We start from the raw sequence: 53,850 nt of genomic DNA on the forward strand, positions 1-53,850 counted from the left end.
CATCATGGGCATCATCATCGGCATGCCGCCCATCATCGGGTTCATGCCCATCATGCCGCCCATCATCGGGTTCATGCCCATCATCGGCATCATGCCGCCCATCATCATGGGGTTCATGCCGCCCATCATGGGCATGGGCATGGGCATCATGCCGCCCATCATGGGGTTCATGCCGCCCATCGTCGGGTTCATGCCCATCATCGGGTTCATGCCCATCATCGGCATCTGATTCATGCCCATCATGGGGTTCATTCCGGACTGCATCGGCATCTGGGAGGCAGGCGTCATGGTTCGTCCTCGGCGGGTGTGACGGGGAGTGCTGCTTCGGGGCCGGAAGGTAGAGAGGGAGGCCCCCCCGGACAACGCGGTATGGGTTTTTCCTCCAGTGAAACGGAGACGCTGCTCCAGGTGGCGGAGGAGGCGTGTCCGGCAGAGAGCAGTGCCCGGCGCGGATGTGCACTCCCGGTCAGCGCCCCCCCGAGAAGGCCATCCCGGAAGTGCGCTAGAACGGGCCCATGAGCGCAGATCCGCGAGAGGAAGGACCAGGCGCCTTCCCACCCACGCGCTGGACTGTCATCCGGTCGGCACGGGCCTCGCCGGAGGCCCGCCGCGCGGCGCTCGAGTCCCTGCTGCGCACCTACTGGCGCCCGCTCTACGTCTTCATGCGCCGCCAGGGGCTGGACGCCGAGCCCGCGCGTGACGCCGTGCAGGATCTGCTCGTGCGGCTGCTGGAGCACGATTTCCTCGAGCGGCTGAGCCCCGAGAAGGGCCGGCTGCGGGGCTACCTGCTGACGGCGGCGCGCAACCACCTGGTGCATCGCCACGAGCGCGAGAGCGCCGCCCGGCGCGGAGGGGGCGTGGCGCCCATGCCGCTGGACTTCGAGCTGGCCGAGCGCATCGCCGCGGAGGACGCACAGGGCCCGGACGAGGCCTTCGAGCGGGAGTGGGCGGCGAGCGTCATGGAGCGGGCGCTGGGGCGGCTGAAGGAGGAGTTCGAGAGTGGGGCGCGCAAGGGCCCCTTCGCGCTGGTGCTCCAGTTCTTCCGTCCCGGCGAGCCGCCGAGCTACCGGGAGGCGGCGGAGGCACATGGCATGTCGCTGCCGCAGCTCAAGACGTTCCTGCACCGGGCGCGGGTGCGTTACCGCGAGCTGGTGCGCGAGGAAGTGGCGGACACGGTGGGAGGGCCGGAGGAGGCGGAGGCCGAGCTCGCCGAGCTGCTGCGGGTGTTGAAGCGATGAGCGCCGAGGCGAGGAGCGTCCGTTGTCCACGCTGCGGCACGCCCGGGGTGGGCGGACGCCTGACGGTGTGTCCGGGCTGCCTGCTGGACGAGGACGTGGAGGATCCAGGGCGGATCGGCTCGCTGGAGCTGGAGGAGGAGATCGGCCGGGGAGGGATGGGCCGGGTCTTCCGGGCACGGCACGTGCGGTTGGATCGGCCGGTGGCGGTGAAGTTCCTCGCGGGGGAGGGGGCCTCCAGCGCCGAGGCGCAGGCCCGCTTCGCCCGGGAGGCGCGGGCGCTGGCGCTGTTGGATCATCCGAACATCGTCCGGGTGCACGACTTCGGCGACGAGGAGGGCGAGCGCTTCCTGGTGATGGAGCTGGTGGAGGGCCGTTCCCTGGCGGAGCTGCTGCCCATGGCGCCGGCGGAGGCGGTGCGGGTGGTGCTCCAGGTGTGCGACGCGCTGGCCTATGCACATGAGCGCGGCGTGGTGCACCGGGACATCAAGCCGGCGAACGTGCTGGTGGCGGACGATGGCCCGGTGAAGGTGACGGACTTCGGGATTGCCCGCATCGTGCGCCAGGAAGGGCCTCGGGACACGCTCACGGCCGCGCACGCCGTGGTGGGCACGCCCGAGTACATGGCGCCCGAGGCGCTCGCCGGGGCCCCGCCGGACCCGCGCATGGACGTGTACGCGGTGGGCGTGCTGTTGCACGAGCTGGTGACGGGCCGGCCACCGGTGGCGGGGGCGCCGGCGCTGACGGGAGCGCTGGGAGCGGTGGTGCGGCGGGCGGTGGCGCTCGAGCCCTCGAGGCGCTACGCGAGCGCGCGGGCACTGGGGCTGGATTTGAGGCGGCTCGCGGATGGAGCGGAGGAGGCGGCGCTGCCTCCGGACGAGGCCATCTGGCTGCGCGCGGTGGCGGTGCTGCAGGCGGTGGCGAGCGCGCTGGTGCTCTGGGCGCTGGTGGTGTCGGTGACGCCGCGGGTGGTGGCGCCGCACGAGTTGGATCCGCTCACGATGCAGCCCGCGGCCCGGCTGGCGGATGGCCGGTGGGTGACGCGGGCCCGGTTCGAGACGGGGCCCATCCTGGGGGCGGTGGCGGGGCTCGCGGTGGCATTGGCGGCGTATGGGCTGCTGCGCAGACACTGGCGCCACGAGGGCCTGGACGCGCCCGCGCCGGAGGTACCGCTGCGCGAGAGCCGGAGCTTCCTGGGAGTGGCGTTGGCCTGCTCGGGGCTGTTCGCCCTGCGGGGGGTGCTGGAGTGGGGCGCGGGTATTTCCATGCCCCCCTTCATGCCGCTGGTGGGGGGGCTGCTGGAGCTGTCGGCGCTCTACCTGCTGTGCGTCTCCATCCTGGAGGCCTGGAGGCGCCAGCGCCCGCTCTCGCGAGAGCCGGTGCTGTGGGTGGGACTGGTGCTGATGCTGACCCCGCCGGTGCTCGAGTTCGGCATGTACCTGTGGCGCTGGCAGCCGTGAGGCGTTCGGTTCAGGGTCGTGGCGGAGGGGCTCGATGACGCGCAACGGAGAGCCGCGAGCGGTCATGATCGGGCTCGTGGTGTTGCTGTTGCAGGGGTGCGCCACCGTGCCGCACCGCGTGTCATCTCCGGGCGAGGTGACGCTCGTTTCCACCCAATGGAGCGCCTCGGCCCCGGAGAACGAGGGGAACGCCGAGGCGCGGCGGGCGGAGGTGGAGTGGGTGCTGGCGCGGATGTGGGACGCGGCCAGCGGCGAGCAGCAGGTGGGCACGGAGTTGGAGCTCACCTTCTGGGTGGAGCGTGGGGCCTTCACGCTGCTGTCCCAGCGCCGGAGCGTGGTGGGAGGAGAGAAGGGGCAGGTAGCGAGGGCGGAGGCCTTCACGCGAGAGCTGAGGGGATTGCTCACCGTGCTCGCCGAGACGCGCACGGGAGCGCTGGCCTTCACGCTGCACCGGGAGCGGAGCCGTTGGAGGGTGGACTACGGGGCGGCCGCTCTGGAGGAGCCTCCAGAGGCGAGGAAACATCCGGCGCGGCGCACGGGGGCCATCGCCGGACCGCTCCTGGCGGTGCAGGCCATGTCGAAGCAGGTGGTGCGCCTGCTCCAGGTGCCCGCGGGCGCTTCGGCGCGCATGACGGTGGAGCTCTCCCTGGAGGATGACCGGCTGACGGGCTGGAAATCGGGGCCCTACCAGGCCGGGTCAGGTGGCGGGGTGCGTCCCGCGGACGGATGGGCAGCGCAGGCTCTCATGCTGGCGGTATTGCCCTTCACACGGGGACTGGGCCCACGCACGGTGAGGGTGGAACTGTCCGGGACGCATGAGGGGGCGAGCACTACCTCGCACTGGCGGGTGGAGCGGGCCGAGACGTTGCGGCCGGCGCCTGGGGACGAGGCGTTGGAGGACGTGCTGCGCGAGTACCGCCAGCTGCACGCGGACATCTTCCACCGCTACCGAGAGGAGATGGTGGACTCGGTGAAGCTGGCGGGGGCCTTCACCCTGGAGCAGGTGGCCCTCTGTGTCATCGGTGGATTGGTGGGGAAGGGCCTGCACCTGGCCTTCGAGGCCATGGCGCCCACGGTGATGCGGGTGGTGACCCGGGGCGGCGCAGCGGGGATGCGCTGGTTTCGCACACAACTCGTCCGGGCGGGGCGCAAGGACCAGGAGTTGTTGCGGCGGCTCTTCGCGAAGGTGGAGACGGAGGGCTTCGACTCCCTCTCCACCGCCGAGCGCAATGAGCTCACCGAGCTCCTGCGGCGCATGGAGCAGTCGCTCACCGTCAAGGTGGACAAGAAGGCAAAGGACGCGCTTCGTGCCAGGGCTAAAGATGATTTCTATGATGTCTTCCACCCTGAGCTGAATAAGCTATTGAGGGACGCTGATGGGCACCGATATGACGTTCATCACCTCGTCCCTCTGGAGTATGCCCACCTCTTTCCCGAGTTGGACATCAACGCCGCCGCCAATCTCAAGGCACTGGGCAAGCCCGCTCACGAGGGTATCAACAAAATGTGGAATGTTTTCCGAATGAAGGTTGGTGGTAGCACGGCCAGTCCCGAACAGGTGAAGAAGATGGTGGCCATCACCGAGCAGCACTTCGGGCGCTGGTTCAATAAGGTATATGAACCGGGCCAGTCAGACACTCTGCTCGAAAAGGCTACGGCGGCGGCACTGAATGATGTTCGTGCCCTGGTCTCAAGGTGAAGAGGAGAGACGTATGATGATAGACGTTCCCATGCCTGGACTTGAGCGGTTGCTGGTGGCCTGCGAGAAATATCCCGTCCAAGCCAGGATTCGAAAGTCCTGGGAAGGTGCGCCAACTGCGGGAACTCTTCTGTTGGGTCGGCCTATGGATCCGATGCTGGCCGCCTTCTATTCACGGCTGGGCGGGCTCCTGCTCGATTCCGGTCTCTATGTCAATGCATGCGATAAGCAGGTGAACGGCGTTCTCATGGCGAACGAGCACATTCAACGGCACTGGCTCGAACCGTTCCGGTCTCTCCTCGTTTTCGGGGGGGAGGAGGCATTATCCTATCGCTATGCCACGGTTCCGAGTCTGGCGGATGCGCAGGGCGTCCAACCGGTCGTCAAGGTCGACCCCTACGAGGACATCTACGCTCTCCCCATTGCCTCCAACGTAGATTGCTTCTTCGACACTTACGCCCGCTACTTGGAGCTCGTTTACGAGACGCTCGGGGTGGGAGAGGAGCGCGGTGCATGGCCCGTCTTTCCCTGGGACGTGCCTGAGTTCATCGCCACCGACCGGACGCTGATGAACATGCTGGTGGAAGGCCGCTTCGACTTCCTGATGTTCCGGGAGGGAGTCGATGCCCAACGGACCCACAAGGAAATCCGGGCGTGGATCGCCCAACTCAGGGCAGTGAGCACGTGATTGGCCGCGGACCAATGCGGATGGTGATAGTGGGGTTGCGGTAATGCTGAGGATGTTCGTGCTCTGGTTTCGAGGTGATGGGGAGAGACGCTGATGAAAGACCTTTCCATGCCCGGACTCGAGCGGCTGATGACGGCCTGCGAGAAGTACCCTGTCCGAGCCAGCACTCGAAAGCACTGGAGCGGTGCTCCGACTGCAGGTGTGCCAGTGCTGGGCCGGCCCCTGGACCCGATGTTGGCCGCCTTCTATTCACGGCTGGGCGGGCTCCATCTCTATCTCGATCTCTTCGTGGAGCCCTGTGATGAACAGGTGAATGGCATCCTCATGGCGAACGAGGACGCCCAGCGCTACTGGCCCGAGCCGTTCCGCTCTCTTCTCATCTTCGGGTGCAAGGAGGCCTCGTCCTATACCTACGCCACGGTCCCGAGTCTGGCGGATGCGCGGGGCTTCCAACCGGTCGTCGAGATCGACCCCTACGAGGACATCTACGCACTTCCCATTGCCTCCAACGTAGACCGCTTCTTCGACACCTACGCCCGCTACCTGGAGCTCGTTTACGAGACGCTCGGGGTGGGTGAGGAACGAGGTGCATGGCCCGCCTTTCCCTGGGAAGTGCCTGAGCTCATCGCCACCGACCGGACGCTGATGAACATGCTGGTGGAAGGCCGCTTCGACTTCCTGATGTTCCGGGAGGGCGTCGATGCCCAACGGACCCACAAGGAAATCCGGGAATGGATCGCCCAACTCCGGGCCGCGGGCACGTGAGTTGTCCTGCAGCTCGCATCGACTTCACGGACTGGAGTGGCTTGTCCACGTGAGACGCTCGTTGCGCCTCACTCATCCGTATCGACAGGGCTTCCTTCCGCCTGCCGCGCCTTTTCCATCTCCTCGATCCTCTTCTTCTCTTCCTCCCAACCCTTCAGGATTGAAATGGGATGAAGCGTGTGGTGAGCGATCTTCCGGTGATGGATGGCGATGTAATGCTCACCAGCGATCTGGACGAATACCCAGATGGGATGCGCTGGTTGGCTCGCCCACCACGCCTCTGCCTCCGCGCGGGTGGCGAATACCGCTGCTGGAGGAGGAACCCCTCTCGACGTGACGGCCTCGATGAATCGCTCCAGGGTGTACTGTCGCTCGAATCCGCGCACGGCCCTGTCACGAAAGTAGAAGACCTCGAGGTAATCGTCCCCCACGAGGACATAGGCACTGCTTGGCGGCTCGGCGAGATTGTTCAGCCACGCCTCTGCTTCTTGACGGGTGTCGAAGCGAGCGATGACAGGCGGCGGATTCCCATAGAACGTCTTGAGATAATCGTAGAACTCGTCCTGCTGGCCGGTTGAACGAATGAAATCAAGTTCGTCGATGACGATTTGAACGAGGTGTTGGTCGCCTGGGGACTGTTGGGAATCGCGAATCCGCGAGAGGATCTCCCGGGCCTGGGTGATGCGCTCGCTGTACTCACCACTCCACGCGGATGCTTCGGCGGGGTGACGATCAGCGGCGGCACGCCCAAGGTAATCCTCGAAGCGATACACCTGACCCGTGCGCCAGATGTAGAAGTTCGCTTCTTGAATCAAGCGATACAGCCCCTCGTCTTCACGTGCCCGTGTCGCTCGCCAAAGCTTTGCAAGCAATATCCCGGCACTCGAGAGCAGTTCGAAGATCGTCACGGCTTCACCGCTAGCATTCGAGACGTGGACATTGGGTTCGACGAAGCCATGGCCAGGAGGGGCAGGAGTGCGAGCCCACTACCTCCAGAGCCCACGAAGACGGCGACGAAAGCAACACCCGCGATGACCACGACAGTCCCAACGAGGATGGTGTTGCGGTTCTCCTTGACCCAGTCGACCGCGGGCGCGATGGCCTCGAATTTCACGGGTTTGGGCTCCACATCGTGCTGGCAGTTCGCGAGTTGCTTCATACAAGCCCCGTCACAATACGCATACTTGCCGGTGCGCCACGGTCCATGGACACGGGCGTCGTATACATACTTGCTGACCTGACGTATCCGCGTGCTCGCGAGACACTCGGGGACGCAGACTTCGTACTCGTGCTGGCACTCCTCGGCGGTGAAGGTGGCGGTAACGACCCGCCCGTAGAACCCGTTGGCGTGGGCTTGGCTTTGGTTCGTGTTCAGCTCGAATTCCGCGACCGGCCGCCAGCTGTGGGTGACCCGTCCGTCCGGTTGTTGGGTGATGAATAGGACGTATCTGGCCAGGTCCTCGGGACCCGTGGGCCCGGTGGCCGAGACGCGCGTCGTACCGCAGGCGATAAGCAGGAGGGCAAGACTCGCCGCAGTGGCTTGATGGGTGACGGATGCCGTTTTCATGTAGGGGGCAATCCCGCAGTGGGGCTGAGATGAATTCGGAGTGGATCGCACACTTCCGGGCAGCGGACACGTAGAAAAAAGCCGCCCCGCAACCGCGAAGATTCCTTCCGGTACTCCCTGATGGAAGGGGAGGGCGGCGCCAACCTGGAAGGGGCACTGGAGCCCCGGGCGGCCGCGCTCCCCGAGGGAGACGTGTCATGGAGCCGACCTCGCTGGCGACCCCCGTATCTGAGTCCAGCCACTTCATGGTGGTGGCGTACCTGCTCTACCTCCTGGTGAGCATCGGTCTGACGGTGTGGGTGGCGAAGACACTGCAACGCAACGGAGCGCACTTCCTGCATGACGCCTTCCTGGGCAAGGAGCGTCTGGCGGAGTCGGTGAACCACCTGCTGGTGGTGGGCTTCTACCTGATGAACATCGGCTACGTGGCCCTGTCGCTCAAGGAGCACCGGACCATCTGGACGGTGCAGGAAATCATCGAGCTGGTCTGCACCAAGGTCGGCTGGGTGATGGTGGTGCTCGGCGCCATGCACTTCTTCAATCTGTATGTCTTCAACCGCATCCGCCGCTCGAGCCAGGTGCGTCATCAGCCGCCGCCCGTGCTGCCGCGGGAGTACACCCGCGTGTCGCCGTCGCAGCAGTCCCCCGTGGCCGAGGGCGTGTGAGCAAAGCCATGCGTGCCCTCAGCGTGCTGTACGACGAGACGTGTGGCTTCTGCGTGAGCTGTGCCCGGTGGCTGGGAGCGCAGCGCACGCTGGTGGAGCTCGAGTGTCTCCCGGCGGGAAGTCAGGCGGCGGCGAAGCGCTTTCCCGAGCTGCGCCGCTCGGCCACAAAGGAAGAACTGGTGGTGGTGGACGACGAGGGAGGCGTCTACCGGGACACCCACGCATGGTTGATGGTGCTGTGGGCGCTGGAGGAATACCGGGCCTGGGCGCAGCGCCTGTCCCGGCCCGCGTTGATGCCGCTCGCGCGCAACGCCTTCGAGCTGCTCTCCAGCAACCGCCGCAAGCTGTCCGGCTGGCTGCACCTGGAGGACGAGGCGGTGCGGCAACACCTGGAGCGCGAGGCCGGGCCTCCCGGTGCCCCGAAGTGCGCCCCGGGCGACGCGGCCTGCCGCCTGCCGCGCAGGGGGCGATGTGAAGGGTGTGGCCGTCCCATGGCGGAGGGACGTACCGCCTGCCCCCACTGCCTGGCGGACGTGGTGGGCGGGCTGGAGCCGGGCTGAACGTCAGCCGGAGAGCCGGGAGAGGTCCGCGGCCGTGTCCACGTCCTCACTCCCTCCCGGCAGGGGAACCTCCACCACGCGCGAGGGCTCCCGGAAGAGCACCTTGCGTGCTCCCTGGTCGGCCTCGAGTGCCTCCAGCTCGGGACGCAGCGCGCGGGAGAACAGGGCGGGCACACCCCGTGCTCCGTCGTAACCCGAGGCCACGATGGGCGAGCGCGTCCGCTCGAAGGTGTCCACCAGCGCCCTCAAGTGCGCGGAGTCGACCCGGAGCTGATCGCACAGCAGCACCAGCACCGCCTCCACCTCGGGCAGGGCCCTCACGCCCACCCGCAGGGAGCGGCCCATGCCCTCCCGCCACTCCGGGTTGTCCACCGCTCGCACCGGCAGGCCCGCGAGCTCCCCGGCCACGGCCTCGCCATGCGCGCCCACCACCACCACCACTGGCTCACAGCCAGCGGCCACGGCGGTCTCGGCCGCGCGCCGCACCAGCGTCCGTCCCTCGTGCACGAGCAGCTGCTTGGGGCGCCCCAGCCGCGAGGAACCTCCCGCGGCCAGCACCACCGCGCCCACCTTCACGCGAGTCTCCGCGCCGCCGGTGACGGGGCCTCCGCGTGGATGGGGGCCTGACGCTCACGGAGCTTGCCGCCCTCGCGCCGCGCCAGCACGGCCCTCAGCTCGGCCACGATGGAGAGCGCGACCTCCTCGGCGCCCTCGGCCCCCAGGTCCAATCCGATGGGCGCGTGCAGCTTCTCCAACTGCGCGGGAGTCGGGGCGGGGGACAGCTCTCCCAGCACCCGATCCGTGCGCGAGCGCGGCCCCAGCACGCCCAGGTACCGCAAGGGCTGCGGCACCAGCCGGGCGAGCAGCTCGCGATCCTGCGGCAGGCTGTGCGTCATCACCACCGCGAGCGTGCGCGGGGAGAGCGGCACCGTGTCGAGGATGTCCCTGGCCTTCGTCGCCACCACGGCATGGGCCCGGGGAAAGCGCTGCCGCAGCAGCTCCGCGGGCTTGTCCGCCACCACCGTGACGTGCCAGCCGAGGCTCGCGGCCTGCGTCACCACTGGCGCCACGTCGAAGCCGCCGCCGAACAGCACGACCGGGGGGGGCGGCTCCACCACCTCCACCAGCACGTCCGCGCCGCCGCACGGGCCACTCCAGGTGCGCCCCGTCTCGAGCGCCTCTCCGGCCGCGGTGCGCACCGCCTCCCGCAGCGGCCCGGACAGGTTGCTGGCCTCCTCGCCGTCCTCGCGCAGCAGCAGCCGCGCGCCCACCTCGCCACCCCGGTACACCGTGGCGAGCACCACGCGCTGGGCTCGCTTCCGGGCCTCCTCGGCGAAGGCGAGTGCATCCACCGGCCCGGGCTCGCAGCGCTCCAGCAGGATGTCCACCACGCCGTTGCACCCGAGCGCGAACGTCAGGCCGTCCTCGTCCTCGGGGCTGTCCACGGTGGAGTCGTAGCGCACCACATGCGGGCCGCCCGACGTCCAGAAGAAGGCCTTGCGGACCACGTCCCGCTCGAGGCACCCGCCGCTCACGCCACCGGCGAGCCGGCCCTCCTCGGCCATCAGCATGCGCGCACCGGGCCTCCGGTACGCCGAGCCAGACACGGCCACCACGGTTGCCAGCACGAGCGGCCCTCGCGCGCGGGCCCGGGCACGCAGGATCTCCTCCAGCTCCTTCACGGTGTGTCTTCTCCCACCGCTCCCGAAGCCGCGGGAGCGAAGGCCGGCACTCTACCACCCGGGCTCTCGACGCGGAGCAGCATCTCCGGCGGAAAGCAGCCTGGCGGACGAGGCCTGGGCTCCTGCGCGGGGCGGGGAGCCTGGAGGGGCCCCCCGCTTCCCGCTGGAGGCCCCGGCGCCTCACACCGCGCCCGGGACCTCCCTCACGTCACTACCGGACCTGGATGGCGTCCGCGACGACCACGTAGCCCTCGGCGGCCCAGCGGCTGAGCTGCACCTTGTTCCAGCCGGCCTGGAAGCTCCACGTGCCGAGCGTGTTCCACGCGCCACCGCCCGTCTGCTGGTTCTTGTACACCGTGGCCAGGGTGGTGCCGCTGGTGTTCTTGATGATGTAGGGCGCGGCCGCCGAGCGGTTGGTGCCCGACGTCCACCGCGCGTCGATCGTCTTGGTGGCCGCCGACGGCAGGTAGAACCAGAACGTCGCCGGCTCGGAGACCGCCGCCGTCGAGGCGTACAGGTAGTTGGAGCCGTAGTAGCCCGCCGTGCCCGACGTGGCCGACCAGCTCCCCGTCAGCTCGATGTAGCCCTTGCTGGTGTCGTTGGCGGAGTTGTTGTTGTCGATGATCAGGCCCGTCGGCGGGGGCGTGGTGCCGCCGTCACCGCAGTGCGACCTCACCTTGCTGATGTACGTGGACCACGGCCAGTTGGGGCCCGGGTCCGTGCGGTTGGCGGGCTGCAGCCGGCCGTGCGCCACGATGTGGTAGCTGTCGCGCACGATGCCCTGGCTCTTGGTGATGTCGCACGTCAGCTTCGCCGAGGCGTCGATCTGCCCCGCCGGGAAGGACGACTGGCTGGCGTAGCCGCCGTGCTCGATGCCCACCGAGAAGTTGTTCGTCGACGAGCCGTTGAGGCCGCACATCACGTTGCCGTTGAGGCTGCAGCTGTAGCTGGCCGCCACGTGCCAGGCGCGGCTGGACTCGCGCACCAGCTGGGTGATCTCCGAGCCGCTCTCGTTCACCACGTAGTGCGCGCTGGCACCGGCCGACGAGTTGCTCAGCCAGCTCCAGCAGCCGGAGTAGCCACCCTCGCAGGTGTGGATGACGACCATGGAGATGTCCGTGCCCGACGGACGCGCGTTGTAGTTGGGCGAGGCACGCCAGATGGCGGGACCGTAGTCCGTGCTCATCGAGCGCACCACGTCGGACGAGGGGAACTTCGCCTGCGCCTTGCTGGGCATCAGCGACACGGCCAGCTCACCCGTGGGCGTCTGGGCCACCGCGCCCTTGCGCATCACGTCATACACGCCCTGGTGGATGTACTGGGCCTGCGCCTCGGTGTTCTCGATGCCGCTGAGCTTCGCGGCGGCCGGGGCCCACGCGCCCATGTCCGCACGGTCCACCTTCAGCTCGTCCGCGTACGCGGAGAGCAGCGCCGCGGCGGCCCGGATGTTGGCCTCGGGCTGGGTGCGCACCGCCTCCTCGGACACGCCAGCCAGGCGCGCGCCCTCGGAGAGCTTCTCGCCGCGCAGCGCCATCAGGCCGTGCGCCGCGGGCATGCCCTCGAACTCCACCTCGCCCTGCACCATCTCCCACCGGGTCTCGGTGTAGGAGATGGCCTTGAGCAGGTCCGCCGGAACGCCGTAGTCCGCGCCCGCCTTCGCGAAGGCCGCGTCCAGCTCGTACGGGGTCCGATCGGCCTCGGGACGAACGTCCTCGGCCACCGCGGGGGTCTGGGTGGTGGGCTCCTGCTCCTGGGGACCGCAGGCCGCCAGGGCGAGCGCGGCGGCCAGGGTGGCCAACGGCTTGGAAAGGGTCTTCATGCACACTCCTTGGGGGGGAACGACGAGGCACCACGGGTGGCAGAATGCATATTCTTGGCCCTCATAGGAAGACCCTTTTTTCATGAAAACTGAGATTTCGAGACCTGTCGGTGACTACTCGAAGAAGGACAGCTCGCTGAGCTGCGCGATGTAGAAGGGGTTTTCCGCGTTGATGGGGGTGCCAGCGGCGCGCAGGCGCACGTGGCTCAGGGCGGTGGGGTGGCTCAGCGTGGCCTCGTAGAACGGTTGCACGATGCTCTCGCTCGCGAGCAGGTTGGCCAGCGCGACCCAGGTGGAGCCATCGGTGCTTCCCTCGAGGACGAGCTCCTTCGTCGACGCTCCGAAGGACATGTCGAGCTTGCGCACCACGGCCTTGCGCAGCACCTTGGGCTGCGGCAACTGGATGGCCACCTCGAGGGTGCCCGGCTTGAAGTTCACCACCGAGCTGAGGTTGCCATCCGTCATCGGGCAGGTGGCGGGAGCCTCGGGGTAGGTGCAGCTCGCGCCGCGGCTGAGCGGGACGCGAGCGCGCTTGGGCAGGGCCACGTCGTCTCCCTCGTTGTAGAGGCTGAACTTCGTCTTGTTGAGCTCGGCCTCGCGCAAGATGGAGACCCTGGCCTTCAGGTTCGCGGCGTCCTCGAGCAGGTCGTCGTTGAGCGGCACCGGAGCGCTCACCTTCCGGCTCACCCAGATGGAGCCGGAGGAATCGGTCACCGTGAGGGTATGCGTGCCGCTGTTGCCCGCCTGAGAGGCGGTGAGGCCCTCATAGGACACGCTCACGCCATCGGCACCGGCGGCCGCCGAGGGCTTGCCGGTCCACTGCTGCAGGAGGGGGAGCTGCACCGCCTCCGTCTGGATGATGAAGCTGGCGTACCCGTGGTTTCCCCCCGTCCCGGTCCGCGGTATCCGCAGCTCGAAGCAGCGCGCCAGACCGCCGGCCTGGGTGTCCGCGCCCAGCAGCTCCTCACTGAAGGTGCCATCGCTCTTCGTCTTCATCGACTTCCAGTCCAGGCCGCCGAAGAGACTGAAGAGACAGCTCGAGTTCCCGCTGCGATTCATCTTCAGGAGCGTGTCCGCCAGGGGCTGGCCGTCCTCCGTGATCACCTTGCCGCTGAGCTGGATCTCCAGCTCGGGGTCCACCTGGCTATTGGTGCAGCCGGAAACCGCCACCAACGCCGCGCACGACACCTTCATCCACCGATTCATCGACATGTCACTCCCCCAGCTCCGGCAAAGGGCCGGAGCGCTCTGGGCGGATGTTGTCAGAAGATGAACGGGATGGATCTTTGGGGGAGTGGAGTCCGGTCCCTTGGAAAACGAGCACTCACGCTGGACGGTGTGCCGCCCGCCAATCGAGCTCCACGAGCCAGGTGGCGGTGATTGCATGCCGCTCATTTCTCCCGCATCGTCCCCCCACCATGGCCGTGTCCCCTCGTGCCACGGTAGCCGAGCGCTCGTGGGAGTCCCTGCGCTCGGGTACCTCGGACTTCCTCTCCGTGCTCGATGCGCACCTGGGCGTGCGCATCCCCGGTTTCCTTCCGCCCGCCGAGTGCGCCGCGCTCGCACGCCGTGTGTACGCGGGCCGTCCCTTCTGGATCTCCGACTTCGACGGCGTGCAGTTCTCCCTGGGGCGCGCCTGGTACACGCACCTCGAGCAGGATCGCGAGGACGAGTACTTCACCAACGCCCGCACCTCGGACGCGGTGGTGGAGCGGATGCTGCCGGGCCTTCAGGGCCAGCTATGCGAGGCCATTTCGGCGCTGGTGGGGGCGCCCGCCGTCAAGCGCGAGGGGTGGTGCGGCCCCGGCGTCCACATCTTCCCGGCCGGCGAGTGGCTGTCCCACAACGGGGGAGACGTCCACTACGACAACGAGGGTCTCTCCGACGAGCAGTGTGCCCGCCGCTCGCGGGCCCTGACGCTCGTGCTCATGCTCCAGCCACCGGAGTCGGGTGGGGCGCTGCGCCTGTGGGACGTCACCTTCGCGGGCACCGACGACGTCTCCGAGCGAGAGCTCCAGTCACCGCGCGCCGATGTGGACTACCGGGTGGGGGAGCTGCTCGTGCTCGACAGCTACCGGCTGCATCAGATCCAACCCTTCGCCGGCACGCGAGACCGCATCTCGGCCACGGCGCATGCGGCACTGGATGAATCGGGCTCGCGCTGGGAGGTCTGGTTCTAGGCCCGCGCGCCGTCAGGTGAGCTGGCGCAGGTAGTGGAAGTTCTGGCCCGACAGGTCGCTCTTCGTGAGACCGCAGGCGGGGTCATCTCCTGGCAGCAGGTACACGACGTCGGACTTCACGTGCAGGAAGTTGAGCAGCCGGGGCCCCTTGAGCAGATGGTTGAAGGTGTCCTTCTTCCAGAGCTTTGCCTCGGTGATGTCGCAGTGACTGCCGAGCCGCTGGTCGCTCGTGCTGCCGTTCTGCAGCAGCAGCGCCAGGGTGCACGCGAGGTAGCGCGGCGTCCCATCCTCGGGGGCGGGCTCGCTTCGGGCCTCCTTGCCCTGAAGCCCGTCCACCCAGTCCTGGAAGTCCTTCGGCGCGCGATTCGCGTCGTCCCAGTAGTCCCACACGCCCATCTCGAAGCGGTCGGACTGCCGGCGCAGCGTGGAGCAGACGCGGCCGTAGAAGTCGTGCATCCGCGCGTAGTTGCTCCGCTCGGGGGCGGAGCGGATGATCTTGTGCAGCTCCTGGTACGTGGAGTCGTCCGGACCCTGGAGCTCCAGCACCACCTGCATGGAGAAGACGGAGTAGTTCATGTGCCGCTCCTGTCACCCGCCCGAGGAGGAGTAGCTCGAGGAGCGGCTCCACGAGCTGCGTGAGGAGAACGCCGGGCCGAGGATGGCGCGGCTGTTGCTCGAGGTCCGCATGGCCACCTTGCCGAAGCCAGAGGGGAAGGGACGGAAGGCACCGGTCGCTCCCCGGGGAATGGCGGAGAACATCGTGGTCCGCCGCTGCGGCTCGTAGGCGTACCCCTTCGAGACATTCGGGGGCACCTGGGGCACGTTCTTCGCCGAGAGGATTCCGGAGGAGGGGAGCCCATGCACCAGGCCAGTGCTCGTGTGGGTGCGGCCCCAGGGGTAGATGAACCAGAAGGAGTCGTGCGCCATCCGCGAGCCACCGTAGTACCAGTGGGAAGGCCTCGATGGGGTGCTCGCGGTGGCCATCGCGGACGTGCCCGCGTCCGCCGGAGTGCCACCGTCGGGAGAGCCCGTCATGCCCGGGCCCGTGGCCACGGCCGCCGTCGCGGGCTCGGGCTGGAAGTCCTTGGCCGCCACCAGCTTCACGTCCAGGCCCGAGGTGCGCCAGGCCACGAAGTCCTCGTTGAGATCGTCCAGCTCCTGCGTCTGCCCCTTCCCGCCAGGGGCGACGTACATCACGTGCTGGATGCCCAGCTTGCGCAGCTGCTCGGCGGAGGGCATCCGCGCCATGTAGCGGTTGTCGAACTCCCGCTCCTGGTCGTTGTAGGGCGCCAGCCGCTGACGATCGAGCACGAACACCGGAGGCGCGGGGAGCGTGCGCCTGCTCGCGAGCTCCCGGAGCGTGGGCTGGTAGTACGTCGCCGCGGCCAGCGTGAGGTGCGCGGGGACCACGCCGACCGGGTGCGGCCAGTTGTCGAAGGTGAAGACGGGCTCGAAGCGCTCGGCCAGGGCCGTGGCGAAGGCGATGGCCTCGGGGCCGGGCAGGTCCACCAGCACGGCCGTGGCGCGCGCCGCCTCCGGTTGCTCCGCGAAGAGCGAGGCCAGCGCCTGGCCCTGCTTGAACGCCGTGTCCATCTCGGGCGTGAAGATGGGGCGCAGCGCGAGGGCCAGGGAGCCGGCGGAGCTGGAGGTCACCGACTGGAAGAGCGTGGCCTGGGAGAAGGGCTTGAGCGCGTCCTGCTTCGGCGTCAGCTCGGTGGCGAGTGCGTTGAGTTCCTGGGGCTTGAGGGGAACCTTGGTCTGGCCCGTGAAGGTGAGGCTGTCGCCCGTGGCGCCGAAGTTCCACCCGCGCTCGCGCTGCATCTGCAGGGCGTCGTGGAGCTCCAGGTACTCGTCCTCGCCCGAGGTGGAGGCCAGCGCGAAGCCTCCCACGGCCACCGCGCCGCCGAACACCGCGAGCGCCTGGAGGGCCTTGCGCCGGGAGACGGGGTCGCTCATCGCCGAGAGGCCCTCGTTCCACCACTGCGCGCCGATGAGGCCCGGTTGCCGGGTCATCACCTTGCGGCGGAAGGGGTTCTGGTCGTTCTCGCTGCTCATCGTCTCGTCATCCTTCCCTTCACGGAGTGACCAGCACCGGAGTGCTCAGCGCGCGCGTGTCGGTGGCGCCCTGCTGCACGCGGGTGTAGAGGCCGGCCGCCTCGCCCGCGATCACATAGACGCCGTGGTTGATCGTCTCTCCGCCCGCGGTCTCCTCGGCGGCGAAGTAACGCTGGGCCACCCAGCGGCCGGGCACCGCGTGCACCAGCGCCGCGTTCCACTCCTCTTTCGGCGTGAAGCGGCCCACCAGCACCTCGTCTCCCTCGGCGCCGTAGTCGGACTTGAGCACCCACGCCTCCCGATCCTTCGCCAGCTCCTCGATGGGCAACGTCTCCATCCGCACCGTGTAGGGGATGTGGGCGCGGATGGTGGCCCGCGCGCGCGGGGAGAAGCAGTCGTGCCGCTCCCACATGAAGGCCAGGGTCCGCTTGTTCTGCGTGAGCACGGCGCCGAAGGGATTCACCACCACGCACCGGCCCTCCAGGCACGCCTGGAGCACCACGGAGAGCGGGCCGGCCAGCGGCACCATGTCCTCGAAGGGCTCCTCGTCGTCCCAGACGGGGAGGCGCTCGCCCCACCAGTCCGTCTTGTAGTGGCGCAGCAGCACGTCACACGGCTCGCCGAAGAGGCGCACCCGCCCGTCCGGGCCCGGGGTGAGGTTGAAGGGCGAGCCCAGGTGCACCTTCCACCCGCGCGCCTCGAACCACTGGCGGTAGAGCCGCACCAGCCCCAGGTCCTCGGGCATCTCCGTGGGGTAGAGGATGCCCACCGTGAGCTGCTCGGGCATGGGCACCAGCAGCCGGGCCGCCAGCGACTCCACCATGGAGCACATGCGCTCGCCCAACTGTGTGTTGGGGTCCACCGTGCCAGGCCACGCGGGCCGCACCAGCGGGTTGAGCAGCACGGCCTCGACCTCGCCGGTGGGCGTGTCGCTGTTGAGCTCGCACACCGCGAGCTGCCCGTCCTTCGTGAGGAACACGTCCGCGCGGGCGAAGCCGTGCCAGAAGGGCTGCGAGGCCTGCCACATGAGCTTCTGGCCGGGCGTGAGGCCGAAGAAGTCGTCCAGCAGCTCCGGCGAGGCGGCGCACGCCAGCACCAGCTCGTGGTAGGCGGCGGCCACGTTCTCGGCGGCCCGGAAGAGCGCGGCGTGACGCTCGCGGGAAATGAGCAGGGGCTCGGCGCGGAAGCGGGGCGCGCCCTCCAACCACGGGTCCGTGACGAGGCCCGTGCGCACCAGGTGCTCGGCGAGCGCCTCGTAGGTGAGGGGCGGCGTGCTCATGCCAGCCGGGTCACCAGGAAGGCGGCGGCGAGGTACGAGACGGCCTCGAGCACGCCCATGCCCAGGTTGCGCTCGGCGGCGATGCCTTGATCCAACCGGCCGCCGCGCAGGGTGAAGCGCGCGCCCAGCAGCAGCGTCTGCACGAAGAGCTGGCGCACCGGGTAGAGCGCCAGGGCGAACACGAGCGCCAGCGCGTAGCCGCGCAGCGAGGCGGCCCAGCCCTCGAAGGTGCCCTCCACCGCGTGGCCGATGATGAGGGAGAGCGCCACGGTGATGCCCGCGTAGCTGAGGGCCGCGGCGAGGTTCTCCCCGAGGATCTCCTCGGCGTCGTCGTAGGCGGTGAGGGTGCGGAAGAGCATCACGAACAGGTGCAGGGTGAGCTGGGCGATGACGACGAAGACGAGCACCACGCCCAGCGTGCTCAGGTCCGTGCCGGACACGGAGCGGGACAGGAGGATGCCCGTGGCGAGGTAGTGCGAGCCGGCGGCCAGTCCGGCGGCGATGTTGCCGCGCTCGACTTCCGCCGCCAGCCGCGCGCGCAGCAGCACCCGCACGCCCAGGTGTCCGAAGACCTCCAGCAGCACCAGCGCCGCCAGTCCATAAGCGGACACCCACAGCACGTCATGGCTCAGGCTCTCGCCCTGCACGCACCCGGCGACCACCGAGCCGGAGATGAGGAAGAGGCCGAGCACCTGGCCCACCTGGACGAGCGCATGGGCCATGTGGCCCTCTTCCATGTCCGAGCGGACGGTGTGTGCGGGAGACAACAGCCGCTGTCCGGCGCGCAGGAGGAGCAGGAGCACGACGGTGGTGATCGCGCCAAAGGCGGGCAGGTAGAGGGGGCGGAGCTCCATGGGGACCGCGATGCTACACCGGACACCCCGGTAAGCGCCTGGAATCACTCGGCGCGCCTGTCCTGTCTCGCTGGAGTCGCCGGGCTCATGACGCACCTGCTGTCGGCTACCTTCCACCCGCGGGGAACAAGCGAGGGAGCGGCTTGCCGCGCTGCGGCATCGAACCCAGGTTGCGCGGACCCAGGGGGAGGTCCACATGCGGCCGTACCGTCGTTTCCATGCTCAGTACCGAGAACGGCTGTCGCTCGCGGACGGGACGTGGGCGGAGCTGCGGATGGTCCGGCCCCAGGACGCGGCGCTGCTGAAGGAGGGCTTCGAGCGGCTCTCCCCGCGTTCGCGCTTTCAGCGTTTCCTGTCGGCCAAGCCGCGGCTGTCGGCGGAGGAGCTGAGGTACCTCACGAGCGTGGATGGGGAGCGGCACGTGGCCATTGGGGCGGTGACGTGGAGCCCGGCGGGGAAGGAGTTGGGGCTGGGGGTGGCCCGGTTCTTCCGCCTGGCGCACGCCCCCGAGGTGGCCGAGGTGGCCATCACCGTGGTGGATGATGCGCAGGGCAAGGGGCTCGGCCGCATCCTGCTGGACAAGCTGGTGGAAGCCGCGCGCGAGCGGGGTGTGGAGCGCTTCGACTTCCGGGTGCTGGCGGGCAACGTGCCCATGTACAAGCTCGTCCAGACGCTCGCGCCCTGCGAGCCCGAGCAGGACGAGGAGTCGCTGTGCTTCAGCGTGCCGCTGGGAGCGCCGGCGCGGGGAAGCTCGGAGCTGCTGCGCTCGCTGCTGGCGCTGGCGGCGCAGGGGGCGCTCACGATCATCGGGCCCACGTGCCGGTGGCGGAGCCTGTCCCGCGTGCCGCCGCCGGTGGCCTACGAGGAGGAAGCCCGTGTGCCTCGAGGCGCATGAGCCCGCTGGAGCTGCTCGAGGAAGGCGGGCTCGAAGACGCCATCCACGCGCAGTGAGTAGCGGAAGTACGGTGCGGCCTCGACGCCGTGGTAGTCGAAGTCGTTGAACCAGTAGGCGTGGCCGTCCACGTGCGTCTTCTCCTGACGCTCCTCGTTCCAGAGGTAGAGGCGCTTGTTGCCGCGCGGGCAGACGGTGATGAAGTGGTCGGGGGCCGTCTGGTCCTCGGGCTCGCCGTCGCGGTGGACGGTGCCGTGGTCGTTGGCGTTGAGCCCGAGCAGGGTGCAGCGGCCGATCTCCCGGAAGGGGAGGGACTTCACGAAGGCCACGGTGCGGGGGAAGTAGAGGCGGGCCTCGCGGGTGAAGTCCTTGCCGGCGCTGGTGCTCTTCTCGCTCCAGTAGCCGCCGGGGACGAGCTCGTAGAAGACCTTCCAGGGGAAGTAGACGCCGTGCTTGAACTCGAGGAAGCGCATCTGCTCGCGGGTGAGCGGGTGGTCGCGCTCCTCGCCGAACTCGTACTCATGGCGGCGGCGCGGATCGAAGGCGCCGGAGTCGCTTCCGAGCGAGACGAAGGTGGCGAACTCCTTCTCGGAGAAGCCGCGGATGACCTGGCCGTAGTCGATATAGGGGTCGTTGGCGAGCGAGGGCGGGACGATGCCCATGGCCTTGTGGCTGCCGCCCGTGTAGGTGGTGCCCACCTGGGCGAGCGCGTAGCAGATCTCCTCATCGAGCGAGGCGAGCTGAGCCAGGTCGAGGTAGGGCTCGAGGTTGATGAAGGGGCGATCCCAGATGCCCACGAGGCCGTTGCGTGCGCCTGCCATTGCGTGTCCGTCCGTCTCCGGGCCTCGAAGGGTGGCCCTGTTCCGGGCCGGAGGATACGTCCCCGAGGGGCGGGCCGGGAACGGGAGACGGGAGGTCGGGCTTCCCGTGGTGCGGCCGGGCAGGCGTCATTTCTTCCTCGCGCACGCATGCACGGTAGGCTGGCCCGGGTCACCTCATGCCCTGGCTCGCGCTCGCTCTCCTCACCATGATCGCCGTGCTGTTGCGGAAGCCGCTCATCGAGGGGCTGTTCGCGCTGGCGGAGGAGTGCAGCTTCCAGTGGGGGGCCTATCGCGGCACGCTCGGCATCACCCGGGTCATCGGGATGCTGGGCGCGGATGAGCTGACGCGGCGGTCGCTGCGGCAGCTCCGGGTGCATGCACACGAGGCGCTCGGACAGACGGCACGAGCCGTCGAGGGAGCACGGCGTCTCGCGGACGAGGCGAGGGCGGTGGGCGATTGGGGCCTCGCCAACACGGCCATCAACACCTTCATCAACGCGGGTCTCTATCAGGAGGCGCTCGAGGTCGAGCGCCGGTGGGGGCCACGGGAAGTGGACGACGCGGAGGAGTTGGGGCCTGACGAGCAGGAGGCGCTGGCACGGTTCAACCTCTGCGAGGCGCTCTACAACCTGGGGGACTGGGAAGCCGCCCACGAGTGCCTCCGGGCCGTGGAGGAGTCGTCGGCCGGGGAGCCCCTGCTCCGGCATGCGATCCTCATGCAGCGGGCGTGGATCCAGGCGCACACCGGGCAGGGGGAGGAAGCGCTCGCGACCCTGGGGCGGTTGAACCGCGAGGACATTCCCCGGGTGTATTGGAGCGAGGTGGCCTTCACCCGTGCGGCGGCGTTGTTGGCGCTGCGGCGGTACGACGAAGCCGGGAACGAGGCGAGGGCGGGGCTGAAGCTGGCGCGCCGGGTGGCGAGCACGAGGAACGGGCTGTTCATGCTCGGGCAGATTGCCCTGGCGGCGGGGCGGCAGGAGGAGGCCGCGCGTCACTTCGAGGCCGGTGCGGCACACCCGTACAAGGGGCAGGGCGGGGGGGCGTTGCTCGCATGGGGCGATTGCCTCGAGAAGCTTGGCCAGGGTGAGCGGGCCCGGGACGCGTGGAGGCTGGTGCTCGAACGGGATCCACAGAGCGCGGCGGCGCGGGAGGCGGCTTCTCGGCTCGGGCACGCGGTGAACCTTTCGTCCACGTGACCTCATCCTCTCCGTCGGGGCCGCCCAGGCAGCACGCGAGACGACTCAGCGCACCGGGGGCCTCGGCTCGATGATTGGTTTCAGCAGGCCCCGTTCCTCCAGCAGGTGTTGGACGCGCCGCGCGAGCGCTACGTGCTCGGGGTTGCTCGGGGTGAGCCGCTCCGGCGTCAGGATGACGAGCGTGCCCTTGTCGCCCACTGGCTCCACCCGGACTGGGGCGGGCAGGGCTGGCACCTCCCCGCGCTCGTGCGAGAAGTACGTCATCCACCCCACGAAACAGCCGAGCCGACTGCCATTGGAGAGCCGCTCCCGCAGCCCATCCGCCGTCGCAAGGGCCCAGTCCGGCTCCCACGCCACGGCCATGGCGCGCATGACACCGGTGAGCACAGGCGCACTCAGCATGCGTTCGTGGCCCAATGCCTCCTTGGGAAAGAAGAGATTCAGGCAATTGGGCGAAAACTCAGCCTTCGACCCGCAGTTGAACATGACCATGCCGCCCTGGTCTTGTTCTACGTGCCCCGTCCAGGCACCGAAGTGGAATCCATCATTCCCGCTCCGGTAGCCCTTCTGCCCGAAGAACCTCACGAAGGTCTCCAGCGTGGGTTCGAACTCGAGCCGCGGCGACTTCCGGCCGGAATTGCTCTGCTCATACCACCGGGCGTAGCTCGGATGGCTCTCGGCCATGAGCTGGAAGAACGTCGCCGCGCGCAGAGCGCACTGCTCGGCCGACTCTGGCCGGTGGCCCCAATAAGCTCCAGCTTTATATATTTCACTCATACGTGGCCGTTCTCATTGCAGTGGTTGTGTGTATACGACTTCTATTGATTGAAGACCTGCGTCATCGAAATACTTCCTGAGCACGGCCACCATCCGCGGCTCCGCAACGTGCCAGCGCAGTGGCAACCCACCCGCTATCCGGAATTGCCGCTGGGCCTGGTAGACCAGCTTCACCAGCCCCGTGTACCCCCATTTGGGCTCGAGGTCCTCGTCGAACCACTTGTCGTACTCGCGCGCCTTGGCTTCCTGCAGAATGCCTGTTTTCGGCTCGTAGCCGTCGTAGTCCACACACTCTCCATCCCGGCAGACCTTGTAGCACCAGCGCTTGGGCGCGCCCGTTACCTGGGCCTGGTAGTCCCGGGCCTGCTCGGACATGGCCGTGGTGTCCTCCACCCACTGCCCGGGACCGCCCACCGGAGGCCAGCCCCCACTTCCACTCCCTGGTCCCTGGGCGCCGGTGTTGGCCATGTGCAGCACGTAGGTGGCCCCCAGCACCGGCGAAGCCACCGTGGCCACACCGCCCACGGGCACCGCCACCAGGCGCACCGCCAGCAAGCCATCGCCCGTGACTGACAGCAGCGGCACTGACAGGCTGCCCAGCTTGCCGCCCCAGCTCACCGCCTTCGCCGTGCCCGCCCCGGCGGTGCCCACCGTCAGCACCGCGCCCGTGGCCAGCCGCGACACCGTCCGCACCCGCTCCGCATAGGGCTTGTGGCGGAACTCCTCCCACAGTTGCGGCGCGTTCTCGTACATAGCGCGCACTGCCCCGGGCAGCTGCGTCAGCCCCTCCAGCGTCTCCCCCGTGTAGAAGACGAGCCGGTAGAGGCCCTCCACCATGTCCACCACCCCCACCACCACGCCCTCGGCCAGCGCGAGCCCGGCGTTGTCGTCCGGCGCGTAGAGGCCAGCCGGCCGGGCCCCGTGCGGCACCGCCAGCTCCTGGTCCACCGGGAAAAGGCGCCCTCCATCGATGGCGTAGAAGGGGCCCACCTCGAAGTGCCCCGCGCGCAGGGTGCCGTCCTCCGCCAGCACCACCTCGCCCGCCTTCTGCACGGCCTCACCCGTGCCGGGCTTCACCAGGTAGCCGTCCGGGCGCAGCACCAGCAGCCGCGAGAAGCGCCGCATGCGCGCGTGCAACTCCTCGCGCGTCACCACCTGCTCGCCCGTGGCCGCCTCCAGCAGCAGGTGCGCCGCCATGCGCCGCAACCCGAAGTTGCCCAACGTCACCGGTGTGGACAGCAGATGGGGCAGCAGCTCCAGCGCTTGCGGTGGGCTCAGCGTGCGGCCGTCACCCGGCAGCGCTGTTGAGGGCACCCCCGCCCGCACGAGGAATCCCTGGAAGTAGTCCACGCTGAAGGGCACCTTGTGGGAGTGGCCGTCGCCCACCCCATCCGGCCAGCCCACGCCCACTCCTCCCCAGTCCTCCTCCTCGTCCACCACACCGGCTGCCCTGGCCCCGTGTCGGGTCCGCGCACGCGCCCGTACGCCCTCCACCGCCAGCCCGTTCGTGACGCCCGGGCCGTCCATGCCGTCTGTCCCGGCCCCGGTGGACACCAGGCCCCCGCTGGCGGTGTCCACCCTCGTGGCGGCCATCTCCCGGTCCGGGCGCTCGTTGTCTCGTGGGCCATCTGCTTCGGGTGGGGCCATGCGCCGATGTCGAGCGGCGCCCGCGAGCGCGCCTCCCATGGGGTAACCGGTCGCACATGCCGTCTGCACTCCGAGCAGCACCAGCACCAACCCCGCGCCAAACCGGGGCCTGCCGCGCGAACTCCCCGGCGACTCGAGCCACACGCCGCCGCCCTCTTCCGCTCCACGACTCGAGAATTCCTCCGCCATGACCAGGGCCTTTCTCCAGGTTCAACCTTCCTGAAGGATAGGCCGCCAGCCTCACAACCCTATAGGCAAGTAACCAGGGTGCCGCGTCCCCCTCTTTCTATGGGAACACCAACCCGGGAATGGTGATGCCGCGCGAGCTTCCATCCCTCAGCGACAGCGTCAATTCGCCACGGCCCTCGCTCCGCCGTGCGTCGGCCTCCACGATGACCGAACCTCGGCTGTTGGGCGCAATGGGATGGTCCTGCCGGATCTTCAGCCCCGTCAGTTCTCTGCCATGGGCATCCACCAGCGCGCCTGTTGTCGCCGTCCAGGGTTCCGAGCTCAAGTTCACCAGCCACACCTCCGCTGCGATGGTGTTATCGGAGCGGTAGCCATTGCCCCATTCGTAGGTGATGACTTCTTTCGGGGGAGCGAATTTTTCTTTCTTGAGTTCCTGGAACTGGATACCGGATGAGCTGATTGCTCCAGTGGCGATCAGATCCCGGAGCCCACCAGACTGCGCGAGCATGAGCTGCAACTGCTCGAGTCGGTCCCTCGTCTGCCCGAGTTCATCGCGCAGGTTCTGATTCGTGGTCTGCTCCTGAGCCAGTTCCTGCCGCAAGGAGTCCCGGGAGCGCTGGTCTCGGTACACCTCCACCTGGTGGGTTGCCCGGTCCGGATGGGCGACCAGGGAGAATGTGACACGCTGCTGATGGACCTCGTCACCCAGGAGCGCCGTGAGCCGGATGCGTTCTCCAATCATCAGGTCCGGAGGAGGGAGGAGGTTGAGCGTGCTGCGCCCTTGCGTTACCTCCAGGAAGCGCACCTCGTCTTGCAGGTCCACCTTGACGGGAGCGTCGAAGACGAAGTTCGTCATGATTCCCGGGCTGACGCAAATCTCCCAGGCGGTTGTCGCGGGAGTCAATGCGAGTTCGATGCGCTGCATTTCCTTGCAAGCTACTGCGGTGGGGGGCTGAAGCAGGGGCGCGCCGTGTGGAAGCACGAGGACCAGGATGGAGAGGAGCACGGACAGTCGCCTTTGGGACGGAACTACTCGAAACGCGAGACCGGCTGGATGGACATGATATTGGAGACACGCGCCTTCTCGCGCGTGCTGCCGGGCTCCATGGCAATGCCGAGTCCCTTCGACGTCCGTATCTGCAGACAGACCGGAACGATTTCACCGTTGGGCAGGTGTGCCTGGGTGAAACGACCGTAGACATGCCCCTTCGTGAAGAACAGCTCCCCATCAATGAGGATCCCGCCCGGGAGATTTCCCCACGGAGGGAGGATCTCGGCGGTCACGGGTCCCTCCGAAACCAGGATCTCAGGGGGGCGAGGGCCAAAGGGAGGGATGCCGATGCGATCCGTTCTCGTGAAGATGTTGAAGCGCTCGTAGGTCTCGTCGACTCCAGGCGGGCAGTCCGCGGGTGCCGGCCGCTGCCGATACTGCGGACCGCTCACGCAGGCGGATCCGGCAACGCAACCGGCGGCGAGCAGGGCTCGGGTCGTCTTGGACTTCGTCATGGGCTGTTCCTCTCGGTTCGCCGCGGTGGCGGCGGGCGCGGGGGTGGATGACTTCTCTGGCTCCGCGCCGCCGCCAACCTCCACCGTCAACCCCTCTGGCGCCAATTCCTGGCGAGGAACGTCCTGCTGGGGTGGGGACAGAGAAGGAGACTCCTTGCGTTGGCCAGGAGGCCTCTCCAGCGAAAACACTCCGAACAGCCCCAGCACTGCGGCGAGCGCGAGCCCGGCAACCCACCATCGCCCATGGACCCGGAGTCGAGGCTTCGCCGGAGCGGGGGCAGGGCGCTGATCTTGTCTGGCTTCCGGGAACAGCCGGATGCGCCAGCTCTTGTCCGCCTGGGTGCACTGCTCCATCAGGTCCTCCGCGACTGCCCGTGCATCCGGGTAGCGGGCCTCGGGCTCCTTCTCCAACATCCCCATGCACAACTCGCTCAGCGCCAGGGGGATGCGCGGGTTGAGCTCATGCGGAGCCGGTGGTGTCTTCTCGAGGATGGCCCGGTTCAGCTCCGGGCCGTTCCGGTCTCCGAAGGGAAGCGTGCGCGTCATCAGGATGTAGATGACGACGCCCATGGCCCACAGGTCGTCTCCCGGAGCGAAGGGGTAGGGTTCGCCCTCCCACTGCCGGGCGAAGCGCAACGCCTCGGGGCTGCGGTACTCCGCGGTGCCCGGCGGCAGCCGCAGGGTCAGACGTGGCGCGCCTTCCTTGATGCCCGCCGCGCCGAAGTCCACCAGGACCGGTTGCCCGTCCGTCTCGCGAACGATGATGTTGGTTTCCTTGATGTCCCGGTGCACCACGCCCGCGTCATGCACGTCCGCCAGGGTGAGCGCGAACGGCAACAACACCCGTGTCACCAGCTCGAGCGCGGAGGGATTCTCCCGGGCCGCCCAGGCGTCGAGCGTGAGGCCCTCGACGAGCTCCAGGGCCAGGACGAGCCAGTCCGGCTTGTCCTCGGGCCAGAGGCCATACCCGTGGAAGGACACCACGTTGGGGTGGCGCATCAGCCGCAGTGCGGCCGCCTCCCGGTCACCTCGCGGATCGATGCGCACCAGCTTGATGGCATAGGGCCGTCCGCTCCGTCTCGCGCGGTACACGGTGCCGAAGCTGCCGGAAGCAATCGTCGCCTCGATGGTGAAGCCCGCTACCTCTGTTCCCGGCGCGAAGCGCGGTCCAAGAAGCTCATCCTTCTGATCGAGCATCTCCCTGCCTCCAAAAACCTCGGAAGCTACCAGGGAGATGGGCTCGTGACCTGGATGCAGGGGGTAGGGTAACAGGTGGAGGACCAGGCTCGGGCAGGCGAGCTGTGCTTCTAACCTTCCTCTCCTCGCCCCTCCTGTTTTCTTTTCTTCCGCCTTTCATGGAGCTTCTCGACGAGCGAGAAGGGGAAGAGGGCGCGGTGATGGATGTTGCGGTAATACGCCGCCAGGTAGTGCTGGCCACCAATCTGTATGACGGTTTGAGCGGGAGGAGCGGTCTGCCTGTTGAACCAGGCGCTCGCCTCTTCACGCGTCTCGAACGTGGCCGCAGCTGGCGGAAGGCCGTCTCTCGTCATCTCCTCGAGATGGTATTCGAGGTCTGGGTGAGGGACCAACGAGCAGCGCTTGCCATCACGAGAAGACATGATGACATGGTATTCATCGTCGATCAGGACATAGGCCAATTCGGGCGGATTGGGATTGGCTTCGAGCCAGGCCTCCGCTTCTTCACGCGTCTTGAAGGTCGCAATCACCCGGGCAGGAGCCTTGGATTCGACATCCCTCCGATAAACCTCGAAATCATTCGCCCGGCCATCTCTCCAGATGAACCAAAGTGCATCGATAGCCAGGAGCAACAACTCCTTCTCCTTCGGAGACTGCGTGTCTTCACGATTCTTTCCGAGGAACTCCTGCGCTTCGAGGATTCGGTCGAGGAGCGCTGTCATCAGTGTGACGTGGCAAGGGATGCTTCTCATCTGACGGACTCTAGAGGTGCCAGTCTGAAACCGCCACCGCGTTACTCATTCACGGAGGGGCGCCCTGGCCACCCCGCGACGTCGCGCAGCGCCGCCTCATCGAGGTAGGGCCCGCCCTGGGGCATCCGCCCCGGCGCGTCTGGCAGCAACTCGAGGTAGAGCGGGCTTCGCTCGGGCCAGCCGGGGACTACGAGAGAGGACCCGCTTGCGGCTCTGATGGCCACAATTCAGGGCGCCGCGGTGGGCGGAGGCAGGGGCTGGTAGCGGAACGAAAGGCGGGCCGGTGTGCCAGCGCTGTCGTAGTACGAGAGCATCTGCAGTTTGAAAAATTGCCCGTTGCTGCTACGGACCACGTAGGCCAACTCCTCGCGAGGACTGAGCCGGTGCACGGAGAGATCGTAGAAGTACCAGCCGCTCTCGACTCCGTTGAACACGGGCTCCGAGGCGTCCTGCTGGTAGCCCTCGGTTGGCGCGGTCGTGAGTGAGTCCCATGGCGTGTTTTTGATCACCGCCACCCGTACCTGTCCCGTGGGGTTGCCGCCACCGCCGTTCATCGTGATGGTGTAGCGCTGGAAGGCCAGGTCCCAGGCGTTGGTCTCGAAGGCCTCATCGGTCTTCATCTCCCGGCCTTCATCGATGTCGAAGAAGACCAGGGCGGACTTGTTCGTCGCGTCGATCAGCGCGTGGGAACTCCCATCGTCCTGCGGTGTTACCTCGACGAGGGGCCCGCTGTTCGTCTGACCATCGAAGGGGTAGTCCGAGCGCAGGTCCGGGGCACAGCCCACCACCGCGAGCCCGAGGAGCAGCACCATCCCGTGAATCTGTATCCGCATGTCGATCCTCACCCGGGCTTTCTCCCAGGCGAGGAGGGGGGCTGTCCAGAGGTGGGCAGTCCGTGTCTCGAGGAGCAACTTGTCGGCCTGGAGGTGTTCGCGGTTGGTACCGTCCGAACCAGTGGGCGGGCAAGTGCCGTACGGGCATGAGGGAGCGTACAATGAGGTCGGTGGTCCTGGCGCAATGGACGTTTCTGCTGATGGTCGTGGCTGTGGCCAGTGCAAGTGGCGGATGCTCCCATACACAGAATCCGGAGCGGAGGGTCTACGTCATTTCCGAGGACGCGAGCGGAGTGGGCTCGAACCTCGAGAGCGGAACGGGCGGGGCTGGCGCGGAAGCTTACTGCAGCGAAATGGAGAAACAGTGTTTCAAGAAGTGCTGGAGGCGCAAGCCCAGAATCTCAAGCATTCCCAAGGGCTCCGCCGTGCATCATGAATACTGTACCACGACGTGCCTCGAAGAACGCATGAGGTGCGTCAAGGAACAGGAGGAGTTGGAACGGCAGGAGTCACAGAAGAAGCTTGATTTCCCAACCATCAATGCTGCACTCGGCTGGCTCAGGGAACACAAGACCGAGGTAGCGATTGGAACAGTCGTCATCGTGGGGGGCATGGTCGCCGCTCCTTACGTCATTGCTGTCATGGGTGGCGCGTTGGTTCTGGCCCCGCTGTGAGGAAGGCTTGGTGCTGAGATGGCAGACATTCCAAAATTTGATTTGGATGAAGCGATCTATTTTCTGAACCCCTTTATCGAGAATCATGCGGAAGGCTCGAAGGAGAGGAGGTTGTTCGGGCTTGCTCAGATTGCGTTGCTTTTCATTCGTTACCGCGTGAAGGGGGATGAGTTCGAAAAGTTCTATAAAGCATGCTTTGACACCTCTTTCACGGTCGAGGTTGCTCATGAGTTCGCGACGCGGGAAGAGGCGGACCAATGGCTTGCCAGCGGAAAGGCTGTTCATACCGAGCGCGTGAAGATCGCTGGCAAGGGCTTCATGGTGGTCGAGGTGTCAGGGAAGTTTTACTTCATGATCGCCCCTCTCCCGGAGGAGTTGGAGACGGACGAATGGAAGGATGATTCCGAGGAGTAGGCGCCGAGGGGGCTCGGCTCCTGTCTCCGGGCTCAATACTCCCACTGGACTCCGCCCAGCACGCCGCGCGGGGGCCGCGGGTTGAACTGCTGGTCGCCCGCGTTGAGCAGGTTGTAGGCGTTGATGAAGACATCGAACCCGCCCCGCACCCTGTAGGTGACATGGGCCTCGAGGTCGAAATACGCGGGCGCCCAGACCTCGCGCTCCTCGCCGAGGCCAATCACGTTGACCATGCCTCCGCCGTCCGTGCCCAGGTAGTACGGCCGTCCGCTCACCCACGAGCCCCGGACCGTGGCTTCCAGGTTCCACGGGCGGTACCTCGTGGACAGCTGCGCGTTGACGCGGTGCCGCGAGCGCGCCTCCAGCGGGCGGTTGCGCGTCTGATCCCTCGCGTCCAGCAGCATGTACGCCAGGTCCAGGTAGGTGGACCGGATGGGCAGCTTGAAGCGCCCGTTGACCTCGAAGCCCTGCGTGTACGCCCTGGCCACGTTCTCGTAGCTGAAGGTCACCGGGTTGTCCGGGTCCGGCGTCCCTCCGGCCGTGATGTTGATGAGGTTGTTGAGCCGGGTGTGGAAGGCGCTCGCCGAGAGCACCGACCCGTCGATGGGAGGACGCCAATCCACGCCCGCGTTCACCGCCGCGGAGCGCTCGGCCGTGAGGCTCCGGTTGCCCGCGACGATGTAGCCGATGCCCTGGTTGGTGAAGAGCAGGTACAGCTCCTGGAAGGACGGCGGACGGAACCCGAGTCCCACCGAGGCTCGCACCGTCACCGCGGGGTTCGGGTCCAGCTTGAGGGCCAGCCGCGGCGAAGGGGCTCCGCCGAACTGCGAGTCCAGATCGAAGCGGAAGCCCGGCGCCACCTTCAGCCTCGGTCCGGAGTCTTCCGAGGACAGTGCCACGTCCCACTCGTCCTGGAGGAACACGCCGCCCCGGATGCGCGCCACCGGGCTCTCCTCGAGCCGCGCCGAGGTGAGCCGCTCGCCGAGGACCTCGACTCCGCCGGTGAGCGCGTGGTCTCCGAGCCGGTGATCCGCCTGGACGACGCCCTCGTAGAGCCGGTTGACGTTCTGCGTGTAGTCGTCGAGCGCCCGCGAGCCGCGCTGGTCCTGCAGCAACTGGTCGCGGAACAGGCCGAAGTGCCCCCGGATGAGCAGGGAGGTGTCGCTGGCGAGCCGGTTCCCGCCGCCGAGCGACACATCGAACTGCTCCTGCCGCTGCCGCCGGTCCAGCACGGCGCCCGAGGGGTTGAGGTCGACGGCGTTCTCGTCGCGGAAGGTGTACTGGCTGCGCAGCCACAGGCGCGACCGGTCATCCGGCGCGTAGGCGAGGGCCACGTCGCCGTCGATCCGGCGGATGCCCGAGCCGCTCGTCGCCGCATCCGCGGGCACCCAGTCGTAGGGGTTGCGGGTGCGGTAACCGCCGCCCACGCGCACCTCGAAGGGGCCCTGTTTCGTGCCCGCGTTCGCGCGGACGTCGCCCTCCAGCAGCGTGCCGAACGAGCCTCGGACTCCCAGCTCCAACGGGCGCTGCACGCGCCGTGAAATGAGGTTCACCACGCCGCCGATGGCATCCGCTCCATAGAGCGCCGCCGCGGGCCCCTTGACGATCTCCACGCGCTCCACGTCGCGCAGGCTGAAGCGTCCGAGGTCCAGCGTGGTGCCCACCCGGCCGCTCACGCGCTCACCGTCCACGAGGATGAGCACGTACTCGGGATCCAGTCCCTGCAGGCGCATGCCCGTGCCCCGGAAGGTCTGCACGAGCTCCACGCCCGGGTGTTGTTGCAGCAGCTGGCCCAGGTCCCGCGCACCCACTGCTTCGATCTGCCTGCGGGTGATGACCTCGGTGGCCACCACCACGTCCTCGAGCTTGCGCTCGGAGCGTGTGGCGGTGATGACCGTCTGCTTGCGCCGGTCCGCTTCCTCGGGCTCGGGGGCCGCCGGGGGCGGGGCAGGGGCGGGTTCGGAGATGACGGGCCCGGCGGCGTCGGGGCTGGAGACGGCCGCGCCGGGCTGCTGGGGGTCGATCGGCTGGCTCACCACGAGGGCGGCCACCAGGGGGAGGAGCACGGGGTGACTCTCGGCCGGATGCCCCTGATCGTCAATGGGCGCACACCAGGCGAGCAGACTCGCGAAATGAGAAAGGGCCCCGGGTTGAATCCCGGGGCCCTCGATACCCTCACCCCGTCCCTCTCCCGGGGGGCGAGGGGAGGGTTACGCGGCCTTCGCCTGGCCCTTGCCGAAGGTCAGCCCGTCCTTGCCCGCGTCCACCACGATGTGGTCCCCGGGCAGGAACTCGCCCCCGAGCACCTTCAGCGCCAGCGGATCCATCAGGTACTTCTGGATGGCCCGCTTCAGCGGCCGCGCGCCGTACGTCGGATCGTAACCGCGGTCGGACAACAGATCCTGCGCCTTCTCCGTCAGCTCCAGCGTCAGCCGCTTGTCGGTCAGCAGCTTCTGCAGCCGCGCCACCTGCAGCTCGACGATCCGCCGGATGTCCTTCTTGCGCAGCGGCTCGAAGATGATGACCTCGTCCACGCGGTTGAGGAACTCCGGCCGGAAGTGCTGGCGCAAAATCCCCATCACGTCCTCGCGCGTCGCCTCGTCCAGCTCCTCCTTGCCCTGCATTCCCTCCTGCAGCGCCTGCGAGCCGATATTGCTCGTGAGGATCAGCACCGTGTTCTTGAAGTCCACGGTCCTGCCCTGGCTGTCCGTCAGCCGGCCCTCGTCGAGAATCTGGAGCAGCATGTTGAAGACGTCCGGGTGGGCCTTCTCGATCTCATCGAACAGGACCACCGTGTACGGCCGGCGCCGTACCGCCTCGGTGAGCTGGCCACCCTCCTCGTAGCCGACGTACCCCGGAGGCGCGCCCACCAGCCGGGCCACGGCGTGCTTCTCCATGTACTCGGACATGTCGATGCGCACCATCGCGGTGTCGTCGTCGAAGAGGAACTCGGCCAGGGCCTTGGCCGTCTCCGTCTTCCCCACGCCCGTGGGGCCCAGGAAGATGAACGAGCCGATGGGCCGGTTCGGGTCCTGCAACCCGGAGCGCGCCCGGCGCACCGCGTTGCTCACCGCCTCGATGGGGCTGCGCTGCCCGATGACCCGCTTCGCCAGCCGGTCCTCCATGTGCACCAGCTTCTGGACCTCGCCCTCCAACAACTTGGAGACGGGGATGCCCGTCCACTTGCCCACCACGGCGGCGATGTCCTCGGCGTCCACCTCCTCCTTGAGGAACTTGTGGTTCTTCTGCAGCTCGGCCAGCTTCTCGTTCTGCTGGGAGATCTCCTTCTCCAGGTTGGGCATGACGCCGTACTTGAGCTCCGCCGCCTTGTTGAAGTCGCCCTGCCGCTCGGCCGCCGCCTGATCGTTCTTCGCCTTCTCGAGCTTCTCCTTCTGCTCGCGGATGCCGGCGATGGCCTTCTTCTCCGAGTCCCAGTGCGCCTTCAGCCCGGTGAAGCGCTCGTTGAGCTCGGCCAGCTCCTTCTCGATCTTCTTCAGCCGCTCCACCGAGTGCGGATCCGTCTCCTTGCGCAGGCCCTCGCGCTCGATCTCCAGCTGGTTCATCTTCCGCCGGATGTCGTCGATCTCCGTGGGCATCGAGTCGATCTCGATGCGCAGGCGGCTGCACGCCTCGTCCACGAGATCGATCGCCTTGTCCGGCAGGAAGCGGTCGGAGATGTAGCGGTTGGACAGGTTGGCCGCCGACACCAGCGCCGAGTCCTGGATGCGGACGCCGTGGTGCACCTCGTAGCGCTCCTTGAGGCCACGCAGGATGCTGATGGTGTCGTGCACGCTGGGCTCGCCCACCACCACCGGCTGGAAGCGCCGCTCCAGGGCCGCGTCCTTCTCGATGTGCTTGCGGTACTCGTCCAGCGTGGTCGCGCCGATGCAGTGCAGCTCACCGCGCGCCAGTGCCGGCTTGAGCATGTTGCCCGCGTCCATCGAACCCTCGGCCTTGCCCGCGCCCACCAGGGTGTGCAGCTCGTCGATGAAGAGGATGATCTCCCCCGCCGCGTCCGCCACTTCCTTGAGGACGGCCTTGAGGCGCTCCTCGAACTCGCCGCGGAACTTGGCCCCGGCCACCATCGCGCCCAGGTCCAACGTCACCAGCCGCTTGTTCTTCAGCCCCTCGGGCACGTCCCCGTCGATGATGCGCCGCGCCAGGCCCTCGACGATGGCCGTCTTGCCCACGCCCGGCTCACCGATGAGCACCGGGTTGTTCTTCGTGCGCCGGCTGAGCACCTGGATGCAGCGGCGGATCTCCTCGTCCCGGCCGATGACGGGATCCAACTTCCCGGCCCGGGCCGCCTCCGTCAGATCCCGCCCGTACTTCTCCAGCGCCTGGTAGGTGGACTCCGCGTCCTGGCTCGTCACCCGGCTGGAGCCGCGCACTTCCTTCAGGCTGGACAGGACGCGATCACGCGTCACGCCCGAGGACTTCATCACCTCGCCCACGGCGCCCTTGTCCTGCGCGAGCGCCAGCAGCAGGTGCTCGCTGGAGACGAAGTCGTCCTTGAGCGACTTGGCCTCGTCCTCGGCCTTGTCGAAGGTTTTCAGCAGCCGCTGGCTGAGCGTCGCGCCCTCGCCGCCCTGCATCCGCGGCAGCTTCTGCAGCGCCTCGCCCAACCGGCCGGCGAACAGCTTCACGTCCACGCCAATCTTGCGCAGCAGCGGCTCGACGATGCCCTCTTTCTGCCCGAGCAGCGCGGTGACGAGATGCTCCGGCTCGTAGTTCGGGTTGTCAGCCCGGCGCGCCAGAGACTGGCCTTCCTGGATGGCCTCCTGGGCCTTGACTGTGTACTTGTCGAGTCTCATGTCCCCAACGTAAGGGTCGGGGGAGCCTTGGCAAGAACTGGGGGACCGCCCACATTTCACTTGTGGCGTGAGCCTGGATGCTTGGAGTCTCCACGAACTTCCAGGCTCTCCGGGAGTTGCCTTTCTCCTACAAGGCCGGATATATGCGCGCCCATCTTGGGGGGCATCCTCTGGAAGCGCACGGCGGCTATCTCATCCGAACTGAATCCCTGGGAGGCCTGAAGCTCCTGGAGCTGGCCCGGCGGGCACTCGTCGAGGACGGCGCTCCCGCGGACACCCAGCTGTCGGTGTGCGTCTACCGCCGGCGGAAGATCGTCCGGCTGGCGCTGGACGGCCCCCACACGGCGGGACGCCGGGGCTCGCACTGGTACAGCGAGCATCAGGCGCTCGCCCGGCTGCTGTCCAAGGAGGCGGGCATCACCGTCCACTCCTACGTGTACGATCCCCAGGAGTACGAGGAGGTCATGGCCTTCGGTGGAGGCCAGAACGTGGGAGGGGAGCGGCTCCTCTATGACGAGGTGGAGCTGCCCGAGTGCCTGGACGGGGAGTTCGACGACGAGGCCTTCGCGCGGATGCAGGAGCGCTGGCCCATGGGCCACCTGGCGTGGGTGTACGGGGTGGAGCGGGACTTGCTGCTGCAGCTGCACCGCATGCAGGGGGCGCGGCTGGGGCTCAATGGCTCGGAGCCGGAGTCGGAGCGGCCGCTGGAGCACCTGCTGAGGGGCGTCGCGGCGTAGTCAGTCTTCTTCTTCCACGGCCAGCTCGCCATCCTGGGCGGTGATGGCCTGGCGGACGCTCTCGGAGCGGAAGTACTGGCCGATCAGGGCGAAGGTGCCGGCGATGAGGGCCGTCATGCCCATGGCGAAGGCCGCGGCGAGCCCGGGCAGCATGGCCTTGAGCTGGGCGGCGGCCTGGGGATTCTGGAAGGCGGGCAGGGTGCTGAGGTGATCGGCCATGACGGGGCCGATGCGCCGGGCCACCACGGCCCACTGGGCACCGTCGATGGTGCGCAGCAGGGCGGCGAGGATGGCGGAGACGGAGAGCACCCGGCGCATCCGCTCCAGGGGCAGTCCTCCCGGCCGGAGCAGCCGGCCCGCGGCCACGAAGGCGAAGGAGCACGCCACCGAGAGCGCCCCGAGCACCAGCGAGCGCGACTCGCGCATGGGCTCGAGCGCGGCGATCTGCGCCTCGGAGATGTGCGCGGCGACGAGCACATCCGGGTCCCTGGAGAAGCGCGACAGGTTGCTGACCTCGTCGCGCAGCTCCCCCAGGTGGCCCAGCTCCAGGGTCTCCCGGAGGGCCGAGAAGCCCGTGAGGGCGGCGAGCACGAGGCACACCGCCGCGGCGAAGCGGATGCGCCGCGGCAGGAGCGGGGTGGGGGCGCCTGGGGACGTCACCGCTTGTTCGCCTCCACGAAGCGCAGGCGCAGGTCGGCGAGGAGGTTGTCGAAGAGCTGCTTCTCCTCGGGGGTGAGATTGCCGCGCGTCTTCTCGTGCAGCATTCCCAGCAACTCGATGCTCTGACGGGCGAGCACGAGGTCCTTGCCGGCCTGGCCCGTCTCCGGGTTGGGCGCCTCCCCCAGGTGGATGAGGGCACTGGACGCCAGCCCGATGAGGAAGGTGCTGAAGGTGATGGCCGCCTCGGGCACTTCACCCTTCATCACGAAGGTCTCTCCGCGCTTCTCCTCGCTCATGGCATCACTCGTCCGACTCGGAGTCCTCGTCGCCTTCGTCCTCGTCCTCGTCCTCGTCCTCGTCCTCGTCCTCGAAGTCGTCGTCCTCGTCGTTCTCCAGCTCGTCGTGCATCACCGTCTCGACGGGCACGCTCTTCTCGGAGACGTCCGGGAGGGACTCGAGGTGGCGCTGGTACGCCTTCTCGTCCACGGCGCCGGAGCGCAGGTAACGCTCGGCCGTACGCTTGTCGAGCTGCTTGGGGTCTGTCGGGTTGGCCATGGTCAACTCCTCGGAATCTCTTGGAAAAGGGCGCGCCACCTTATAGCAGGGCTACCCTCTGTCAACGCCGCTGTACCCACCCCCGTCCGGAGCCGATGAACACCCCCGTCCGTCCGTCCCTTCCCCGAGGCCTGTATGTCCTCTGCGATGACACCGTGCGCCCCGAGCTGCCCCTGAGGGAGAAGGCGGCCTGCCTGCTCGCCGGAGGGGCGAGGGTGATGCAGCTGCGCATGAAGCGGACGCCCCTACGAGAGGCGCTGGCGGCGGCGCGCGAGGTGGTGGCCGTCTGCCGGCGCGCGGGGGCGGTGTGCCTGGTGAACGACCGGGTGGACCTGGCGCTGCTCTCGGGAGCGCACGGGGTACATGTGGGAGACGAGGATCTGCCGGCGGAGGAGGCGAGGGCGCTGCTGGGCCCGGAGGCCGTGGTGGGGGTGACGGTGCGAGGCCTGGAGGAGGCGAGGGCGGCGAGGGCGGCCGGGGCGGACTACGTGGGCCTGGGGCCGGTCTTCGGCACCACGACCAAGCAGGTGCCCGCGCCGGTGCTGGGGTTGGAGGGCTTCGCCGCGGTGGTGCGCGCCAGTCCCCTGCCGGTGGTGGGGATTGGCGGGGTGAAGCTGGAGAACATCGCCAGCCTGGCGGCCACGGGGGCGCACGGTGGAGCGGTGGCGTCCGATGCCCTGCTCGCCGAGGACATCGCCGAGCGTGTCCGGCGTCTGTCCGCCGCTTTTGACAGGGGCGCCCAGGGGGCTAGCCTCGTGAGCGGAGACGTATGAAACCTCATGGCCATGGCCAGGCACCGCGCCGGCCCAACATCGGCATCACCCCGGACTTCAGCGCGAGCCGGCCGGACTCACCGTTCCCGTACTACGAGTTGAAGGTGCCCTACGCGGACGCGGTGCTGCGCGCGGGGGGCCTGCCCTTCGTGCTGCCGTACTCGGACGAGTTGGCGTGCGTGGACGCGTACCTGGATCGCATCTCCGGGCTGCTCGTGACGGGTGGGGCCTTCGACATTCCGCCCGAGGCCTATGGCGAGACGGCGCGCGAGGGCATGGGGCCGCTGAAGCTGTCGCGCACGGCCTTCGAGACGGCGCTGATGCGCGGGGCGTTCAAGCGGAACATGCCGGTGCTGGGCATCTGCGGGGGCATGCAGCTGCTCAACGTGGTGCTGGGCGGCACGCTGCACCAGGACATCGGCCGCGAGGTGAAGGGCGCGCACGAGCACGAGCAGAAGCACGACCGGACGCACCCGCAGCACCCGGTGGAGGTGAAGGATGGGACGCTGCTGGCGGAGGCGCTCGGCAAGGGCCAGCTGATGGTGAACTCCACGCACCACCAGGCGGCGCAGCGGATTGGCGCGCAGGTGGTGGTGAGCGCGGTGTCGCCGGATGGAATCGTGGAGGCCATCGAGTCCACCCAATACGGCTTCGCGCTGGGCGTGCAGTGGCACCCGGAGCTGATGCTCCACACGGTGCCGATCCACGTGGGCGTGTACCGGCTGTTCATCCAGAAGGCGCGAGAGCACCGGCGGTGAGCGGAGCGCCGCGCGTGCTGCTGTGCGCGGGCCATGAGCCCACGGGCCGCGCGGGACTGCTGGCGGACGTGGCCGCGGTACGGGCGCTCGGTGGAGCCCCGGTGGCCGTGCCGTCCGCGCAGACGGCGCAGGGCCGGGAGACCTTCCTGTACCAGCCCACGCCGGCGCGGGTGCTGGGCGCGCAGGTGAAGGCGGCGCTCGAGCTGGGGCCTCTGCACGCGGTGAAGCTGGGGCAGGTACCCGGGCCGGCGCTGCTGGACGCGCTGCGCGAGGCGCTCGACGGCGTGGACGCGTGGTGGGTGGTGGACCCGGTGGTGCGGACGTCGCGGGGCGAGCCGCTCTCGAAGCTGACGCGGCGGCACTACCTGGGCCTGGCGGGGCCGAAGGTGGTGCTCACCCCGAACCTGGACGAGGCGGCGTGGCTGCTCGGAGGGGGTGAGGTGAGCTCGGTGGAGGAGGCGCGCGAGGCGGGGCGGGCGCTGGTGGCCCACGGCTTCGGCGCGGTGCTGGTGAAGGGCGGGCACCGGGAGACGGGGGCGGTGGACGTGCTGGGCCTGCCGGACCGGGACGTGCTGCTGGAAGGGGAGCGGCTGGAGCGCGCGCCCGATCGCCGGGGAACGGGGTGCCGGTTGGCCTCGGCCCTGGCGGTGGAATTGGGGCGGGGCAGGACGCCCACGGCGGCGGCGCGCCGGGCGAAGTCCTACGTGACGCGCTACCTGCGCACCGGCCGGGACTGAACCTCCTCGAGTCAGGACATCCGTGCAAGGACTGTCAGACCGGTATGGGACACAGGAGGTCCCGAGCCCGGAGAGGAGACATGGCCATCCAGAACGAGCACCGACTGCGCGAGCTGCTGCAGATTCCACGCGATGCCTGGATACCCGAGGACGACAGGCCCGAGTACTGGGACGAGACCTTCATGCGCCTGGGGCGCGGTTACGGCTTCGACCCGGAGGCGGGCCAATACCCCGTCAATCACGGGCAGCTGGTGATGGATCTCGCGAGACTCGTGGCGCCGCTGCTGGACGGAGCGCGTTTCACGCAGGTGCTGCCGGGAGACGCCGATCCGGAAGGGGAGGAGCACGCCCCGCCATCGGAGGACGCCGACAAGGAGGCGCGCGGAAGGGACACCCGGTACACGCTGCGCCTGCGGCACGCGGGGCGGCGGTACAGCGTCACGTTCCACGACTTCTCGGACTTCTTCAACATCAACGCGGTGCTGGCCCTGCTCAACGCGGCGCTGGAGCCGACCGGCACGCCGATGCGTTTCTTCGGCTTCGGAGACGTGGTCGTCGTGGGGCCGCTGCGCGGGGTGCAGCAGGCCATGCGCGAGGGCTTCATCCCCGGCTTCTCCGGGGCGGGCATCTTCGAGGAGTGGGAGCTGGAGGAGATCGACGCCTGGAGCGAATCCGGCGACACGCCCGAGTCCCTCGTGAGGCAACTGGAGAAGGGACGCAGGCGCGTGCGGGCCGTGTTCGTGGTCTGAGCGCTACTCGACGCGCGCCCGGCTCTCGAAGCGCGTGTACTCGGCGAGGAACACCAGGTCGATGTCGCAGATGGGGCCGTTGCGTTGCTTGGCGATGACGAGCTGCACGGGGATGGCCGAGCTGGTGCGTTGGACCTCGCCGCCTTCAGCGTTCTCGCCCTGGTCCTCGCGGTGGATGAACATCACCACGTCGGCGTCCTGCTCGATGGCGCCCGACTCGCGGAGGTCCGAGAGCATCGGCTTGCCGCCCTTGCGCTCCTCTACCTTACGGCTCAGCTGCGAGAGCGCGATGATGGGCACCTCCAGCTCCTTGGCCAGCTGCTTGAGGCTTCGGGAGATCTCGGAGATTTCCAGCTGGCGGCTCTCCACCTTGCCCTTCTGATGCATGAGCTGGAGGTAGTCGATGATGATCAATGAGAGCCGGGGATCCCGCTGCTTGAGCCGCCGCGCCTTGGCACGCAGGTCGAACGGGGACAGACCGCCCGAGTCGTCGATGTAGATGGGGGCGTTGTAGAGCTTGCCCGCCATCTCCTGGAACTTCTCCTCGTCGTGCGGGGTGAGCCGGCCGCCGCGCAGTTTCTTCATGTCCACGCGGGCGCTCGAGGCCAGCAGACGCATGAGGAGCTGATCCGCGGGCATTTCCAGGCTGAAGATGGCCGCCGCCTTGGGATCCTCGGCCAGGCCCACGTGCGTGGCGATGTTCATCGCGAAGGACGTCTTTCCGACGCCGGGGCGCGCCGCGAGGATGAGGAGCTCGCCGGCGTGCAGACCCGTGAGCGCCTGGTCCAGGTCGGCGTAGCCGGTGGACAGGCCGGTGATGCCCGTCGTCGCCGTCTTCATCTTGTCCAGGAGGTCCAGCGTGTGCTCCATCAGCTCGCTGACGGGCCGCAGATCTCCCACGCGCTTCTTCTCGGCCAGGAGGAAGACCTTGCGCTCGGCCTCGTCCAGCAGCACGTCCAGCTCGCCCACCTCCTGGCTCGCCAGCTCCTGGATCTCCCGCCCCGCGTTCGCCAGCCTCCGCCGGAGGGCCTGGTCCTTGACGATCTTCGCGTACTGGACGGCATTGCCCGGCACGGGCACCACCTGATCCAGGCTCATCAGGTAGGCCGGGCCGCCCACAGCCGCCAGCTGCCCGAGCACCTTCAGCTCCTCGGCCAGCGTCAGGTGATCCACCTGTCGCGAGGAGCCGGCCAGCTTCACCATCGCCGCGAAGATCTGCGCATGCGCCGGACTGGCGAAGTCGTCCTGGTGGACCACCTCCGCCAGGCTGTCGATGATGCTGTTGTCCGCGAGCACGGCACCCAGCACCGCGCGCTCGGCGGCCAGGTCCTCGTGAGACCTGCGCCCGCCCGTCCGAATGTCGAGGATGTTGTCCATGGTGCCCGGCCAGTCTACAGGCTCCGCTACGGGGATGTAGCGCGGCAGCCTGATCGTGCCCTCTGACATGCCCGGGCCCCGGGACTGGCTTCCTCCCGCAAACGAAAGGGCCGCCCGGGGGTTGACTCCCGGACGGCCCTTGTCTTCACAGGTACAGAAGACGGTGACGGATACCCTCACCCCGACCCTCTCCCGGAGGGAGAGGGAGTGGGGGCTCAGGCCTCCGCGGCGACCTCGACCTTGATCTTCGCCACCACGTCACGGTGCAGCCGCAGCTCCACCTCGTACTGACCCGTGGCCTTGATGGGCTCGGGCAGGTGGATGAGGCGGCGGTCCACCGTCTGGCCCTGGGCGGCGAGCGCCTCGGCGATGTCCAGCGCGGTGACCGAGCCGTACAGCTTGTCCTGCTCGCCCACCTTGCGGCGGATGACGGCCTTGACCGCGCCGATCTTCTTGGCCTGCTCCTCGGCGGCGCCCTTCAGCTTGGCGTTGCGCGCCGAGATGACCGCGCGCTCGTGCTCGAGCTGGCGCACGTTCTGCTCGGTGGCCAGCACCGCCATCTTGCGCGGCAGCAGGTAGTTGCGGCCGAAGCCGTCCTTCACCGTCACGAGCTCACCGGACTTGCCCAGGTTCGCGACGTCCTCACGAAGAATGACCTTCATGTGATGTCTCCGTTGGTGCGTGGGAGCCGGCTATCAGCCGACCATCGCGTTGTAGGGAAGCAGCGCCAGACCGCGGGCGCGCTTGATGGCCGTGGCGATCTCGCGCTGGTGCTTGGCGCAGTTGCCGGAGATGCGGCGGGGGATGATCTTGCCGCGCTCGGTGACGAAGTACTTCAGCGTGGGCTGATCCTTGAAGTCCACCTTGGAGTTCTTCTCGGCGCAGAAGCGGCAGACCTTCTTGCGGCCAAAACCACGGCCGCCGCGCTTCTCGTCATCGCCACCGGCGCCGCCGCGGTCACCGCGGTCACCCCGGTCCCTGTCACCGCCGCGGTCCCGGTCACCACCACCGCGGGAAGCGTTCCTGTCGTTACCAATCATGAGTATTTCCTCTTCTCTGGAAGGGTTCCGTGGAAGACGACCTCGGGGGCACTAGGCCTCCTCGGTGCCCTCCTCCTCGGTCTCGCCACCCTCGTCGGCCGAGGCGCGCTCGCCACCGGGAGCTGCACCCGGGCGGGTCTCCTCGACGTCTCCGGCCAGCTTCAGATCCTCGAGCACCGGACGGCTCTCGGGATCCACCTCGTCCGCCAGCTTGGTGGACAGGAAGCGCGTGACCTCGTCGTAGTTGCGGAGGTTGCGCTCGAGCTCGGCCACCAGGTTCGTGCCGCCCAGGTAGCTGGCGTGCACGTAGATGGCGCGGGGCTGCTTGGCGATGGGGAACGCCGTCTTCTTCTTGCCCCACACCGTGAAGCGGAGGACCTTGCCGCCCTCACGGCCAACGATTCCGCGAACGCGCTCCTTGAGCTTGTCCACGGTGTCGTCGGTGAGGTCCGGCTTGACCAGGAAGATGGTCTCGTACTCACGAAGCCGCTTGGCGGCCTGCGTCTCAGCCATGTTTCTCTCCCCTTGGGGTTGAGTGCCCCCCGGAAATCCGAGGAGCGGGGAAACGGTCAGCCGGTCCAAGGGGGACCGTCCGCCGGGAACGGGAAAACCACGCGCCCGTCTCCCTCGCGTATTGGAAAAGAACATCCCCACCCGGTCGAAGCTTCCGGCCAGCGGGGAAGGGGCCTTCTATGGGGGGAAGGACCCCGAGTCAAGGCGCCCGCTTGTTGTACCGGTTCATCGCCGTGGCCAGCCCGTCACGGACCCAGGTGTCGGACGCGTCCGCCGCCTGGGCGATCAGGTCATCCAGCTGCCGGCGCTCCCCGTCATCGAAATTGGACAGGACGTAGTCGGCCACCCGCTCCTTGGCGTTGGGGCCCTGGGGCTTGCCGATGCCGAAGCGCAGCCGGATGAAGCCGTCCGCCCCCAGGCTGGAGACGGTGCTCTTCAGCCCGTTGTGGCCCCCGCTGCCCCCGCCCGCCTTGAGCTGCAGCCGCCCGAAGGGCAGATCCAGCTCGTCGTGGATGACGAGGATGTCCTCCACCGCCACCTTGTAGAAGCGCGCCGCCTCGGCCACCGAGCGGCCGGACAGGTTCATGTACGTCTGCGGCTCCAGGAAGAGGACCTTCTCGCCGCCCAGGGTGCCCTGGCCCACCCGGGCCTGGAACTTCTCGTGGTTGAGAGTGGCGCGCGCGCGCGACAGCAGCGCCTCCACCACCATGAAGCCGATGTTGTGACGGTGGCGCTCGTACTCGCGCCCGGGATTGCCCAGTCCACAGATGATCTTCATGGCGGTGACTCCGAAAAACAGACGGGGCCAGCCCGAACGAGCTGACCCCGCGTGTACGGCAGGACGAAGAGACTACTTCTTCGCGCCGGCCGCGGGCTTGGCCGCCGCACCGGCCGCGGGCTTGGCCGCCGCCGCACCCGCCGCGGGCTTGGCCGCCGCCGCGGGAGCCGCAGCAGCCGCCGCCGCGGGAGCCGCCTCGACCGCACCCTCGGGCGCGCTCACGACGGCGATGGTGTAGTTGACGTTCGACTTCACCACCACGCCCTCGGGCAGCTTCACATCGTTGATGTGCATGGCCATGGCGATCTTCAGCGGCGTCACGTCCACCTCGATCTGCACGGGGATGGCGCGCGGCTTGGCGTAGACCTCGATCTCACGGCGGATCTGCGTGAGCAGACCGCCATCGGCCACGCCCTCGGCCTTGCCGGTGAGGACGAGCGGCACGTTCACCTTCACCTGGTCCTCCTCGCGCACGGCGATGAAGTCCACGTGGAGGATGTCACGGGAGACCGGATCCCGCTGGTAGTCCTTGAAGAGGACCTGCTGGTCGGCACCCAGACCCTTGAGGGTGATGAGGGTGTTGAGCTTGTGCGGGGTGTTGATGGCGGCGCGCACGGCCTTGGGGTCGACGGCCACGCTCAGGGGCTTCTCCAGGTGCTTGCCGTAGACGACGGCGGGCACCAGGCCCTGGCTGCGCAGACGGCGGGCGGCGCCCTTGCCGGCGCCCTCACGCGTCTTCACCTCGAGCGTGCTCTTGTCGATGGACATGGATTTCCTCGGTATGGGGACTGCGATGTGACCGCGCCGAGCCCTGGCGCCTCTGGCATCCCGCCCCCGTGGCGGGCCCCGAGACGGCGCCTTCCAGACTGCGAAGGGCCAGCGTGGTGTGGGTGCGACATGCCAGCGCGGGCGGCCAGAGTCAAGCCGCCCGGCGGACAGGAGGGCCCTTCTTCGCCTAGACGAAGAGGGAGCTGAGCGAGTCGGCGCGGTGGATGCGCGCGATGGCCTCACCGAAGAGTCGCTCGGTGGTGATGATCTTCAGCTTGCCGCAGGCCTGGGCGGCGGGCGAGAGCGGGACGGTGTCCGTCATGACGAGCTCCTCCAGCACCGAGTCCTGGATGCGCTGGATGGCGGGCCCGGAGAGGATGGGGTGGACGGCGTAGGCCACCACCCGGCGAGCGCCCCGCTCCTTGAGGGCGGCGGCCGCCTGGGTGAGCGTGCCCGCGGTGTCCACCATGTCGTCCACCAGCACCGCGTCCTTGCCGTTGACGTCTCCAATGAGGTTCATCACCTCGGAGGAGTTGGGCCGCGGCCGGCGCTTGTCGATGATGGCCAGGCCGCAGTTGAGCCGCTTGGAGTAGGCGCGCGCCCGCTCCACGCCGCCCGCGTCCGGCGACACGATGACCATGTCCTGGGTGTCCGGGAACTTCTTGCGCAGGTCATCCAGGAAGACCGGCGAGGCGTAGAGGTGATCCGAGGGGATGTTGAAGAAGCCCTGGATCTGCCCGGCGTGCATGTCCATGGACACCACGCGCGTGGCCCCGGCCACCTCCAGCAGATCCGCCACCAGCTTGGCGGTGATGGGCGTGCGCGGCGCCACCTTGCGGTCCTGCCGGGCATACCCGTAGTAGGGGATGACGGCGTTGATGGAGCCCGCGCTCGCCCGCTTGAGGGCGTCGCAGATGATGAGCAGCTCCATCAGGTTGTCGTTCGTCGGCGGGCACGTGGACTGGACGATGAAGACGTCCAGGCCGCGGACGTTCTCGCCGATCTCCACGTGGATCTCCCCGTCCGAGAAGCGGCCCACGGAGGCCTTTCCCAGGGGACGCTTGAGATAGTCGCAGATGCGATGGGCCAGACCGGGGTTGGAACTCCCGGTGAACACCTTGAAGTCGCGGGGCTGCTGCATGGGCGCGCTACTAACGCGCCCCGTGGCGGAAGGGAAGCCCCTTCCACCTGCTTCCTCGGGCCGGTGCTCAGTCGTGGTCGCCCGCGGCGGCCAGGAAGGGGCTCGGCGCCCCGCCCGGCATGTGCTGCTGCCGCTCGTACTCCTGGAGGATCGTCCGCTCCATCTGGTTGCGCGTGTCCGCGTTGAGCGGATGGGCGATGTCCTTGTACGTCCCGTCCTTGCGGCGCTTGGCCGGCATGGCGATGAACAAGCCGGACGCTCCGTGAATCACCTTCAAGTCCCGGATCACGAAACAGTGATCCAGCGTGATGGTCACGTAGGCCTTCAGCTTATCTTCGTCGACCGGGTACACCTTGACGTCGGTGATGTTCATGGTCCCCCCACAGACCCTCGAGGTACGAGCTGAGGGGGAGCCTGAATCGGACCGGGCCGGAAAAGCAAGTCTTGCGGGGCTTCTTGTGCGTCAACCGATGCCTCGGTGACACATGTGGGCCAGGAACGCGAGATGGTACACGTCGATGAGGACGTAGAGGGCGGCCCCCGCCTGGATGGCCCGCTGGCTCAGCCGCATGGAGCGGTGCAGGCACAGGAGCGTCAGCCCGAGGCTCACGATGGTGACCTTGATGGCCATGAAGGCCAGGGGCGAGTGCTCGTAGGCCACCCGCATCAGCGGGTTCAGCTCCTCGGCCACCTCCAGCTGTAAAAAGGTGAGGGTGAAGAGCCCGTCCAGCAGGTTGAGCACCAACAGAAGTACCGCCGCTGGCGTGATGTGGAACGAAGCTCCCTCGATACCTGCCCACCGTGATGCCTGCGTCGTCGCCGCCACCCGGACCTCCCCGTTGGAATCCGGGGCGGGGTTCTTCAAGATGCTTGCCAACGCGCGGGGGTCCGGGAGGCCCGGTGCGGGAAGCGCGGGCGGCTTTTGAAAGTTGACGTGCCAGAAGGGGCGTGACAGAGGAGACCCGCGCTCCCGCACAGCCTCCCGACGAGCCCTCCGCGTGCAACAATTTCCCAATGACATCGGGTGGATAGAGGTCATCTGCGGCTCGATGTTCTCCGGCAAGACGGAGGAGTTGATCCGCCGCATCAAGCGGGCCGTCTACGGCAAGCAGGTCGTCCAGGTGTTCAAGCCTCGACTGGACAACCGCTATGACGAGACCCAGGTGGTCAGCCATTCCCAGCTCAAATTGACGTCCATTCCGATCGAACGGGCTGAAGAAATTTTCCATCACCTGTCCCCCAAGACGCAGGTGGTGGGCATCGACGAAGTGCAGTTCTTCGGCACCGAGGTGGTGGCGGTGTGTGAGGCCCTGGCCAACCGCGGCATCCGCGTGGTCGTCGCGGGGCTGGACCAGGACTACCAGGGCCGCCCCTTCGAGCCGATGCCGCAGCTGCTGGCCATCGCCGAGTACGTGACGAAGCAACTGGCCATCTGTGTGGTGTGTGGGAATCCGGCCAACCGCTCGCAGCGTCTCGTGGATAGTGGAGAGCGCGTGGTGGTGGGCGCCGCCGGGGCCTACGAGGCCCGCTGCCGCAAGTGCCACCGGGCCGAGCCCACCGAGGCCACGCCTCCCCAGACGCTCGATCTGTTCGAACACTAGAAGCCCTGACTGCAGCTCCAGAGGTCCGGCCATGCGCGACACCCTCTACGCCAACGTTCCCTTCCAGTTGAGCGAGATGCCCCACCGGTATGGCCCCAACGTGCACCTGGTGGGCAACCCCTTCCTGCTCTCGCAACTGGCGAAGCTGTGCAGCAAGGGCACGGTGCAGCCGGACATCAACCGGCTGGTGGCGCTGCTCTACACGGACCTGGTGAAGACGGTCATCAACGCGGAGTTCCCCCGCAAGATGGTGGCCATGCCCACCCGGATGATCGATCACACGCCCCAGGGCATGTACCAGGGCGAGGTGATCGATCCGGCGGTGCGCGCGGTGACGGTGAACATCGCCCGCGCCGGCACGCTGCCCTCGCAGGTGACGTACGATCTGCTCAACACCACGGTGGATCCGGTGCTGGTGCGCCAGGATCACATCATCATGAGCCGGATGATCGACGCCAAGGAGGCGGTGGTGGGCTCGAACATCGGCGGGGCCAAGATTGGCGGGGACATCGACGACGCCATCGTCCTCTTCCCGGACCCGATGGGCGCCACCGGCGGCAGCCTGAGCACCGCGGTGTCCATGTACAAGGAGAAGGTCCCCGGCACGCCCCGGCGAATCCTGAGCCTCAACCTGATCGTCACCCCCGAGTTCCTGCGGAGGATTTCCCGCGAGCATCCGGATGTGGTGGTGTACGCGCTGCGCCTGGACCGCGGGCTGTCACCGCCGGAGGTGTTCGGCACGGTGCCCGGCGAGCTGTGGGAGAAGGAGCGGGGGCTGGATGACCGGCAATACATCGTCCCCGGTGGCGGCGGCTTCGGGGAGATCATGAACAACGCGTACGTGTAGAGGTACGACCGTGGCTTTCTACGAGCAGGATGTCGGCGTCCACATCGATGAGAAGAAGCTCCAGGCGCGCGTGCGCGAGCTGGGTGAGCAGATCACCCGCGACTACCAGGGCAAGGAGCTGACGCTCGTTTGCGTGCTCAAGGGCTCGGCGTTCTTCGCCATGGACCTGGCGCGCTCCGTGGACCTGCCGCTGACGATCGAGTTCCTCGGGGTGTCCTCGTACCAGGGCGGCACCGAGACGACGGGCGAGGTGCGCATCACCACCGACGTGAGCAAGCCCATGGCGGGCAAGCACCTGCTCGTCATCGAGGACATCATCGACACCGGGCTCACCATGAGCTTCCTGCTGGAGAACCTCAAGGCCCGCCACCCGGCGTCCCTGAAGGTGTGCTCGCTGCTGGAGAAGCCCGCGCGCGCCCGCACCCAGATTCCCATCGACTACAAGGGCTTCGTCATCGACGACGTCTTCGTGGTGGGCTACGGGCTCGACTACACCGAGCGCTACCGCAACCTGCCCTTCATCGGCGTGATGAAGGGGAAGTAGTTCCGAAGTCCTCCGCAGCGTTCGGGGCCTGCTCAGGGTCCCGGTGCTCCTGGCGAGGTAGTCCGCTCCTCCCCATGGTCTGACCCATGCTGGCGTGCAGGTCCAGCCCTCCGAGGGGCGATGCCAGCCACTCCCGCTCCGTGCCCTCCGCACCCGATTCGCCGTACTCTCCCGGCGCCGTCGGCTCCGGCGCGGGAATCTCCCGTGCCAGGGCCAGCAGGGGGCCTGGCTGTGAATGGCGCGAGCGGAACTCGCGCACGTGGGCTGGCACGAGCACCAATGAACAGAGCCAGTGGGAAACATCCTCCAGCCTTCACGAATCTTTTCTCGCGGAGGCGGGGTCGGGAACGCACACCCAGGGTTGGCTCGGATGGTTGCGGCCACAGCGGAAACCCGGACCGCAGGCAGAGGAGTTTTCGGGGTTGCATGCCCTGCGGCATTGAAAGAGGAAGCAGGCTGTTTCCTCCGGACAAGGCGGTTCGCCCTCACCACAGTTCTTCAAACATTCCATCCAGATATGGCCTGGGGTTCGAGGATTGGCGTTGAGCGTGCAGGCCAGGTCCTGCGGGCATGGGGTTTGTTGACAGTCCTGTCCGTGAATCGTCATGCAGATGGAGCCCTGCCCTCCCATCAGCTCGACACAGCGCTGGCCCGCCGGACAGGGCCGGCCTTTACACGTGGGCATGCAGTAAGGTCCTTCTTCGCCTGCATGACAGGAGTACCCTTCCGGGCAACTGGAGGGCTCGTCCGCCCGGCATGGGCGGCCGCAGAATCCTTGGCAGAAGAGGCCCTTCGCACAGCCCTCCTTCGGGCTTTCAGGTAGGCTTTCACAGAGTTCTCCCTCCTGGCGCACACCGAGAAGGGAGCAGATACCAATGACATCCTTGCCGTTTTCAGCGGACCAGGGTCTGCACGTGAAGCCCTGTGGGCAATGCGCGTCTTCCGTGCACAAGCTGTCCGTACAATAGTGCCGCGCTGTCCGTGCATCGGAGACGCAGCGGAGTTGAGGCGCGCAGTCCGTGTCCGTACGGCAGTCATGCTCGTAGGTGCTCAGGCGCAGGCGCTCCTCATGCGAAAGCCTGGGGATGAGTGTCCTGCCGTGGGGCAGTGTCATCCGCGCACCGGCCCCAGGCCCGGACATGGCGACGAGGAGCAGCCACATCAGGGGCAGAGGGATGAGAAGCAACAGCAATGTAGGCAGCACCGTGCGCCATTTCACGTGCCACTCCTGCTACTCCCTGGCGGGTCTACATACGCTTGGACAGTCCTTTTGCTTCGAGGACAGTCTGGTCCAATAGTCATTACCGCATTTCTCCATCCATTCTTGCGTGCTCATGTGGCATTGCGGATGGAGGTTCACCATGTCCCGGTGGAGTGCCATGGGAATGGTTCCGTCCGGGCCAAAGGCCGTGCAGCCCATCATCACGGTGAGCAGCAACAACACCAGTAACGGTCTTGTTGGCATAAGGCCTCCCTGTTCGCAGCCGGGGCCGTGCTCAAGCGCGCCGGGCCCGCGTTCCAGCTGGGGCCTTCTTCGCCGCCGTCTTCCGGGTAGCGGACTTCTTCGCGGGTGCCTTCTTCACCGCGGACTTCTTCGCGGGCGCCTTCTTCGTGGTGGATGGCGCGGACTTCCGGGCTGGCGCACTCCGGGCCTTGGTGGGCGCGGCCTTCGTCCTGGGCGCTTCCGCCGCACCGCTCAGTTGCGCCACGAGCTTCTTGGGCGCCACCGCGCGGTAGCTCTCGTCCAGCCACTTGCGCAGCATGTCGAGAGGCGGCGTGTCACGCGCACCGAAGCTGGCCGACACCCAGCCGCTCTTGCCCAGGCCGTACCCCGTCGGCTGCACGAACGGCAGCATCAGCGCCGCCCCGTTCGACTGCGGCAGCTTCATGGACATCGACAGGCCCTCGCCCGTCAGCGACAGGAAGACGAAGGCCTTCCCCTTGACCTTGAGCGTCCGGTGCCCCCAGGGGAAGTCCTCGGTCACCTCGGGGTAGCCCATGCCCGCCTCGCGCAGGGCCAGCTCGAAGGGCTCGAGCCGCTTCATCTCGGGGGGAACCGGCGTCATCGTCATGGCGTGCGTCTCCTCGTGGGGCGCCAGATTACCCCACGCGGACACGCCTCCCTTACTTCTTCGGCTTCAACAGCGTGAGCACCTGGGTGAACGTCCTGTCGCCATTCGGCGTGGTGCTCAGCACGCCGCTCGCTCCCTCGAAGGTGCCCGTGCCTCCGATGATCGGAATCAGCGACGTGCCCGTCTCGGCTTCCCGGCCCGCCACCGTGATGGTCCCCTCGGCCATCGTCAGCGTCCACTGGCACTCGCTGAACTGCCCCGGCAGCGTCCGGATGCAGTAGCCACTGTTGCTCCCGATCGTCTCCTTCGCCTCGTTCAACAGCGGCTGGTCGAACACGAACATGTCGCCCGGCGAGTCACCCGGAGGACCCAGATCCACCGGCGTGGCGATGCCGCTGCGGGCATCCGCGATGGTGTTCAGCGTCCAGGCTTCCTCCGCGGGTGCGTTGTTGACACAGCTCAACATCGGTGCCGCGGTCAAGACAGCCATGAGCAGCATCTTGCGCATCTGGTCCCTCCTTGGGGTGGCTCGCTTTGGAGCCAACCCGCGCACCTAGCGCCCGGAGGGTGACAGGGCAAATTCCTCGGTCTTACTGGGGACGCTGCTGCGTCTCGGTGTCGCTGGTCCGCACTCCCGCCGGAGGCGCCGTCGTGGGCGGCGGCGTGGCCTCGGTGCCCTGGGGTGGGGCCGCCTGCTGGCCCTCGGGGGCCGGAGGAGGGAGGCCCATTCCGGACGGCTGCGGGGAAGCGCCGGCCTCGGCCAGGCTGGCGTCCACCGTCCTCAGCGCCTTCTCCAGCGCCTGCGCCGCCGGGCCCACCACGCTGAGCATCTGGTTGGCCCGCTGCGTGTTCCGGTTGCGGCTCTCCGACGCGATCTTCAGCTGCGTCAGCGCCTCCGTCACGTCCCGCCGCGCCTGCTCCAGCTTCTGCCTCGCCTGGAAGAAGGCCACGTCCGCCTTCATCGTCTCCAGCGTGCGGCGCTGCTCCTCCGTCAGCCCGGACAGCAGCTCCGCCCGACGCAGGAAGTAGAGCCCCTTCTCCAGCACCGCCGGATCGTCCGACTGCACCCGCGGCCGGGCCAGCCCCTCCAACACCGGGAAGAGGGCCCGGTCCAGCTCGTCCCGCTCGGTGAAGCGCTGCTCCAGGAGCGCCGAGACGTCCCGGCCCTCGGTGGACAGGGGGGCGTAGGCGTCCGCCAGCCGCGCGTCCCCGGGACGGTAGGGCGCCGCCCCCGTGGGCAGCAGCCGCCCCTTCATCACCACCAACTGCCCGTTTTCCTGGGCCAGGGTGAAGGTGCGGGCGTTGAGCTGCGAGAGCAGGAAGGCCACCGCCCCTCCCAGGCCCAGGATGATGAGGGTGACGAGCAGCCGCGTGAAGGCGCTCGTGGCCCGGCGGCCGAAGCCCGGCCGGTTCTGCTGTGGGTTCATCATGGGATTCATGGTGCTTGCTCCCCAGACGTCCAGGCGGCGAGCCGATTTCCCGGCCCCAGTGCTTTCCTTGGGACAACCGTCCCAAGGGCTATACTCGGTTGGCCCTACTCATGCATCCCACATTCCGCCGCCTGGGGACCAGCGAGCTGTTGCCCCGGTACATCTTCGCGGAGAGCCTCTTCGCACGCCGTCGCGTGTTGGAGGTGGACGCGGTCGCCACCACCGGCGGCGAGAGCGCGCGCTTCCTCCTGGAGCGCGGCGCCCGCACCGTCGTGGCTTGTGACGCGGACCTCGCGGCCGTGGCGGCGGCCCAGAAGGCCCATGGCGGCGCCTCGTTGCGCTACCGCGCCAACGTCTACGACGACCTCGAGCCCGGCAGCTTCGATCTGGTGCTCGTGGCCGACCTCGCCCCCTACGTGCGCGCCCCCACGCTCCTGGCCGAGCTGGCGCGGCTCGTGAGCCGGCAGGGCTACCTCATCGGCGGCCTGCGCAACACGGCGGGGCTCGCCCTCTGGCAGCTCATGGACGTGGAGGAGGGCGTGCCGCCCACGTATGGGCAGTTGCTCGACGCGCTCTCGCCGCACTTCCCGAACGTGGAAGTCGCCACGCAGGCGCCCGTGCTGGGCTATCAGCTCGCCTTCGAGAAGGGCGATGGCCTCCAGGTGGATGGCTCCCTCATCCGCGGCAGCGAGGCCGCCTACTACGTGGTGATGGCCGGCGCCGAGCCCGCCCGCATCGTGGACCCCACCTGGGTGCAGCTGCCTCCCGAGCCGCTCGCCTTCACCCGCGGCAAGCTGGACGAGGTGGCCCAGCGCTCCAAGGGCTGGGAGGAGCGCACCGGCCGCCTCAAGGAGTCCCTCACCCGGCTGCGCGCGGAGCTGACCGACCGCGAGAGCGAGGTGACGCAGCTCAAGCCGGCCCTGGAGCTCGCCCGCGACCAGGTGGCCCGGCTCACCGCGCAGTTGGAGCAGGCGCGCGGCACCCCGGAGGCCACCCGCGAGCGCGATGAGCTGTCCTCCCGCCTGCGCCGCACCGAGCTGGAGTTGCAGGTGGCCCTGGAGCGTGTGGCCGACGCGGACCGGCGGCTCGGCCAGCAGCGGCTGGAGATGGAAGCCGCGGAGCGCGCCCGCAAGGAGGCCGAGGTCCAGACCCTGGGCTCCCAGGAGACGTTGCGGCTGGAGCGCGCCCGCCGCGAGGAGCTGAACACCTCCCTGGAGGAGTCCCGCGAGCGCCTCACCCAGGCCTATACCCAGCTGCGCGAGTTGCAGGACGAGCTGGCCGGGCTGCGCGTCGAGCGCGAGAAGGACCGGCTCTCTTCGGAGCGCGCGCGAGAGCAGTCCGAGGAGCTGCGGCGCCAGGTGGAGGCGGCCCGTGAGCGCGAGCTGCGTCTGGCCGAGCAGTACTCGACGTCACTCGCCGCGGTGGAGCTGCTCAAGTCGGACGTGGCCAGGGCCGAGCAGGCCCGCCAGACGTCCGAGTCCGTGCTGCGTTCGCGCGACGCGGACCTGGCGCGTCTGACGCGCGAGGTGGAGGACGGCGCCCGGCGTGTGTCGGGGGCGGAGGCGGCCCGGCGCGACGCGGAGGTGCGCCTGACGGCCCGCGAGGCCGAGTGGCGCGGACTCGAGACGGAGCTCACGGCGGCGCGTGCCGAGCTGGAGCGGCTCACGGCCGAGGTGGAGGCCCGGACTCGCTCCGAGGAGAACGTCCGCTCGGCGGCGGCCCGGCTCGAGCAGGAGCTGCACGAGGCCCGGGGCAGCCTGGAGTCGCTCGAGGAGGAGCGGGTCCGCTCCGCCGCGGAGCTGGAGGAGACCATCGAGGAGGAGCGCCAGCGCGCGGAGTCGCGGGTGGCGCAGGAGCGGGCGAAGACGGAGCGGGCCGAGGCCGAGGCCGCCCGCGAGAAGGCCGCTCGTGAAGAACAGGCGTCGCGTGCCGAGGGGCTCGAGAACCAGGTACGCGTGGAGGCCGCCGCGCGGGAGGAGGCCTCGCGCGCCCTCGCCGGGCTGGAGGCCCAGCGGCAGCAGTGGGCCGATGAGCGCGGGGCCCTCCGGCGGCGCGTGGTGGAGGTCGAGGAGACGCTCTCGGAGTTGGAGCGGGTGCGGGCCTCGGACGTGGAGTCGATCACCCGGCTCGACTCGGCGCTGAAGGCGACGCAGGGCTCCATCACGGCGGAGCAGCAGGCGCGGGCCCGGGCCGACGCGGAGCGCGAGCAGGCGCTGGCCGGGCTGGAGCAGGAGCGCGAGGGGAGGGAGCGGCTGGAGGAGGCCGTGGCCCAGACCCAGGCCCGGCTGGAGGCGGAGCACCAGCGGCTCGAGGAGGCCCGCGAGGCGCTCTCGAGTGTCCGCGCCGAGCTGAAGTCCGAGCGGCAGCAGCGCGCCCAGGAGTCGGAGGAGCGCACCCGGCTCCAGGCTGGGCTGGAGGAGGAGCGCCAGCAGCGGGCCCAGGTGGAGGCGTCCCTGGCCGAGGTCCAGGCCGGGCTCGAGGCCGAGCGGCAGCGGAGCACCGGACTGGAGTCGGAGCTGGCCCAGGCCCGGGCCGGGCTCGAGTCCGTGC

At 68.2% G+C, this 53,850-nt stretch carries 56 protein-coding genes; 21 read left to right on the forward strand and 35 right to left on the reverse strand.

The window, feature by feature from the left end; genetic code table 11:
- Positions 1–288 (reverse strand): hypothetical protein (locus Q664_RS55785; RefSeq protein WP_200883858.1); only part of this gene is annotated, 288 nt, incomplete at its 3' end.
- Between the two features lie 227 nt (positions 289–515).
- Between Q664_RS55785 and Q664_RS45100 the strand changes: the two genes are divergently transcribed.
- The 5 genes from Q664_RS45100 to Q664_RS45120 all read left to right on the forward strand — a co-directional run bounded on the left by Q664_RS45100 (position 516) and on the right by Q664_RS45120 (position 5,847).
- On the forward strand, positions 516–1,238 hold the full coding sequence (locus Q664_RS45100) for an RNA polymerase sigma factor (protein WP_043411564.1): 723 nt from the start codon (positions 516–518) through the stop codon (positions 1,236–1,238).
- The gene (locus Q664_RS53595) at positions 1,235–2,695 is read left to right on the forward strand and encodes a serine/threonine-protein kinase (RefSeq protein ID WP_152622717.1); all 1,461 of its coding nucleotides are present in this window, start codon (positions 1,235–1,237) and stop codon (positions 2,693–2,695) included. Before Q664_RS45100 ends, Q664_RS53595 begins: the two co-directional genes overlap by 4 nt.
- A gap of 34 nt (positions 2,696–2,729) precedes the next feature.
- A complete protein-coding gene (locus tag Q664_RS45110; protein WP_043411566.1) occupies positions 2,730–4,394 on the forward strand; it encodes a hypothetical protein in 1,665 nt (554 codons plus the stop codon).
- Between the two features lie 13 nt (positions 4,395–4,407).
- Positions 4,408–5,082, forward strand: a complete 675-nt coding sequence (locus Q664_RS45115; RefSeq protein ID WP_152622718.1) for a hypothetical protein — start codon at positions 4,408–4,410, stop codon at positions 5,080–5,082.
- Between the two features lie 93 nt (positions 5,083–5,175).
- Positions 5,176–5,847, forward strand: a complete 672-nt coding sequence (locus Q664_RS45120) for a hypothetical protein (RefSeq protein ID WP_152622719.1) — start codon at positions 5,176–5,178, stop codon at positions 5,845–5,847.
- 68 nt (positions 5,848–5,915) lie between these two features.
- Here the strand turns inward: Q664_RS45120 and Q664_RS53600 are convergent, their stop codons facing one another.
- Positions 5,916–6,755 (reverse strand): hypothetical protein, encoded by an 840-nt coding sequence (locus Q664_RS53600; protein ID WP_052519491.1) that lies wholly within the window; start codon positions 6,753–6,755, stop codon positions 5,916–5,918.
- Entirely contained in the window at positions 6,752–7,414 is a 663-nt protein-coding gene (locus Q664_RS61815; protein WP_043411574.1) for a hypothetical protein, read from the reverse strand. The genes Q664_RS53600 and Q664_RS61815 overlap by 4 nt, the downstream gene beginning before the upstream one ends.
- A gap of 197 nt (positions 7,415–7,611) precedes the next feature.
- On the opposite strand from Q664_RS61815, the gene Q664_RS45135 reads away from it, so the two are divergent.
- Entirely contained in the window at positions 7,612–8,079 is a 468-nt protein-coding gene (locus Q664_RS45135; RefSeq protein ID WP_084610897.1) for a hypothetical protein, read from the forward strand.
- A gap of 8 nt (positions 8,080–8,087) precedes the next feature.
- Positions 8,088–8,639, forward strand: a complete 552-nt coding sequence (locus Q664_RS45140; protein WP_052519492.1) for a thiol-disulfide oxidoreductase DCC family protein — start codon at positions 8,088–8,090, stop codon at positions 8,637–8,639.
- Between the two features lie 3 nt (positions 8,640–8,642).
- On the opposite strand, the gene Q664_RS45145 is transcribed toward Q664_RS45140, so the two are convergent.
- The 4 genes from Q664_RS45145 to Q664_RS45160 all read right to left on the reverse strand — a co-directional run bounded on the left by Q664_RS45145 (position 8,643) and on the right by Q664_RS45160 (position 13,352).
- Complete coding sequence (locus Q664_RS45145) at positions 8,643–9,215, reverse strand: nucleotidyltransferase family protein (RefSeq protein ID WP_043411577.1); 573 nt, start codon at positions 9,213–9,215, stop codon at positions 8,643–8,645.
- Complete coding sequence (locus Q664_RS45150; RefSeq protein WP_043411579.1) at positions 9,212–10,321, reverse strand: XdhC family protein; 1,110 nt, start codon at positions 10,319–10,321, stop codon at positions 9,212–9,214. The genes Q664_RS45145 and Q664_RS45150 overlap by 4 nt, the downstream gene beginning before the upstream one ends.
- A gap of 211 nt (positions 10,322–10,532) precedes the next feature.
- Positions 10,533–12,140, reverse strand: a complete 1,608-nt coding sequence (locus Q664_RS45155) for a golvesin C-terminal-like domain-containing protein (RefSeq protein WP_043411582.1) — start codon at positions 12,138–12,140, stop codon at positions 10,533–10,535.
- A gap of 114 nt (positions 12,141–12,254) precedes the next feature.
- Positions 12,255–13,352, reverse strand: a complete 1,098-nt coding sequence (locus Q664_RS45160) for a hypothetical protein (RefSeq protein ID WP_152622720.1) — start codon at positions 13,350–13,352, stop codon at positions 12,255–12,257.
- Between the two features lie 206 nt (positions 13,353–13,558).
- Here Q664_RS45160 and Q664_RS45165 point away from each other — a divergent pair, with 206 nt between their 5' ends.
- Positions 13,559–14,320 carry a 2OG-Fe(II) oxygenase gene (locus tag Q664_RS45165; protein ID WP_200883859.1) on the forward strand — a complete coding sequence of 254 codons (762 nt, stop codon included), beginning with the start codon at positions 13,559–13,561 and terminating at the stop codon, positions 14,318–14,320.
- A 12-nt stretch (positions 14,321–14,332) separates the two neighbouring features.
- Here Q664_RS45165 and Q664_RS45170 read toward each other — a convergent pair whose 3' ends face one another.
- Genes Q664_RS45170 through Q664_RS45185 form a run of 4 tightly spaced genes read right to left on the reverse strand, consistent with a single transcriptional unit; the run spans position 14,333 to position 18,508 of the window.
- Complete coding sequence (locus tag Q664_RS45170) at positions 14,333–14,896, reverse strand: hypothetical protein (protein ID WP_043411585.1); 564 nt, start codon at positions 14,894–14,896, stop codon at positions 14,333–14,335.
- Between the two features lie 12 nt (positions 14,897–14,908).
- The gene (locus tag Q664_RS45175) at positions 14,909–16,375 is read right to left on the reverse strand and encodes a hypothetical protein (protein WP_043411589.1); all 1,467 of its coding nucleotides are present in this window, start codon (positions 16,373–16,375) and stop codon (positions 14,909–14,911) included.
- A gap of 19 nt (positions 16,376–16,394) precedes the next feature.
- A complete protein-coding gene (locus tag Q664_RS45180) occupies positions 16,395–17,654 on the reverse strand; it encodes a glutathionylspermidine synthase family protein (RefSeq protein ID WP_043411593.1) in 1,260 nt (419 codons plus the stop codon).
- Complete coding sequence (locus Q664_RS45185; RefSeq protein ID WP_043411595.1) at positions 17,651–18,508, reverse strand: DUF350 domain-containing protein; 858 nt, start codon at positions 18,506–18,508, stop codon at positions 17,651–17,653. The genes Q664_RS45180 and Q664_RS45185 overlap by 4 nt, the downstream gene beginning before the upstream one ends.
- A gap of 196 nt (positions 18,509–18,704) precedes the next feature.
- On the opposite strand from Q664_RS45185, the gene Q664_RS53610 reads away from it, so the two are divergent.
- Complete coding sequence (locus tag Q664_RS53610) at positions 18,705–19,403, forward strand: GNAT family N-acetyltransferase (protein ID WP_052519493.1); 699 nt, start codon at positions 18,705–18,707, stop codon at positions 19,401–19,403.
- Here Q664_RS53610 and Q664_RS45195 read toward each other — a convergent pair.
- Positions 19,367–20,221 (reverse strand): hypothetical protein, encoded by an 855-nt coding sequence (locus tag Q664_RS45195; RefSeq protein WP_043411600.1) that lies wholly within the window; start codon positions 20,219–20,221, stop codon positions 19,367–19,369. The genes Q664_RS53610 and Q664_RS45195 overlap by 37 nt on opposite strands.
- A 176-nt stretch (positions 20,222–20,397) precedes the next feature.
- Between Q664_RS45195 and Q664_RS45200 the strand changes: the two genes are divergently transcribed.
- The gene (locus Q664_RS45200) at positions 20,398–21,417 is read left to right on the forward strand and encodes a tetratricopeptide repeat protein (protein ID WP_043411602.1); all 1,020 of its coding nucleotides are present in this window, start codon (positions 20,398–20,400) and stop codon (positions 21,415–21,417) included.
- 45 nt (positions 21,418–21,462) lie between these two features.
- Here the strand turns inward: Q664_RS45200 and Q664_RS54285 are convergent, their stop codons facing one another.
- The 6 genes from Q664_RS54285 to Q664_RS45230 form a co-directional block, all read right to left on the reverse strand.
- A complete protein-coding gene (locus tag Q664_RS54285) occupies positions 21,463–22,194 on the reverse strand; it encodes an immunity 52 family protein (protein ID WP_043411610.1) in 732 nt (243 codons plus the stop codon).
- 12 nt (positions 22,195–22,206) lie between these two features.
- Positions 22,207–24,030 (reverse strand): Tox-REase-5 domain-containing protein, encoded by a 1,824-nt coding sequence (locus Q664_RS53620; protein ID WP_152622721.1) that lies wholly within the window; start codon positions 24,028–24,030, stop codon positions 22,207–22,209.
- Between the two features lie 97 nt (positions 24,031–24,127).
- Positions 24,128–25,036: a DUF2381 family protein gene (locus Q664_RS45215; RefSeq protein WP_075207693.1), complete on the reverse strand. Its 909-nt coding sequence runs from the start codon at positions 25,034–25,036 to the stop codon at positions 24,128–24,130.
- A gap of 23 nt (positions 25,037–25,059) precedes the next feature.
- Positions 25,060–26,733, reverse strand: a complete 1,674-nt coding sequence (locus Q664_RS45220) for a serine/threonine protein kinase (protein ID WP_043411617.1) — start codon at positions 26,731–26,733, stop codon at positions 25,060–25,062.
- A gap of 110 nt (positions 26,734–26,843) precedes the next feature.
- A complete protein-coding gene (locus Q664_RS45225; RefSeq protein ID WP_063934879.1) occupies positions 26,844–27,455 on the reverse strand; it encodes a PH domain-containing protein in 612 nt (203 codons plus the stop codon).
- A 257-nt stretch (positions 27,456–27,712) separates the two neighbouring features.
- Positions 27,713–28,318 (reverse strand): HmuY family protein, encoded by a 606-nt coding sequence (locus Q664_RS45230; protein WP_075207694.1) that lies wholly within the window; start codon positions 28,316–28,318, stop codon positions 27,713–27,715.
- 161 nt (positions 28,319–28,479) lie between these two features.
- On the opposite strand from Q664_RS45230, the gene Q664_RS45235 reads away from it, so the two are divergent.
- Positions 28,480–28,992 carry a hypothetical protein gene (locus Q664_RS45235; RefSeq protein WP_052519496.1) on the forward strand — a complete coding sequence of 171 codons (513 nt, stop codon included), beginning with the start codon at positions 28,480–28,482 and terminating at the stop codon, positions 28,990–28,992.
- 18 nt (positions 28,993–29,010) lie between these two features.
- Positions 29,011–29,406, forward strand: a complete 396-nt coding sequence (locus tag Q664_RS45240) for a hypothetical protein (RefSeq protein WP_043411619.1) — start codon at positions 29,011–29,013, stop codon at positions 29,404–29,406.
- Positions 29,407–29,438: 32 nt separating this feature from the next.
- Here the strand turns inward: Q664_RS45240 and Q664_RS45245 are convergent, their stop codons facing one another.
- Positions 29,439–31,472 (reverse strand): TonB-dependent receptor plug domain-containing protein, encoded by a 2,034-nt coding sequence (locus Q664_RS45245; RefSeq protein WP_043411621.1) that lies wholly within the window; start codon positions 31,470–31,472, stop codon positions 29,439–29,441.
- 144 nt (positions 31,473–31,616) lie between these two features.
- The gene (gene clpB, locus Q664_RS45250; RefSeq protein ID WP_043411624.1) at positions 31,617–34,220 is read right to left on the reverse strand and encodes an ATP-dependent chaperone ClpB; all 2,604 of its coding nucleotides are present in this window, start codon (positions 34,218–34,220) and stop codon (positions 31,617–31,619) included.
- A gap of 77 nt (positions 34,221–34,297) precedes the next feature.
- On the opposite strand from clpB, the gene Q664_RS45255 reads away from it, so the two are divergent.
- Positions 34,298–34,957, forward strand: a complete 660-nt coding sequence (locus Q664_RS45255; protein WP_084610899.1) for a hypothetical protein — start codon at positions 34,298–34,300, stop codon at positions 34,955–34,957.
- On the opposite strand, the gene Q664_RS45260 is transcribed toward Q664_RS45255, so the two are convergent.
- From Q664_RS45260 to Q664_RS45270, 3 genes are read right to left on the reverse strand one after another with little or no spacing between them, the layout of a single operon-like run.
- Positions 34,958–35,617: a hypothetical protein gene (locus Q664_RS45260; RefSeq protein ID WP_043411627.1), complete on the reverse strand. Its 660-nt coding sequence runs from the start codon at positions 35,615–35,617 to the stop codon at positions 34,958–34,960.
- Positions 35,614–35,913, reverse strand: a complete 300-nt coding sequence (locus Q664_RS45265; protein ID WP_043411630.1) for a DUF1844 domain-containing protein — start codon at positions 35,911–35,913, stop codon at positions 35,614–35,616. Before Q664_RS45265 ends, Q664_RS45260 begins: the two co-directional genes overlap by 4 nt.
- 4 nt (positions 35,914–35,917) lie before the next feature.
- Positions 35,918–36,172 (reverse strand): hypothetical protein, encoded by a 255-nt coding sequence (locus Q664_RS45270; RefSeq protein WP_043411632.1) that lies wholly within the window; start codon positions 36,170–36,172, stop codon positions 35,918–35,920.
- 95 nt (positions 36,173–36,267) lie between these two features.
- Between Q664_RS45270 and thiE the strand changes: the two genes are divergently transcribed.
- The 4 genes from thiE (at position 36,268) to Q664_RS45290 (ending at position 39,189) form a co-directional block, all read left to right on the forward strand.
- Complete coding sequence (gene thiE, locus Q664_RS45275) at positions 36,268–36,945, forward strand: thiamine phosphate synthase (RefSeq protein ID WP_043411636.1); 678 nt, start codon at positions 36,268–36,270, stop codon at positions 36,943–36,945.
- Positions 36,942–37,703 (forward strand): gamma-glutamyl-gamma-aminobutyrate hydrolase family protein, encoded by a 762-nt coding sequence (locus Q664_RS45280; RefSeq protein WP_043411638.1) that lies wholly within the window; start codon positions 36,942–36,944, stop codon positions 37,701–37,703. Before thiE ends, Q664_RS45280 begins: the two co-directional genes overlap by 4 nt.
- Positions 37,700–38,440: a bifunctional hydroxymethylpyrimidine kinase/phosphomethylpyrimidine kinase gene (gene thiD, locus Q664_RS45285; RefSeq protein ID WP_043411641.1), complete on the forward strand. Its 741-nt coding sequence runs from the start codon at positions 37,700–37,702 to the stop codon at positions 38,438–38,440. The genes Q664_RS45280 and thiD overlap by 4 nt, the downstream gene beginning before the upstream one ends.
- Positions 38,441–38,520: 80 nt before the next feature.
- Positions 38,521–39,189, forward strand: a complete 669-nt coding sequence (locus Q664_RS45290) for a hypothetical protein (protein WP_043411645.1) — start codon at positions 38,521–38,523, stop codon at positions 39,187–39,189.
- 3 nt (positions 39,190–39,192) lie between these two features.
- Here the strand turns inward: Q664_RS45290 and dnaB are convergent, their stop codons facing one another.
- The 9 genes from dnaB to Q664_RS45335 form a co-directional block, all read right to left on the reverse strand.
- Positions 39,193–40,566, reverse strand: coding sequence for a replicative DNA helicase (gene dnaB, locus Q664_RS45295; RefSeq protein ID WP_043411713.1), 1,374 nt, complete (start codon positions 40,564–40,566; stop codon positions 39,193–39,195).
- 215 nt (positions 40,567–40,781) lie between these two features.
- Entirely contained in the window at positions 40,782–41,228 is a 447-nt protein-coding gene (gene rplI, locus Q664_RS45300) for a 50S ribosomal protein L9 (protein ID WP_043411649.1), read from the reverse strand.
- 33 nt (positions 41,229–41,261) lie between these two features.
- The gene (gene rpsR, locus Q664_RS45305; RefSeq protein WP_043411652.1) at positions 41,262–41,606 is read right to left on the reverse strand and encodes a 30S ribosomal protein S18; all 345 of its coding nucleotides are present in this window, start codon (positions 41,604–41,606) and stop codon (positions 41,262–41,264) included.
- Between the two features lie 51 nt (positions 41,607–41,657).
- The gene (rpsF, locus tag Q664_RS45310) at positions 41,658–42,119 is read right to left on the reverse strand and encodes a 30S ribosomal protein S6 (RefSeq protein WP_043411656.1); all 462 of its coding nucleotides are present in this window, start codon (positions 42,117–42,119) and stop codon (positions 41,658–41,660) included.
- Positions 42,120–42,318: 199 nt separating this feature from the next.
- A complete protein-coding gene (gene pth / locus Q664_RS45315) occupies positions 42,319–42,897 on the reverse strand; it encodes an aminoacyl-tRNA hydrolase (RefSeq protein ID WP_043411658.1) in 579 nt (192 codons plus the stop codon).
- 72 nt (positions 42,898–42,969) lie between these two features.
- Positions 42,970–43,659 carry a 50S ribosomal protein L25/general stress protein Ctc gene (locus Q664_RS45320; RefSeq protein ID WP_425117476.1) on the reverse strand — a complete coding sequence of 230 codons (690 nt, stop codon included), beginning with the start codon at positions 43,657–43,659 and terminating at the stop codon, positions 42,970–42,972.
- Positions 43,660–43,852: 193 nt separating this feature from the next.
- The gene (locus Q664_RS45325) at positions 43,853–44,806 is read right to left on the reverse strand and encodes a ribose-phosphate pyrophosphokinase (RefSeq protein WP_043411662.1); all 954 of its coding nucleotides are present in this window, start codon (positions 44,804–44,806) and stop codon (positions 43,853–43,855) included.
- A gap of 67 nt (positions 44,807–44,873) precedes the next feature.
- Positions 44,874–45,179 carry a septation regulator SpoVG gene (gene spoVG / locus Q664_RS45330; protein ID WP_043411666.1) on the reverse strand — a complete coding sequence of 102 codons (306 nt, stop codon included), beginning with the start codon at positions 45,177–45,179 and terminating at the stop codon, positions 44,874–44,876.
- Between the two features lie 90 nt (positions 45,180–45,269).
- A complete protein-coding gene (locus Q664_RS45335) occupies positions 45,270–45,671 on the reverse strand; it encodes a DUF5658 family protein (protein ID WP_043411668.1) in 402 nt (133 codons plus the stop codon).
- A gap of 133 nt (positions 45,672–45,804) precedes the next feature.
- On the opposite strand from Q664_RS45335, the gene Q664_RS45340 reads away from it, so the two are divergent.
- From Q664_RS45340 to hpt, 3 genes are read left to right on the forward strand one after another with little or no spacing between them, the layout of a single operon-like run.
- On the forward strand, positions 45,805–46,407 hold the full coding sequence (locus Q664_RS45340; RefSeq protein ID WP_043411671.1) for a thymidine kinase: 603 nt from the start codon (positions 45,805–45,807) through the stop codon (positions 46,405–46,407).
- A gap of 31 nt (positions 46,408–46,438) precedes the next feature.
- Positions 46,439–47,254 (forward strand): uracil phosphoribosyltransferase, encoded by an 816-nt coding sequence (locus tag Q664_RS45345; protein WP_043411673.1) that lies wholly within the window; start codon positions 46,439–46,441, stop codon positions 47,252–47,254.
- Between the two features lie 10 nt (positions 47,255–47,264).
- Positions 47,265–47,798 (forward strand): hypoxanthine phosphoribosyltransferase, encoded by a 534-nt coding sequence (gene hpt / locus Q664_RS45350; protein ID WP_043411677.1) that lies wholly within the window; start codon positions 47,265–47,267, stop codon positions 47,796–47,798.
- Between the two features lie 1,496 nt (positions 47,799–49,294).
- On the opposite strand, the gene Q664_RS45355 is transcribed toward hpt, so the two are convergent.
- From Q664_RS45355 to Q664_RS45365, 3 genes are all read right to left on the reverse strand, one after another.
- A complete protein-coding gene (locus Q664_RS45355) occupies positions 49,295–49,870 on the reverse strand; it encodes an MmcQ/YjbR family DNA-binding protein (RefSeq protein ID WP_043411681.1) in 576 nt (191 codons plus the stop codon).
- Between the two features lie 52 nt (positions 49,871–49,922).
- On the reverse strand, positions 49,923–50,378 hold the full coding sequence (locus tag Q664_RS45360) for a dirigent protein (protein ID WP_043411683.1): 456 nt from the start codon (positions 50,376–50,378) through the stop codon (positions 49,923–49,925).
- Between the two features lie 82 nt (positions 50,379–50,460).
- Positions 50,461–51,309 carry an IF-2 protein gene (locus Q664_RS45365; RefSeq protein ID WP_235217132.1) on the reverse strand — a complete coding sequence of 283 codons (849 nt, stop codon included), beginning with the start codon at positions 51,307–51,309 and terminating at the stop codon, positions 50,461–50,463.
- Between the two features lie 101 nt (positions 51,310–51,410).
- On the opposite strand from Q664_RS45365, the gene Q664_RS45370 reads away from it, so the two are divergent.
- Positions 51,411–53,850 (forward strand): methyltransferase domain-containing protein (locus Q664_RS45370; RefSeq protein WP_152622723.1); only part of this gene is annotated, 2,440 nt, incomplete at its 3' end.

The organism is Archangium violaceum Cb vi76 (assembly GCF_000733295.1).
Lineage (GTDB): Bacteria > Myxococcota > Myxococcia > Myxococcales > Myxococcaceae > Archangium > Archangium violaceum.

Excerpts from the sequence above, each read along its gene's own strand:
- Q664_RS45185 (WP_043411595.1), bottom strand. The coding sequence starts at position 18,508 with ATGGAGCTCCGCCCCCTCTACCTGCCCGCCTTTGGCGCGATCACCACC.
- Q664_RS45195 (WP_043411600.1), bottom strand. The coding sequence starts at position 20,221 with ATGGCAGGCGCACGCAACGGCCTCGTGGGCATCTGGGATCGCCCCTTC.
- Q664_RS45165 (WP_200883859.1), top strand. The coding sequence starts at position 13,559 with ATGGCCGTGTCCCCTCGTGCCACGGTAGCCGAGCGCTCGTGGGAGTCC.
- Q664_RS45345 (WP_043411673.1), top strand. The coding sequence starts at position 46,439 with ATGCGCGACACCCTCTACGCCAACGTTCCCTTCCAGTTGAGCGAGATG.
- rpsR (WP_043411652.1), bottom strand. The coding sequence starts at position 41,606 with ATGATTGGTAACGACAGGAACGCTTCCCGCGGTGGTGGTGACCGGGAC.
- Q664_RS45255 (WP_084610899.1), top strand. The coding sequence starts at position 34,298 with ATGCTTGGAGTCTCCACGAACTTCCAGGCTCTCCGGGAGTTGCCTTTC.
- Q664_RS45175 (WP_043411589.1), bottom strand. The coding sequence starts at position 16,375 with ATGAGCAGCGAGAACGACCAGAACCCCTTCCGCCGCAAGGTGATGACC.
- Q664_RS45230 (WP_075207694.1), bottom strand. The coding sequence starts at position 28,318 with ATGCGGATACAGATTCACGGGATGGTGCTGCTCCTCGGGCTCGCGGTG.
- rpsF (WP_043411656.1), bottom strand. The coding sequence starts at position 42,119 with ATGGCTGAGACGCAGGCCGCCAAGCGGCTTCGTGAGTACGAGACCATC.
- Q664_RS61815 (WP_043411574.1), bottom strand. The coding sequence starts at position 7,414 with ATGAAAACGGCATCCGTCACCCATCAAGCCACTGCGGCGAGTCTTGCC.
- Q664_RS53620 (WP_152622721.1), bottom strand. The coding sequence starts at position 24,030 with ATGGCGGAGGAATTCTCGAGTCGTGGAGCGGAAGAGGGCGGCGGCGTG.
- Q664_RS45265 (WP_043411630.1), bottom strand. The coding sequence starts at position 35,913 with ATGAGCGAGGAGAAGCGCGGAGAGACCTTCGTGATGAAGGGTGAAGTG.
- Q664_RS45140 (WP_052519492.1), top strand. The coding sequence starts at position 8,088 with ATGCGTGCCCTCAGCGTGCTGTACGACGAGACGTGTGGCTTCTGCGTG.
- Q664_RS54285 (WP_043411610.1), bottom strand. The coding sequence starts at position 22,194 with ATGAGTGAAATATATAAAGCTGGAGCTTATTGGGGCCACCGGCCAGAG.
- Q664_RS45360 (WP_043411683.1), bottom strand. The coding sequence starts at position 50,378 with ATGCGCAAGATGCTGCTCATGGCTGTCTTGACCGCGGCACCGATGTTG.
- Q664_RS45180 (WP_043411593.1), bottom strand. The coding sequence starts at position 17,654 with ATGAGCACGCCGCCCCTCACCTACGAGGCGCTCGCCGAGCACCTGGTG.
- Q664_RS45280 (WP_043411638.1), top strand. The coding sequence starts at position 36,942 with ATGAAACCTCATGGCCATGGCCAGGCACCGCGCCGGCCCAACATCGGC.
- Q664_RS45155 (WP_043411582.1), bottom strand. The coding sequence starts at position 12,140 with ATGAAGACCCTTTCCAAGCCGTTGGCCACCCTGGCCGCCGCGCTCGCC.
- Q664_RS45355 (WP_043411681.1), bottom strand. The coding sequence starts at position 49,870 with ATGACGATGACGCCGGTTCCCCCCGAGATGAAGCGGCTCGAGCCCTTC.
- Q664_RS45325 (WP_043411662.1), bottom strand. The coding sequence starts at position 44,806 with ATGCAGCAGCCCCGCGACTTCAAGGTGTTCACCGGGAGTTCCAACCCC.
- Q664_RS45240 (WP_043411619.1), top strand. The coding sequence starts at position 29,011 with ATGGCAGACATTCCAAAATTTGATTTGGATGAAGCGATCTATTTTCTG.
- Q664_RS45135 (WP_084610897.1), top strand. The coding sequence starts at position 7,612 with ATGGAGCCGACCTCGCTGGCGACCCCCGTATCTGAGTCCAGCCACTTC.
- Q664_RS45100 (WP_043411564.1), top strand. The coding sequence starts at position 516 with ATGAGCGCAGATCCGCGAGAGGAAGGACCAGGCGCCTTCCCACCCACG.
- Q664_RS45160 (WP_152622720.1), bottom strand. The coding sequence starts at position 13,352 with ATGTCGATGAATCGGTGGATGAAGGTGTCGTGCGCGGCGTTGGTGGCG.
- Q664_RS45115 (WP_152622718.1), top strand. The coding sequence starts at position 4,408 with ATGATGATAGACGTTCCCATGCCTGGACTTGAGCGGTTGCTGGTGGCC.
- Q664_RS45365 (WP_235217132.1), bottom strand. The coding sequence starts at position 51,309 with ATGAATCCCATGATGAACCCACAGCAGAACCGGCCGGGCTTCGGCCGC.
- spoVG (WP_043411666.1), bottom strand. The coding sequence starts at position 45,179 with ATGAACATCACCGACGTCAAGGTGTACCCGGTCGACGAAGATAAGCTG.
- Q664_RS45220 (WP_043411617.1), bottom strand. The coding sequence starts at position 26,733 with ATGCTCGATCAGAAGGATGAGCTTCTTGGACCGCGCTTCGCGCCGGGA.
- pth (WP_043411658.1), bottom strand. The coding sequence starts at position 42,897 with ATGAAGATCATCTGTGGACTGGGCAATCCCGGGCGCGAGTACGAGCGC.
- clpB (WP_043411624.1), bottom strand. The coding sequence starts at position 34,220 with ATGAGACTCGACAAGTACACAGTCAAGGCCCAGGAGGCCATCCAGGAA.
- Q664_RS45235 (WP_052519496.1), top strand. The coding sequence starts at position 28,480 with ATGAGGTCGGTGGTCCTGGCGCAATGGACGTTTCTGCTGATGGTCGTG.
- dnaB (WP_043411713.1), bottom strand. The coding sequence starts at position 40,566 with ATGGACAACATCCTCGACATTCGGACGGGCGGGCGCAGGTCTCACGAG.
- Q664_RS45170 (WP_043411585.1), bottom strand. The coding sequence starts at position 14,896 with ATGAACTACTCCGTCTTCTCCATGCAGGTGGTGCTGGAGCTCCAGGGT.
- rplI (WP_043411649.1), bottom strand. The coding sequence starts at position 41,228 with ATGAAGGTCATTCTTCGTGAGGACGTCGCGAACCTGGGCAAGTCCGGT.
- Q664_RS45290 (WP_043411645.1), top strand. The coding sequence starts at position 38,521 with ATGGCCATCCAGAACGAGCACCGACTGCGCGAGCTGCTGCAGATTCCA.
- Q664_RS45200 (WP_043411602.1), top strand. The coding sequence starts at position 20,398 with ATGCCCTGGCTCGCGCTCGCTCTCCTCACCATGATCGCCGTGCTGTTG.
- Q664_RS45110 (WP_043411566.1), top strand. The coding sequence starts at position 2,730 with ATGACGCGCAACGGAGAGCCGCGAGCGGTCATGATCGGGCTCGTGGTG.
- thiE (WP_043411636.1), top strand. The coding sequence starts at position 36,268 with ATGAACACCCCCGTCCGTCCGTCCCTTCCCCGAGGCCTGTATGTCCTC.
- Q664_RS45225 (WP_063934879.1), bottom strand. The coding sequence starts at position 27,455 with ATGACAGCGCTCCTCGACCGAATCCTCGAAGCGCAGGAGTTCCTCGGA.
- Q664_RS53610 (WP_052519493.1), top strand. The coding sequence starts at position 18,705 with ATGCGGCCGTACCGTCGTTTCCATGCTCAGTACCGAGAACGGCTGTCG.
- Q664_RS45270 (WP_043411632.1), bottom strand. The coding sequence starts at position 36,172 with ATGGCCAACCCGACAGACCCCAAGCAGCTCGACAAGCGTACGGCCGAG.
- Q664_RS45120 (WP_152622719.1), top strand. The coding sequence starts at position 5,176 with ATGAAAGACCTTTCCATGCCCGGACTCGAGCGGCTGATGACGGCCTGC.
- Q664_RS53595 (WP_152622717.1), top strand. The coding sequence starts at position 1,235 with ATGAGCGCCGAGGCGAGGAGCGTCCGTTGTCCACGCTGCGGCACGCCC.